Raw genomic sequence first — 57,671 nt, forward strand, 5'->3', positions numbered from 1 at the left:
TCGGCAACTCACACGGCCCTTGTCATATGTTAATATTGTTAAAAATTGTGATTGCATTTTTGAAAATTTTATGATATGATAACTTTCGTCGTGAGATGCGGGTGTAGTTCAATGGTAGAACACCAGCCTTCCAAGCTGGATACGTGGGTTCGATTCCCATCACCCGCTCTTTTTTTTGTTAAAGGAAACCAATAAAATCAATGGTTTCCCTTTTTATTGCTCATCGTATCGTTGGTACGATTGGTACGGTTGCCCAAAACTATAATGCAAGTGCCAAATTGATAGCTTCTGCTTGTTCCTTTTTAGTCTTTCTTTCAAAAGAATAATAATCGTATGTTGTAGATAAATGCCTATGACCAGCAAATTTTTGTGCGGTACGTGCATTTAAAGATGGAGAATCTAACAATGTCCTGATTGCAGTTTTGCGACATTTATGTGGACTTTTTGTTATGGTATCAAGTCGAGTACATAATTTGCGCAATTTTCTATCTGCGGCATTATAGCTTAAGCGATAATCATATTTCGGATTTGCACTTTGGAATATCCATTCGGCAGTAAAGTTATGAAGTTTGTTATATTCTTTAACACGTTCAAGAATACGTAGAGCTTCGTCCGTTAGTGGGATGTCTCGATTGCTTGATTCTGATTTGGTTTTTTGCTTTACCCCATCATTATTAGCCTGTCTGCGAATATACAAACGTCCATTTTTAATATCAGACCATTTCAGCCCACAACACTCTCCAATACATAGCCCTGTTTCAAAAAGAAACAAGATTTGCAAACCAGCACTTGTTGGTTGCTTTTGGTAGCGTTCTAAATCTTCATAAATCATAAGCTTAATTTGTCTGCGTTCATCATCAGTAAAAACTTGTGATTCATCGGAAGGAGTTGGAGTTGTTACAAAAAGTTCCTTTTTTAATTTTTTGCGAGCTTTTTGCCATACATTGGCTTCTACAATCGCAATATCTTCATCAGACGCATATTCATAACATTGATTGATAATAGTAAATATGCGACTAAATTTTTTCTTGTCTGGCTGATGCTTAATCATAAGTGCTTCTGCCCATGTTCGCAATTCCAATGATGTGATTTTTGAAAAAGGTTTTTAAATAATATCTTTCGATATAGGTTCATTGGCATAATAGGCAGACCACTCACTTTCAAGGCGTTTGATATTTTCTGCGTTGTATGGTGTGGTTTTCCATGCGAGCCATTTGTGATATAACTGCTCAAAAGTGATATGATATAATTGATATATTAAGGAATGAATAAAATTAGAATTTATAAAGGAGAATATTGATGAAACTATTTTTATGTTCGCACTTTTCAAGTGTGGGAAGTCTGATAAAGGAAGAAATTGAAAATAAGAAAGTCGCATTTATTCCAACAGCTTCACTGCGTGAAGGCTACACCGGTTATGTCGGCTCGGCTCGAAAATTATTCAAAAAGTTGGGAGCAATCGTAACTGAAATTGATATTTCAACGGAGGCTTATTCAACGATACAGTCTGTTTTTGAAGAAGCAGATGTGATATATTTTACCGGCGGAAATTCTTTCTTTCTTATGGACCAGCTCCGTAAAACGGGAACTGATGGGCTACTGAAAAAGGAATTGGCAAATGGAAAATTGATGATCGGCGAGTCGGCAGGCGCAATTATATGCGCTCCAAGCATCCAATATATCGAGCAAATGGATGAAAAGCCAGAGGACTACTCACAAGAAGATGATGCAGGGCTTGATTTGATTGATTTCTATGTTCTTCCGCATTATCTTACAGCACCATTTAAGAAAGTTACCGAGAAAATAATGACTGAGTTTTCGGATTTGAATCTATGCCCAATTAACAACCGTCAGGGAATTGTAATTGATGGTGAAGGTTCAAAGGTTATTTGCAAAGACTAATTTGAAAATTCCAGTTTGCCGAGATAACCGAGGAATACAAAGTTGTCATATACACATGATTTAGAATTCATTCTTATTATTTGATTAAATAAGAATGAATTCTAAAATTCGTAATTTTGGGATTAACAAGTAGTGTGCAAAGTGTTATTCTTGTTTCTGCTGATGAGTTGCCGTGGTTGGTACGATTTCGGTACGATGAGAAGATGAAGTGTTGGAATCCTCCTTATAATCAGTTTATTATGAGTGGGTTAGGGATTCGATTCCCATCACCCGCTCTATTTTTTTACCCAAACTAAATTGCCGGTTCTCTAATTTTATGTTCGGAAATTTCTTGTAAAATCAAAGGTTTCCGGGCTTTTTTTGTGCCCAAAGGACTTGTTGTTTCATGTTCAGGCTATGATCTGGGAAACTGGAACTAATTGAGATTTTGCAAGAGCGGCGTTATAATGGAACTACGAAAACAGCCGATTCAGAGGATAGAAAAGAAGTATGGCTGGATGGAGTTGGGTATTATTGACTAGAACGGAGGAATATCACATGAATGAAAATCTCGTAAAAAGAAATGAATGTCTGGCGCGGACTGTGATCAAAGGGCTGGAGTCACGAAACATGAGCGGTTATTATGCGGCGGACAAGGAAGAAGCACTGAAACAGGCATTACAGCTGATTCCGGAAGGAAGCAGCATTGCTATGGGCGGCTGTATGAGTGCGCATGAGATCGGATTGATCAAGGCACTGGAAGAAGGAAACTACAATTATATGGACCGTGATAAAATGGAGCGCAGAGCGGCATTAATGGCAGCATACGACGCAGATGTATTTTTAAGCAGCGCAAATGCGATCACGGATGATGGAATTATGGTAAACATTGATGGAAATTCCAACCGGGTATCCTGCATTGCACAGGGACCGAGAAAGGTTATTTTTATTGTAGGGATCAATAAGGTATGTTCCGATCTTGATGCTGCAATGAAGCGTGCCAGAAATGTGGCTGCACCTGCGAACGCACAGCGGTTTGATTACAAGATTCCTTGCAAAGAAAAGGGAAAATGCTTTGACTGCAAGTCACCGGATACCATCTGCTGTCAGTTTTTGATCACAAGATATTCCAGACATACAGGAAGAATCCATGTGATCCTTGTGAATGATAATCTTGGATTTTAGGAGGAACCGGCAGATATGATCCGGGAACGGTTGTTTGCATTACAGGATGAAAAATACGGTGATTTTCAAAGTAAATTGATTCCTGGACTGCCAAGGGAGCAGGTTATCGGCATCAGGATGCCAGCTATGAAAAAGCTGGCGAAGGAACTGGTAAACGGGGAAGAGACCAATGATTTTTTAAAACAGCTTCCGCATACTTATTATGATGAAAACGTTCTCCATGCACTTCTGATCGCTTCAATCAAGGATTATGATGCCTGCATGGAAGCGCTGGAGACATTTTTGCCGTACATCGATAATTGGGCTGTATGTGACTGTCTTTCCCCGAAAGTATTTCAAAAGCATAAGACAGAGCTTTTAGAGAAAATAAAGCTCTGGATTCCAGCAGAGCATCCATATATTTGCCGGTTTGGGATGGGAATGCTGATGCGCTGGTTTCTGGATGATGATTTTTGCCAAGAGTATCTGGAATTACCGGCGGCTGTCCGTTCGGAGGAATACTATGTGAACATGATGACAGCATGGTTTTTTGCAACAGCGCTGGCGAAACAGTGGGATGCGGCGATCCCGTACCTGGAACAGAATCGTCTGAATCCATGGACCCATAATAAGACGATTCAGAAAGCACGGGAGAGTTACCGGATCACGCCGGGGCAGAAAGAGTACCTGAAAACGCTGAAGCTTTAACATAGCTCGTTCCTTTGATGTTTACTGCGCAATCTTGTTATTACACCAGGCAGCCCATCAGCTTTTCAAAATCTTCCTTACACATAGGGCGGTAGTATAAAAAGCCCTGGATCTCATCGCAGCCTTCCTGCTTCAGGAAGTCTGCGATTTCTTTTGTTTCCACGCCTTCGCAGACGATGGTTTTCTTCATACGCTTGAGCATATGGAAAATCTCCTGCAGGACGATATGGGCATTTTCGGACAGGGTGTCCCCGAGAAACATCCGGTCAATTTTTACTTCATCAAAAAGCAGATCCTTTAATGTGTTTAAGGAGGAATAGCCAGAGCCGAAATCATCCATGGAAATCTGGATGTTACGGTTCTGGAGACTGCGGATCACCTGGTTGACAGCCAGTGGGTTATTGACGTAGGTGGACTCTGTGATCTCAAAGGTAAGAAGAGACGGATCAATCTTGTAGGTATCAATGAGATCCTGAATCTTCTGAACAAAAGTATGCGGCTGCTCAAAATGGACCGGAGACACATTTAAGGAGACACGGAATTTTGCAGGAAGCAGACTTGCGTATTTGCGGAGCCACTGGAACGTCTGCTCGTAGACGTAATAATCTAGGTCAACTACAAACCCATTTTGTTCAAACAGAGAGATATAGATGTCTGGGGACCAGAGAAGCTTTCCGTTCCGTATCCAGCGGACTAAAATTTCTGCGCTGGACACAGTCTGGGTGATCGTGTTGACCTTAGGCTGGAAATAAATTTCAAATTCATGGTTTTCCAGGGCGCTGTGGAAGGAATGCAGGATCTCCGCCTGCATTTTTTCTTTCCGGTCAATCTCGTCGGAGTAAAGGCAGGTGTGGCTGATGAGTTTTTTGGCGATCCGCCTTGCCACGTTGGCACAGGAAATCATGGTTTCCGGCTTGGTTTCTTCTTCCGGGATCAGGTAGATGCCGGAGTTGGTCCGGAAGAAGCTGATGTGGTAGGTATCGCGGATCCGGCTGCAGATCTTCTGGTCAAGACTCTGGATCTGTTCCCGGAGTGCATCCCCGGTCTGCCTGCTTACATCAGCAATACTGATAAAAACATCGGAGAAAAAGCGGGCAGTGAACAGGGAAAGCGAGGAAGCAGTAAGTTCCTCGTAGACGATATTTAAGATTTCATTTCCAAGCGGGTAGCCATATTTGTCATTGATAAAATGAAAATTTTCAATGTCTGTAGAAATCAGTGCGATCGGAAGCTTTCTGGTTACTGGATGCTGGCAGGGATTTTCGGAACTGAAAAGTTTCCCGGCGTTCTGGGACTGGAATAGCCGGATCTTCTCGGCGAGAAATTCGGAGGATACGGTTGGGATCACCTGGCTGTTTTTGGTCTGGCTCTGGGATTCACTGTGATTTCTGGAATTCTTTTTATAAAATTTGTCCTGATACATGCGTTTATCGGCTGCGTTGATCAGATCGTCCATCATGAAATAATGGTTCCGGTAGCTGACCTCGTAGCCGACTGCGTAGCTTAAGGGCAGGCTTGCCCGGGTATTGTGTTCCTGGACCAGCGTGCTGAGCTGCAGATCCATATGCTTTAAGTCGTCCGGCTTGGTATTTTCCTGGATAATGATGAATTCGTCACCTCCGTAACGTGCCAGAAAGCTGTGTTCATCCAGAATGCGGGTCAGACAGTAGGCAAAATCCTGAATGAATTCATCGCCTTTTTCATGTCCATAGGTGTCGTTGACGTGCTTTAAGTTATTTAAGTCAAACATCATAACGCCCACGCCAAAGGTGTTGGCGCGGTCGTTCAATTCCTGAAGCTTTTTCTCCAGTGATTTTTTGTTGTGGATTCCGGTCACATCCCGGTAGGCATTGTTGAGCAGGCGGGCCAGAAGCTCTCTCTGGATCAGGGCCAGAACAATACAGAGAACCAGAAAGGCCAGTGTCATGCACAGTGACTGGTACATAGCTTTGTAAGAGAGGTCTGGATCAACCAAAAGTTTGGTCAGGTAAAGGTTTAGAATGAGAATCAGCATGAGCACAGTCAGGATGATCTCACAAAGATGCAGGATGCTCTTGTTTCGTTTCATAGTAAGTCTCCTTGGTAAAAACATTGCGATGCGCGAAAAAAGGATAAGGCATCGGGCAACTGCGTCTTTTCGGGAACGCAGTGCTGTGAAGGACAGATTACTCTGCCTGTACAATGATCATCTTTGCAAAGTCGGCGCTGATGCCGATCTTACTTTCTTTGATCATGACAATGTAGTAGCCGAAAAAGGCAGACAGAATGCGGATAGCGGCATTTTCCACAAATCCAAGCGTTTCCAGATAATGGCGCTGCTCCTCATCTCCGCATATTTTTTGAACCGTATATTGCTGATTGATCTCAGCTAAATTCAGTGGCATAAATTCCTCCTCTGGAACATTTTAATAGAAAGTTAGTTGCAGCTAACATCATAGCATAAATCAAAATGCTGTCAATCATTTTTATAGGAAAACACTCCTTCGTTTCTGAATAAAAACAGCGAATTTGAAGATACTGAGAAAACATGATCAATAAGGATGATTTACAGAAAAAGTGCCGTGTGGTAGACTGTGGTTGGTTAGCGATAACTAACTTAATAAGGCACAGGCAGGAGGACATGACTATGATGTATCTGGAAATTGAAAAAGTAATTGGAAGAGAGATTATCGATTCCCGCGGAAACCCAACCGTAGAAGCTGAGGTGTATTTAACCGATGGCACCGTCGGCAGAGGTGCAGCACCGAGCGGCGCATCTACCGGTGAGTTTGAGGCACTGGAATTACGGGATCAGGATAAGAGCCGCTTTGGCGGAAAAGGCGTTTCCAAAGCAGTGGAGAACATCAATACTGTCATTTCTGATGTTCTGTGCGGCATGGATCCGTCTAATGTTTATGCGATTGACCAGGCAATGATTCAGGCCGATGGCACAAAAGATAAATCCAGGCTGGGTGCAAATGCAATCCTGGCAGTTTCTATCGCAAGCGCAAGAGCAGCAGCAAACGCTATGGAAATGCCGCTGTACCGTTTCCTCGGCGGCGCAAACGGCAACCGTCTGCCGCTTCCGATGATGAACATCTTAAACGGCGGCGCGCATGCAGCCAATACCGTGGATGTGCAGGAGTTTATGATCATGCCGGCAGGCGCACCGAGCTTCAAGGAAGGTCTCCGCTGGTGTACCGAGGTGTTCCATGCACTGGCAGCCCTGTTAAAATCCAGAGGACTGGCAACTTCCGTCGGCGATGAGGGCGGCTTCGCACCGGACCTTGGCAGTGATGAGGAAGCAATCCAGGTAATTCTGGAAGCAGTTGAGAAGGCAGGATATAAGCCGGGTACCGATTTTGTTCTGGCCATGGATGCTGCATCCAGTGAGTGGAAGAGCGGTAAGAAGGGCGAGTATCTGCTTCCGAAGAGCGGCAAGAAGTTTACTTCCAAAGAGCTGGTAGAGCACTGGAAGAACTTGTGTGAGAAGTACCCGATCTACTCCATCGAGGATGGCCTGGATGAGGAAGACTGGGAAGGCTGGCAGATGATGACCAAAGAACTCGGCGATAAGGTTCAGCTGGTTGGTGATGACTTATTCGTAACCAACACCGAGCGTCTTGCAAAGGGCATTGAGCTTGGCTGCGGCAACTCCATCCTGATCAAGTTAAACCAGATCGGTACCGTATCCGAGACTCTGGAGGCAATCAAGATGGCACACAAAGCAGGCTACACCGCGATCGCATCCCATCGTTCCGGTGAGACCGAGGATACCACGATCGCAGATCTTGCCGTTGCCTTAAATACCTGCCAGATCAAAACCGGCGCACCGAGCAGAAGTGAGCGTGTGGCAAAATACAATCAGCTGCTTCGCATCGAGGAGGAGCTTGGTGTGGCAGCACAGTTTCCGGGCGTGAAGGCGTTTAATATCAAACGTTAGTCAGTTGATTCGTTTGGAAATATCAAAGTGTTAGTCAGCGTATTGTTTGATGCAGTTTCAACTTTGCACTTGCGATGATCTTATGAGGATTTAATAACCAAAAACTGCCATTTCCTAGTGGGAAGTGGCAGTTTTTTGATGCAAGGCATGTCACAAATGTGGATGTAATGTGCATGTAGATTGTGCTAGTTGTTTTCGTTATTGCGGTATTTTGCGTTTTTTTCCTTCAGCTTTGCCAGATATTCGTTGGCTTCCTTTTCAGATTTAAACCGCATTTTCGGGCCCTGCGGGCTGAGTTTTAAGACGTAGCCGCCTGTATTTTTTCTTCTGAACATCGATTCCATCCTTTCCTGAAAGATCTTGTGACTTGCGTCACTCGATTGCATTGCCGTTCGCCATGACCGTGCAAGCACGTTCCTGGCTCTCTTGCGCTCGTTATATTTTACCATGGCGAGGGAAAAATGAAAAGATTATTTGACGCCCTGGCCCTTTCTGTGTTATACTATCTCGGCTGTGGAGAAAGTTAAAAGTTATTTCTGCAGCAAAATGGCAGATATTTTCTGCCGACTGGTTCGGGAACCTCCCAGGATAAAAAACTAGGCAGACAAAAGAACAATCCCGTTGCGGGGTCACGTATGCGTGAACCGTGTGGGATAACCAAAGCACAGTTGTGGAAAACGTTCGCAATCCGTAACGATTTTGTGGATAATTATAACGAATCGCGGATCATGATAGCAATCGTTTCAATCTGCAAAGAACAAGGTGCTGTTTTTGTGTGTTTATCTGAGGTCCTCAGAAAATACGCAAAGACAGTACCTTTTTTGTTGTCCTGCATTCAAAGAAACCTGCTCTGGCAGTTTGCAGAGAATATATGGAACAGGCCCTGTCTTTGCAAAGAAAGAGGGCAAAAAATGGAGAAAGAAAAGAGACGTGTGATCATTGACTGTGATCCCGGGATTGATGACAGCCTGGCTATCATGCTGGCATTATCTATGGAAACATTGCAGGTCGAAGGGATCACCATTGTCTGCGGCAATTCCCCGGTGGAGATGGGAGCAGGCAATGCGAAAAAAGTATTGAAACAGATGGACCGGCTGGAGATTCCGGTGTTTCGCGGAGAGGCGGTGCCGCTCAAACGGGAGTATGTAAATGCATTGGATACGCACGGGGAAGATGGTCTCGGTGAGAGTTTCCTTCCAGAAGTAGAAGGGTATGAACAGAGCCAGACGGCGGTAGATTTCTTATGTGAGAAGGTACGTACCTGTGCGGCAGAGGGCAGCGGTTGTTCTGTGATTGCGCTTGGACCGATGACGAACCTGGCGCGGATGATCGAAACAGACCGGGAAGCGTTTGGAATGATTGATGAGATCGTTTCCATGGGCGGAAGTTTTCGCAGCCACGGAAACTGTTCCCCTGTGGCAGAGTACAATTACTGGGCTGACCCGGATGCAGCAGCACTGGTCTATGAGACAATGGCGAAACTTGGAAAGAAGATTTTCATGGTGGGACTGGATGTCACAAGAAAGATTGTGCTGACGCCGAACCTGTTGGAATATATGAAGCGCCTGGATGCGGAAACGGGAAATTTTGTGCAGGCGATCACGAAATTTTATTTTGATTTCCACTGGGAGTGGGAGCATTTGATCGGCTGTGTGATCAATGATCCGCTGGCGGTGGCGTATTTTGCGGACCGTTCCATCTGCAGTGGGTTTGATGCCTACACGGCGGTGGAGACAGGCGGGATTTCGATTGGCCAGACGGTTGTGGATTCCATGCATTTTTACCGGAAACCGGCAAATGCACGGGTGTTGACCGAGGTGGATGTGCTGAAATTCTTTCAGCTGTTTTTCTCAAAAATTTTGAAGATACCGGTGGAGAAGCTGGATCTGCTGGAGATGCTTGTGGGCGTGAATGAGCAGGTGCGGCATATGGTATGAGCGCATTGCGATTGAATAGATCGAACAACGAAGAGCAGGAAAAAAATTTGAGAAAAAGAGAGGATTACACACATGAACCGAACTAGAAACATGACAACCTTACAGCTTTGCATGCTGGCTATGGCGGTGTGCATCAATGTGGCAGGAGGTCAGCTTGCGCTGATCCTTCGCCTGCCGATTTATTTAGACAGTATCGGAACCATTTTAACCGGTCTCTGGATGGGACCGTTCTGCGGCATGCTGCCGAATCTCTTAAGCGGCATCATTCTTGGTATGACAACCGATATTTATTCTTTGTATTTTGCACCGGTCGGTATGATCACCGGACTGATGGCGGGCATCGCCGGAATGGTTATGAAGAGTCTGCTCAGTGAGCGGAATGTCCGAAAACGCCAGATTCTGACCGGAGCTTTTCTGATCACAGTTCCAGGAACGCTGGTAAGTTCTGTGATCAATGCCGTATTGTTTGGCGGTGTGACTTCTTCCGGGTCTTCCATTCTGGTGCAATTGCTTGCCAAAACTCCGCTTGGCATGACCGGAAGTATTTTTGCAGTGCAGATTTTAACGGATTATCTGGACCGGGTGATCGCGCTTGCGTTGGCTGTGGCAGTTCTGCAGGTGCTTCCGCAGGATCTGCGTACACTTTGGAAACGGAATAAAAAGGAAAGAGTGAAAGAGGAAAGTTATGGGAATTCCAACCGAACGATACAGTAAGATAACCAATAAGAACCAGAGAGAAATCTGTCTTTTACAGGGATTTCCCTGCGCCTGGGGAAAGTGTGCATTTTGCGATTATATCGCAGACAACAGCCGGGATGAAGCGTCTATGGTGGAGCTGAATCACCGCGTACTGGATCTGGTAACCGGGGAATTCGGTGTGCTGGAGGTCATTGATTCGGCGAGCTGTTTTGAACTGCCGGAGCAGACGTTAGAGCGGATTGCACAGGTAATAAAAGAAAAGAACATCCAGAAGCTGTTTTTTGAAGCGCACTGGATTTACCGGCATAAGCTGGATGAGATGCGAAAGCGGATGCCGGTGCCGATCGTCTTTAAGATCGGCGTGGAGACGTTTGATCACGATTTCCGGGAAAAAGTATTGAACAAGCATGCCGATTTTTCCGGTCCGGAGGAAGTGGCGCGATACTTCGATTCGCCCTGTCTGATGGTAGGAATCAAAGGGCAGACAAAAGAGATGATCGCCCGGGATATCGAGTACTTAAAACGGTATTTCAAGCTGGGCACCGTGAATGTCTACAATAACAATACTACTCCGATCCGACGGGATGAGGAACTAGTGCGATGGTTTATGAAGGAATACCAGTGGCTCCTGGATGATCCGGCTGTGGAGGTGCTGTATGAGATCACGGATTTCGGCGTGGGTTGAGTGCGGTTATTGTTCACAGGCAGAGATTTTGCCAATTGTATAAAATTGACAAAGAAAAAACAAAAACAGGTTGACGTGTTGTAGATAATGTGGTAGAGTTAAGACAACATGATTTGAATATAACAATTTTGGATTGTTACTGGGAAGCAGGCAAAACCAATTTTGAACGGTATTTGATAGTTTGTGATGCAGATATTTGTTCAGAATTGGTTTTTTATTTTAAATGGATCAGGACAATGTGAGAGGGAGTGTTGCTGGACGCGCATGTGTGAACGGCAGAGCGTGTACTGGTCTATGTGGGGTTATGGGTATGACAGTAGAGAAAGTGATCAACAACAATGTGATCAGTGCTTTGGAAAATGGCAGAGAAGTTGTTGTGATGGGACGCGGAATCGGATTTCAGATCCGTGCCGGTATGGAAATTCCAAAAGATCAGATTGAGAAAGTGTTCCGGCTGGAGAATCCGGACGTCATGGATCAGTTCAAAAATCTGGTACAGAAGCTGCCGCCGGAGCGTCTGCAGATTTCTGCCGAAGTGATCCAGTACGCGAAAGGCGTTATGGACAAAAAATTAAATCATAATATTTACCTGACATTGACGGATCATATCAATTTTGCCATTGAGCGCTATCAGAAAAAGATGATGTTTGCCAATCCGCTGCTGGGTGAGATCCGGACATTTTACCGGGAGGAATATGTCATTGGCATGTTCGCCATTGACCTGATCGAGCGCAGACTGGGAATTTCATTTCCGGTTGATGAGGCGGCGTCCATTGCGCTTCATATTGTAAATGCGGAGTATAACACCCGGATGCGGGACACCATCGATATGACGAAAATTATTCACGATGTACTGCAGATGGTAGAGGAATATTTTCAGATAGAAATGGACCCGAACTCAGCAAGCTATGGTCGCATGGTGACCCATCTGCGTTTCCTGGCGCACCGGATCTACAGTGGAGAGTCGCTGGAGGAAGGGGCCGGGCTGGAAGAATTCCATGCCATGATCCGGCAGATGTATCCGGAAGAATATGCCTGCGGCAGAAAAATCCAGGAATTTATCCTGCAGACCTATGGGCATCGGGTGTCAGCGGAAGAAATTTCGTATTTGTCTGTTCATATTAGAAGGATACGGTTTAGCGGCAGCGAAGATAAAATCTGAAATACAGAATCATGTGATCTCATCAGAAAAAACTGGGATCATGTTTCATAAAAAAGGGGGACTTGTTATGTTTCAGGCATTAAAAAAGATGTTTGGAGGAAAGAAAGAACAGGCAGAGGTGTTATCTCCGGCATCGGGAAAGGTGATTCCGTTAAGCGAAGTAGCAGATCCTGCTTTTGCACAGGGAATCCTGGGAAAAGGCGTTGCACTGATTCCGTCAGAAGGAGCATTCCGTGCACCGGTATCCGGTGAGGTAACGGTGCTGTTTGAAACAGGGCATGCAGTCAGCATCAAAGCAGATAACGGTGCAGAACTGATCGTTCATATTGGTCTGGATACGGTTCAGTTAAAGGGTCAGTATTTCCAGACGCACGTAAAGCAGGGAGACCGGGTACAGGTGGGCGATCTTCTGATCACGGCAGACCTGGAACAGATCCGTACAGCCGGGTATGATGTTGTGACGCCTGTGATCGTCTGCAATACGCCGGATTTCCCGGATATGGTATGCAGTACCGGAATGGTGGTAAAAGCAGGAGATCCGGTTATTTCTTTATAAAAAGCAAGAATCAGATGTTCCATGCACGAATGCGGGTAACGAAAGGAAGACTGTTTTAGTATGAAATACGCAACGGTACAGGTGGAAGATCCGGAGGGACTTCATGTACGGAACTGTGCACGCATTATGGCGGCGGCGACCAGGCTTGACGCGGACTTATCGCTTATTTATGGGGAGAAAACGGCGCGTGCAGACCGTATCCTGGAGCTTATGGCATTAGAAGCGCCGTCCGGCAGTGTGATTGAAATTCATGCGGAGGGAAAAGAAGCGAAAACGGCGGTTGATACGATTGCTCAGATTCTGCGCACGTGATACAGTTGTGCAGATTGCTGTCTGCTTTCGCAAGCAAAAGATGATTTGCAACCATTGGGGAGTGGTTCAAATACAAAAAGAAAAAAGCCGAAAGGCGAAAAAGAAAGGGGTTTTACATTATGATGAAGTTTTTCCAGAGACTGGGCAAAGCTTTGATGCTTCCGGTAGCATGTCTTCCGGTATGTGGTATCCTGATGGGAATCGGATACATTCTGGCACCTGCGGCAATGGCAGGTGAAGTTCAGGGGTTTACTGCGGGTGGCCTTGGCTATTCCATCGGTCTGTTCCTCATTAAGGCAGGCGGTGCCCTGATCGACAACATGTCCTGGCTGTTTGCCATCGGTGTGGCAGTTGGGATGGCAGATGATGCGGACGGTACAGCCGGTCTGGCAGGTCTTGTTTCCATGTACATGATCACCACGCTCTTAAGCAGCGGTTCCGTGGCTGGTATTACCGGGCATGAGGCAGCACCGGCGTTTGGCAAGATCGTGAACCAGTTCGTTGGTATCGTATCCGGTCTGATCGGTGCAACCTGCTATAACAAATACAAAAACGTGAAGCTTCCGGATGCACTGGCATTCTTCAGCGGCAAGCGTGCCGTTGCAATCTTCACCGCGCTGTATTCCATCGTTGCAGCGCTGGTTCTGTTCTTTGTATGGCCGCTGGTTTACGGTGCACTGGTTACCATGGGTGAGGCCTTCATTGGCATGGGCGCTCTGGGCGCGGGCATTTATGCATTCCTCAACCGTCTGCTCATTCCGTTCGGTCTGCATCATGCACTGAATTCCGTATTCTGGTTTGATGTAGCCGGAATCAATGATTTAAGTAATTTCTGGGGCAACACCGGTGTTTACGGACAGACGGGTATGTACATGACCGGATTCTTCCCGTTCATGATGTTTGGTCTTCCGGCAGCATGTATCGCGATGTACCAGACTGCAAAGCCGGGCAAAAAGAAAATGGTTTACGGACTGCTTGCATCTGCAGCATTCTGTTCGTTCTTTACCGGCGTTACCGAGCCGATCGAGTTTTCTTTCATGTTTCTGGCTCCTGGCCTTTACGTCGTACATGCGCTGTTAGCAGGTATCACTGCCGGCATTACCGTTGCACTTCCGATCCGTGCAGGCTTCTCATTCTCAGGCGGTGCAGTTGATATGGTGCTCAGCTCCTTCACTCCGCTGGCAGAGAATCCGTGGATGCTGATCCCGGTTGGTCTGGCGGTTGGTGTTCTCTATTATGTTGTGTTCCGCTTTGTAATTACTAGATTTGATTTAAAGACTCCGGGACGTGAGGATGATGAAACAGAGGAAGCGAAAGTAACCCTGTCCAACAACAACTACACGGAAGTCGCAAAGATTGTTCTGGAAGGTGTTGGCGGTCCGGAGAATGTGGCATCCATCGACAACTGCATTACCAGACTCCGCCTGGAAGTCAAAGACTACACAAAGGTAAATGAAAAAGTCATCAAATCTGCCGGTGTGGCAGGTGTGATACGTCCGAGCAAGACCTCTGTTCAGGTCATCATTGGAACCCAGGTACAGTTTGTGGCAGATGAATTCAAGAAACTTTGCAAGTAAGCAGATCCTCCAGGTTTCCGAAAAGATGGCGATCCAGAAACGACTGCTTTCTGAAAAAGATCGCTTTTGGAAGACAGATACGCGAAAGGGCTTTCCTCTTTATGGGGAAGGCTCTTTTTCTTTCCGGAAAATAAAAAATGCAGCGATCTTTCACAGAAAGGTCATATTTGTCTGTTAGAATCAGGTAGAGTGAAAGAAGAGGGCGATCATTATGAAATTGAAACAGAAAGAATTGAAAAAGACCATGAGAGGAATTTTTGCAGGAGCATGTTTGCTGGTAATCGGAAGTGCAGTTGTTTTTGCAGTGGGTACGGAAACCGAGATGAAAGCTTATGCGGCAGAGTGGCAGCAGGCTGAAAACGGGGACTGGACCTACGCAGAGGACGATGGAAGCTATGCGACGGGCTGGCAGAAGATCGGTGGTGTCTGGTATTATCTGGACCCGGAGAGTGGTGTATGGAACAGCCATCCGGCACTGGATCAGACCTCGGTCTGCTATCTGGTAGAGAATGCAGTAAACAAGAAGGGCTGGTTTAACCGGGAAATTTCAGAAGATGAGATCTTACATTATAACGTAGACAGCTCCAGCCAGTATAAATATACGGTGGTGATCCAGAAGGAAGACCGTCCGGATGAGATCGGAAGCACATTAAAAACCTTCGAGGTAGATAAGCGGACTGGGACAGCGAAGGATGTCTCTACAAAAATCATACTGAACTTATATGAATAAGCAACTAAAAACTTACAAAAACTAAGTTTTTAAAAAAAAGAATTAATTTTACTTATGACATTTCCTGCATTATAATGTGATTATCAACAAGGAGTTAAAGCGCTGGATGTCACGGATGCACAACACAAAAACCGAAATTCTGTACCGTGTGCCAGCGTGAAACGAAGAAGGAGGAAATGTATGGGACGTTTATATGTCAAGATCAAAGACCAGGATAACGTCGTTGTAGCCGTTCAGGATCTGAAGGCTGGAACAGAAGTTATGGAAGGTCTTGTGACCAATCAGGACATTCCGCAGGCTCATAAGATTGCCCTGTGCGATATCCCGGCAGGCGGCGAGATCATCCGTTATGGTGTGGTTCTCGGCTATGCAATCAACGATATCAAGAAAGGCGACTGGATCAACGAGCATATGCTGGATCTCCCGCAGAGCCCGTCTGTAGACGATATGGAGTACGGCACCAATCTGGTTCCGATGGAGGAGCTTCCGATGCCGACCAGAACCACCTGGATGGGTTACCGTAATGCCGAGGGTCCGGCAGGTACGAGAAACCTTCTGGGAATCGTAACCACCGTTCAGTGTGCGGCTGGCGTATTAAAGGTCGCAGTAGAGCGCATCAAGAAAGAGCTGCTTCCGAAGTATCCGAATGTAGATGGTGTTGTAGCAGTTACCCATCCGTATGGCTGTGGTGTTGCGATCAACGCACCGTTAGCTTACATCCCGATCCGTGCGATCACCAATGTCATCCGGCATCCGAACTTTGGCGGTGAGATCATGGTAGTAGGCCTTGGCTGCGAGAAGCTGACCTATGACCGCGTACTTCCGCCGGAGGATATCACCCCGGAGAACGTTCTGACTCTTCAGGACTATGCTGGTCATGACGCTATGATGAACGCAATCCTTGAAATGGCAGAGAAGAAACTGCAGAAGCTGAACAAGAGAACCCGTGAGGAGCTTCCGCTCAGCGATCTGTTAATTGGTATGCAGTGCGGCGGCAGTGATGCATTCTCCGGTATTTCCGCTAACCCGAGTGCCGGTTATGCAGCAGATATGCTGGTTCGCGGTGGCGCAACCGTAATGTTCAGTGAGGTTACCGAGGTTCGTGACGGCGTACATATGCTTGCAGCACGCTGCCCGGATGCCCATACTCGTGACCGTCTGGCAGAAGAGATGAAATGGTACGACAAGTACCTTGCAGAGGGCGGCGTAGGCCGTGACGCAAACCCGACTCCTGGTAACAAGGCAGGCGGACTTGCAAATATCGTAGAGAAAGCAATGGGAAGTATCGCAAAGAGCGGTACCAGCCAGATCGTGGAAGTACTTTCCCCGGCTCAGAAGCCGACCAAGCACGGCCTGATCTATGCAGCAACCCCGGCCAGCGACATCGTTTGCGGACCGAGCCAGGTTGCAAGTGGTATCGGTCTTCAGGTATTTATGACCGGACGCGGAACCCCGTATGGTCTGGATATCAGCCCGGTTATCAAAGTCTGCAGCCGTAACGAGTTAAAGAACCACTGGTTCGACCTGATCGATATCTCTGCAGGTGACGTAGCTACCGGCGAAAAGACCATCGCAGATGTTGGACAGGAAATCTTCGACATGATCCTGGATGTGGCAAGCGGAATCAAGCAGCCATACAGCGACCAGTACGGATTCCACAACGATATGTGCATCTTCAACCCGGCACCGATAACCTGATCCTGCCGTCAAAACAGAATCTGTATCAAATTCAGAGAGAACTGCTCCATCGTGGGCAGTTCTTTTTTTTTCTAATTTATTTAAAAATCAAATAAATCATGGAGATATATTGATAGATACAATTTCTCATTCCGGGAAATTTATGTTACATTTTATTGAGAATAAATGAGAAAACAGGGGTAAAAAGGTATGGGGTATCATCTTCCAGAGCAGTTTGCGGGAAAAAAGAGAATTCTGGTCACAGGCTGTCCCATTGGCGGTGTTCTTCAGAAAACCGTAAAGACCATGGAAGAGAGCGATGCAGTTGTGGTCTGCTTTGAAAATTGCAGCGGCATCAAGGCGGCATTTCAGATGGTAGATACGGAAGCGGAAGATATCGTGGAGGCCATCGCTGCCCGGTATTTAGAAATCGGCTGTTCGGTCATGACTCCGAACACAAAACGGATCGGGCTGATCGAACGGCTGATCCGGGAATACCAGATCGACGGGATCGTGGAGATTGATCTGCAAGCCTGCACGCCGTACACGGTGGAAGCTTATACGATCCGGCAGCTTGCAAAGGAAAAGCATGTGCCGTATCTGGCGATTGAAACAGATTATTCCCAGAATGACAGCGGCCAGCTGGCAACGCGTATTGAGGCGTTTCTGGAACTATTATAGTGAGGAGGACTGTGTGCACATGCATGAACAGTCGTGTTACAAAAGTTGCAGGGTGGAAAACATGGAGAAGAAAAAGAATGTAATTTGGTCAGGCTGCAGAACGGAAGAAGATAATTTTTCCAGACAGGAACAGAGGAAAATGGCAGCCTTGACCCGTCAGGAACTAAAAGATCTGGAAGCGAAAGAAAAAACAGAGCTGGAAAAGGCGTTTGATATCCTGATTCAGTGTCTGCCCAATGTTTGCGGACTGCTGGCAATCCTGGAATATCTGCTGATCCCGGACAACAGCACCAACCGGAATCCGAACACCTATCTTGGATTTCTGGTGCTGCTGATCCTGGTTTACGATATCTGTGGAATCGCTGCAGCATGGAAGCGCAGATCAGGCGATAAAAAAATGTCTGAGCGGTTCCGGTACCGGGCACCGCTCTGGTCGGCTTTATTTCTTTTATTTACCGGATATGATTATCTGACGTTGAAAACCGGGATCCTGACTCAGCCGTTTGTTCCCTGTATCAACTTTATCCTGAATGCTGCGTGGATCGACCGGGCCATGATCCTGGACTGCACGGTGCATACCCTGGGACTTTTGTTCCTGGGATATTTTTCCGGTGTAGCGCTTGGGCTTGTAACCGGAATTGTCTGCGGGTATTCCCGGAAAGCCCGCTACTGGATCGATCCGGTGATTAAATTTTTGGGACCGATCCCAACCTCAACGTGGATCCCGATCATGATGGTCATTGCCTCCTCGTTGTTTGGCGGAGCGGTGTTCATCATCGCGCTGGGATCGTGGTTTGCGGTAACGGTTGCGACCATGAACGGCATAGCCAATGTAGACCGCGATTATTTTGACGCGGCGAGGACGCTTGGGGCAAGCGAGCGCAGGCTGATCTTTGGCGTGGCGATCCCGCATGCCATGCCATCGATTCTTTCGGGCTGTACCCAGGCTATGAGCAGCTCCTGCACCGCGATCATGATCGCTGAAATGCTGGGAGTAAAGTCAGGACTTGGCTGGTATATGAACTGGAGCAAGTCCTGGGCCAGCTACGATAAGATGTTTGCAGCGTTGTTTGTGATCTGCTTCATCTTTACCGTAGTCACCAAGGTATTAGACCGGATCAAACGCCATGTGCTCAGATGGCAGAATGGAGCGGAAAAGAATTATGGATGATCGCAGTAACGTTGTGCTGAAGCTGAATGGAGTATCCAAAAGCTTCGCAAAGGTAGAACAGGATGAAGTAACCCATGCGCTGGATCATGTAGATCTGGAGATGGAAAGCGGGGAGTTTATCAGTCTGGTAGGACCATCCGGGTGCGGAAAATCAACAGTGCTGCGTCTGGTGGCGGGACTGATCCGGCCGACGCTCGGAAGCGTAACCGTGAATGGAAACGAGGTAGACGGACCATCCCCGCAGCGGGGCATGGTGTTTCAGAAGCCGACGCTGTTTCCGTGGCTCACCGTAGAGAAAAACATTGCGTTCCCATTGAAAGCACAGGGGAAATTGAAAGAAAATGAGGATAAGGTGGAACACATGCTGGATGTGATCGGCCTGCGGCATTTCCGCAATGATTACCCGGGACAGCTTTCCGGAGGCATGGCGCAGCGCGTGGCGCTGGTGCGGACGCTCATCAGCCAGCCGCAGATTTTGCTTCTGGATGAACCATTGGGCGCGCTGGATGCGTTTACCCGCATGAACATGCAGGATGAGATTTTGTCTATGTGGCGGGAAAAGAGGCAGCTTGCATTGATGGTAACCCACGATGTGGATGAGGCGATTTACATGGGAACCCGTGTCATTGTCATGGATGCAAACCCGGGACGGATCATCGCGGATATCAGGATCGAAGAAGATTTCCCGCGAAACCGTTCTTCGCAAGGCTTTATCGCGTACCGGAACATGATTTTAAACCGGCTTCATTTTGCCGGTGAGAAATAGATCATTTTTTTATTAAAGGAGAAGGTATTATGAAAACAAACAGATCACTTGCATTATTTTTGTCCCTTTCCATGGGACTGTCTCTGACTGCATGCGGAGGGGCAAAGCAGGCTGAGGAGACGAAGGCAACGGAGAAAGAGCAGCTTGCCGGAGATTTGAATAACGATGGACAGATCGAGATGGGCCAGGACGGTGTTGAGGTTGAGGTCAATGTGTCGGATGTTCATATGAATGCGGCAGATGCCTTTGCAGCAGGAAAATGGGAAGCACTGTTTACCCCGGTAGATATGGAAGGCCGTGCGATCGACATGGCAGACTTTGACCTGACTCCGACTGAGGAAGAGAAAAAAGCCATGGAGAGCGAACCGGCATATGGTGAGCCGGTCCTGTATTACATGTCTGACGGATGTACCTCCGGCCCGACCGTGGCAGATGACCTTGGTTACTATGCAGAGGCAGGACTGACCGCAGAAGGCTTCAAAGGCAATTCCTACATTGAGGCACTGGGAACCCGCCAGGCAACCGTAGCAGTCGGCCATATCGCTACCATGATTGTTCCAATCACCAACAATGTGGATCTTACTTTCGTTGGAGGCGCACATATCGGCTGTAAATCTCTCTACGCACTGGCAGACAGCCCGTACAATACAACCGAAGATTTAAAGGGAACCCAGATTTCCGTACCGAATGGAATCGGTGCTTCTGACTACAACATCACTTCGATCCTGCTGGATGCAGATGGCATTGATCCGCTGAGCGATGTGAGCCTGACCCAGGTTTCTTCCGATGCCTGCGTGGCAGCTATGGAGCGCGGTGAGATTTCCGCAGCCCTGTTAAGTGATACATTTGCGTATGCCATGATGAAAGAGGGAAAGTTAAAATGCATCCGTTCCCTGCAGGATGAGGATTTCGCAGGAGATGCCTGCTGTGTGGTTGCTATGAACCGCACGTTTGTACAGGAGAATCCGACCATCGCAAAGAAGATCACCCAGGCAATCCAGAAAGCACATTCCTGGATGCGTGAAAATCCGGACGAGGCAACCAAACTGCTTCTTGACCGCGGCTGGAACGGCGGTGATTTTGACATGAACGTCATGATCAACAATGCCCTGCAGTTTGGTCTTTCCGATGAGTGCACCGGTGCATCTTTGAAGAAAATCATTGAGAAGTATGTCCGTCTTGGCCTGATCACTTTCACCGATGATGTGGAGGAAATCTACGGACTGGCATGGACCCCGGTTCTATAGGTTTATCCGGGAAAACAAGAAGGATTGAAACAGGATAGGAATTTGCATATGACATATTTTACAGGCATCGATATCGGTTCTACTTCTGCCAAAACGATCGTCATGGATGACAAACAGAATATCTGCTTACGCATGCTCCAGCCTACGGGCTGGAGCATGCGTCGATACGGCCGGTGAAATCTTACGGAAGCTGGAAGCGGAAGGCATAAAACGGGAAAGCATGAAGATCGTAGCCACCGGCTACGGGAGAGCCGAGGGAGAACATTGCCTACGCGTGGTGGATTCCATCGTAAACAAGGTAGCAGCACAGGCCGGAAAGCTTTCAATCGGAACGGGCACAGTCTGTCTGACAGGAGGACTGTGCGGAATTACGTTAACGATATTGTTTATTTTTAGCTGCACATATGGCATGCCGCGCATGCGGACGGTGCCGTCGCGCATCCGCCCATGGCGGTTTCGCGCAGTTCTGCCGGAAGGCGTTTGCCTACGGTGTACATGGTTTCTAACATTTCATCGAACGGGATGAGCTGGGAGAGTCCGGCCAGGGACATCTCGGCTGCGATCAGGGCGTTTGCCACACCGGCTGCGTTGCGGTTCTGGCACGGGTATTCGACCAGACCGCCGACCGGGTCACAGACAAGTCCCAGCATATTCATCAGAACGATGGTAGCAGCATCGAGGCACTGCTTCGGACTACCGCCGAACAGCTCTACGGCAGCGGAAGCAGCCATGGCGGATGCAATGCCGACCTCGGCCTGACAGCCGCCGACTGCTCCGGCTACGGTTGCGTTACGCATTGCCAGATAACCGATCGCACCGGCATTGAACAGTGCTTTGACCAGGTCTTCATCGGAAAAGTGATGACATTCCTGAAGTGATAACAGCATGCCCGGAACTACTCCGGCAGAACCTGCGGTTGGGGCAGCTACGATCAGACCCATGGAAGCATTGGTTTCCAGAACAGCTACCGCGCAGGTGATGGCTTTTTCCAGCACTTCACCCAGGATGTTGCGGCTTGCAGCCTGGTGTGCGGCAAGCTTTCCTGCTTCGCCGCCGATAAGGCCGCCCATGGAGCGCACCGGTGTCTTGATCGGGGTGCGGGCAGATTCTTTCATGATTTCCAGGGCGCGGGCCATACGGCTAAGCGCCTCTTCTTCTGGCATCTCGCCTTCGGTTATTTCCCGGTTCAGCATGATCCTGGAAATCGGAAGGTTCTGTTTCTGACATAATTCTAAAAGTTCTTTTGCGTTTTTAAAATCCATGATCTTGTCACTCTCCCTTCCTTAAATCTGTACGATCATCACATCGTGTACGTTTGCATTTTCTTTTAAGCTTTCTGCTACATCTTCCGGAAGTGTTCCGTCGGATTCTACGATGGTGTAGGCAGTGTGCCCCTTTGCTTCACGGAACAGGCGCATGAAAGCAATGTTGACACCGCGGTCGCTTAAGACTTTGGTGATGTGGGCAACTACTCCCGGTTTATCCTGCTGGACAACAATGACAGCGCTGTATTCGCCGGTAAAGTCTATCGAAACACCGTTGATGCGGACAATGCGCACCTTGCCGCCGCCAAGAGACTCTCCGCGGATTGTCATGGTCTGTCCGTTTTTGTTTGTCATGGAGATGTCCACAGTGTTCGGATGGATCTCGGCTTCCGTCTCATTCGGGGTGAAGGTGTAGGCCAGACCACTTTCCTGCGCAATCTCAAACGAATTGCGGATGCGCATATCGTCGGTGGAAAAGCCCATGATGCCGCCGAGGAGCGCACGGTCGGTTCCATGTCCGTGATAGGTCTTGGCGAAGGAGCCGTACAGGGTGAAATCAGCCCGGATGACGTTTCCACCGATCATTTTCTGGGCGAGGAAACCGATGCGGGCAGCGCCTGCCGTGTGAGAACTGGAGGGACCGATCATGTTCGGTCCAAGTACATCGAAAACACTGATAAATGACATGTTAAGCCTCCTGAGTTTCTTTTATGATAAATTTGCGATAAATTGTATCTACAATTACGCCGATGGCATTGTCACCGGAAACATTGCAGGCAGTTCCGAAGGAATCCTGTGTGATGTAAAGCGCAACCATGATCGCGCAGATCGGGCCGTTCGGGTCTCCGGCTGTGGTGCCGAATACCATGTAGAGGAACGGCAGTGCGGTCATGATGGAGCCGCCCGGTGCACCTGGGGAAGCAACCATGGCAACGCCCAGGGTCATGATGAACGGAACAACGGTAGCAAGGCTGATCGGCAGCTGGTTCATCAGGCAGACTGCGGTAGCGCAGGCTGTGATGGTGATCATGGAACCGGCCATATGGATGTTTGCGCAAAGCGGAACGACAAAGTTACGGATCTGCTCGCAGACGCCATCGTTGGCTGCGCACTGTAAGTTAACCGGAATGGTCGCTGCGGAAGACTGGGTTCCCAGTGCAGTTGCATAACCCGGAAACTGGTTTTTAATCAGGGTCAGCGGGTTCTTCTTGCTGATGGTTCCTGCAATGATAAACTGGATGGTAATGCAGATCAAATGCATGGCAATGACAACCAGGAATACCTTCCAGAGGATGCCGAGGATTGCAAAGGTTTTTCCGGAAATGGTCATATCCGTGAAGGTACCGCAGATGTAGAGCGGCAGCAGCGGGATGATGACATTGTGAAGGACTTTATCAATAATAGAAGAAAAATCCTTGATTGCATTGTAAAGGGTATCTCCGATCTCCTTGCCGCGCATGGAAGACAGGCAGAGTCCTAAAACAAAGGCAAGCACAACTGCGGACAGAGTGTCCATGACTGGCTGGATGGTGATGATAAAGTACGGAGACAGGGATACTTCTGCGGTAGCAGCGATCTGGTCTAATGCATCTGCGCTCATAAAGCTCGGGAACAGGTTTTCTGCAACCAGGAAGGATGCGGAGCCTGCGATCAGGGTAGAGCTGTATGCAAGGGCAACGGTGATCAGAAGCAGTTTTCCAGCGCCCTGTGACAGGTCTGCGATACCCATGGTTACATAAGCCAGGATCATGAGCGGGATGATAAATTTTAAGAAGTTACTGAAAAAGCCAGACAGTGTTACGACCAGGCGGCAGAAGCCCTCCGGCAGAAACTGTCCGAATAAGATACCGATGATGATTGCCAGGATCAGCTTCGGTACCAGCCCCATTTTAAATTTCTTTTTTTCCATTTGTAAATTCCCTCCAAAAACAAAAATGTGAATCGTTTGGAAATCTGCTGTTTGTGGCTGTCTGCGTGCTGGGCAGACAACTGCGCTTGGTGCAGATTTCAGAAAAATGGCGATTGACGTCTTCGCAGGGGCATTATATCATGGTAATATGAATGAATCAAATTTATAGTTTTCATAATGGCATTGAAAATTTTTCAATCATAGATTATGAAAGAAGCTACAAAATAATGTGCTTTTCGCAACGATTATACTGCAAAAATGCAGAGAGTTCGTGAAATTTTTGATAAAACAAAAGAAAAGAGGTGTGAAGTATGGAATTGCGTCAGTTTCAGACCTTTGTGCAGGCGGCGCAGCTGCAGAGCTTTTCCAGGGCTGCGCAGCAGCTTGGCTATTCCCAGTCGGCAGTGACGGTCCAGATCCGCCTGCTGGAGAAGGAGCTGGGGACCAGGCTCTTTGACCGGATGGGAAAGCAGGTGATCCTGACTGCACAGGGAAGAAAATTTCTGGAGCATGCGAACCGGGTTTTGTACGAGGTGAGCCGTACCCGGCTTTCCATGCATGAAGATGAAGAATTAAAGAATCCACTGCATATTGGGACGATCGAGTCCATCTGCACGGCTAAATTTTCGGCAATCGTCAGTCAGTTCCGGAAACTGCATCCGCAGGTGCGATTCCAGATCACCGTTGGGACTCCGGAGGAACTGATCCGCATGATGGAGCAGGATCTTCTGGATATGATCTACATTCTGGACGCACCCAGATGGAATGAAAACTGGGTGAAGGCCATGGAGCAGGCAGAGCCGGTTGTGTTTGTGGCATCGCCGGGATTTTTAGAGAGTCATGGACTTTTGGGAAGAAAAAATCTGGATGATGTTTTGCAGGAACCGTTTTTCCTGACCGAGAAAAATGCCAACTACCGCCAGGCGCTGGATCAGCACTTAGCGGGCTGCCACCGCGCACTGTCCCCGGTTTTAGAGATCAGTGACACGGCATTTATCATTCAGATGCTGGAACAGGGACACGGGCTTTCGTTTCTTCCGCTGTTTGCCGTGCAGCAGCAGATCCGGGACGGAAGGCTGGCCGTGATTGAGGTAGAGCAGGTAGAAATTTCCATGTACCGGCAGATCTTTTATCACAAAAATAAATTTAAAACCCGGGAAATGGAGGCGTTTATTGCGTTTGCATCGGAAGAACTGTGATAAATTTTGCCCACGGTTTCGATAGAGTATGATATAATGCCTAAGAAAACGCGCGGAAGTGAGGTGAGTAAAATCATGAATTTTCTAAAAAAGCAGTCCCCGGTGCGGATCATCTCCATGGGCTTTGCCCTGGTGATCCTGATCGGCTCTATCCTGTTAAGTCTACCCTGCAGCATTCAGGATGGGGTTACGGTGCGTTATATTGATGCACTTTACATGTCGACGAGTGCGGTTTGTGTGACCGGACTTCTGACCGTGGATGCGGGAGATACATTTACGCCGTTGGGACAGTTCTTTCTTGGACTTTTGATCCAGATCGGCGGACTGGGGGTTACCGCTGTGGGAACCGGTGTGATCCTGGCGATGGGAAAGAAAATCAATTTAAAGGCCAGAAACCTGATCCGGGAGGCTTCGAACCTGGATTCCGGAAAAGGTGTGGTCCGGTTTGTGCGGATGGTGCTGTTTACGACAGTGACCTTTGAGCTGATTGGGGCGGCTCTTAGCTTTCTGGTGTTTTCCAGAAGCTATTCCCCGCTTCATGCAGCAGGGATCAGCCTGTTTCATTCGGTGGCGGCGTTTAACAACTCCGGCTTTGACATTCTGGGAAACATGCAGAACCTGATCCCATATCAGGATGACGTATTTTTAAACCTGGTGACCTGTGCGCTGATCATATTTGGCGGAATCGGCTTTTTGGTGATCCGCGAGGTGATCGACAAGCGGTTCCGCTGGAAAAAGTTTTCCATGCATACCAAGGTGGTCTTAAGTATGAGCCTGTTTTTGACTGTAGCAGGAACGGTGCTTTTGAAGCTGACTGAGGACATCACCTGGATGGGCGCGTTCTTCACGAGTGTTTCTGCAAGAACGGCCGGCTTTTCAACGTTTCCGCTGGGCTCATTTTCGAATGCCGGACTGCTGACGGTGATTGTGCTGATGGTGATCGGTGCATCTCCGGGATCCACGGGAGGCGGAATCAAGACAACCACAGCGTTTGTGCTGTTTCAGGGCATAAAATCCTCGGCAACCAACACATCAGAGAAGGCGTTCCGCTATGCGGTTCCGGCCGATGCGTTCCGCAAGGCAGCAGTCATTACGCTGCTGGCGCTTGGCATTGTGCTGACTGGAACCTATATCCTGGTGATTCTGGAGCCGGGGGTCCCATTTATGGATGCGCTGTTTGAAATCAGCAGTGCGTTTGGAACGGCAGGACTTTCTACCGGAATCTCGCCGGGACTTTGTGACGCGGCAAAAATCTTAACGATCCTGATCATGTTTATCGGAAGACTGGGACCGCTGACGATCGCATCGTTATGGTATTTTACGAAGGGCGAGCGGGTCAGCTATCCGGAAGGAAATATCGCGATCGGATAACCAGAGCGGAATTTGGCGATGTTGGGCAAACGGGTTATTGATTCTGCTGTCCTGATGTTGTGGAATGGAAATATGGAAGGACAGGTGGCACGAAACGGTACGCCTGTCAGAAGAAAGGGTGCAAGAAGCTATGTTTAAAAAGAAGAGTAATGGGAAAAACACCTATGGCATCATTGGTCTTGGCCGGTTTGGACATGCGCTGGCGCTGGAGCTGGCAGCAGCCGGGGCAGACCTGGTCGTGCTGGACCGCGAAGAAGAAAAGGTGCGGGAGCTGCGGGAGCATACAGAGAATGCGTATGTCGTTCATGCGCTGGACAAAAAGACACTTTCGGAAACCGGGATCCAGAACTGCGATGTGGCAGTAGTGTGTATCGGTGAGCAGCTGGATATTTCCATTCTGACTACGCTGAATCTGGTCAGTCTTGGCGTGCCGACCGTCATTTCCAAGGCAGCCAGTGCGGAGCACGGTGAGATCCTGGAGAAGATTGGAGCTCAGGTGGTGTATCCGGAGCGCGATATGGCAGTGCGTCTGGCGCACCGGCTGGAGGCAGTCCGCATGCTGGACTTCATCCAGTTAAGTGAAAAATTAAACATCTCCAAGATGATCATGCCGGAGCGGATCGTAGGAAAAACCGTTCTGGAGGCGAATCTGCGCGGACGCTTTGGCGTTAACATCATTGCGGTGGAGAGCGAGGGAAAGCTGATCGAGACCATCACGCCGGATTATGCATTCAAGAAGGGCGATATCGCATACATTTCCGGAAGCAAGGATGGATTAAATAAGCTGAGCGACTGGAACGGGAAGGCGTAAATGAGTTGCGGTGAACAGTAATTAAATGGTGGGGCTGATAGCAGATTGACTTTATACACAGGATATGTTAAGGTTGTACTGTAATACATACAAAACAGATCATAACAATTTCATAAACGGGTAATGTGATTGTATATCCTGGAGATGGGTCCAGAGTCTCTACCAACTACCGTAAAGAGTTGACTACATAGTTACATGAACCGGCGAAGCCGGTGCGTCCATGCGGCTGTGTATTGCTTTTGAAGATCGATGAGAGTTCCGCGTGAGCGGAGCTCTTTTTATATGATAGGAAATTGCGTCCTATGAAACAAAAACTGCTCCGTGGAGATGTGCACTCGGCGAAGCGGCAAGAGGGAGGAAGAATGCTATGAATGAAAAACGAATATTCGCCCTGAAAGGAAATCTCATTTACACAAAAGAGATCGGCACGATAGAGATTGCCATGCAGCATTATCTGGTCTGCGAAGACGGAAAGGTTGAGGGAATCTACGCAGCTCTACCGGAAAAATTCCGGGAAATACCAGTAGAGGACTTTGGTGAAAGGCTGATCATCCCCGGTCTTACCGATCTGCATGTTCATGCACCCCAGTACTCATTTCGGGGAATGAGCATGGATCTGGAACTTTTGGAATGGCTGGAGACGAACACCTTCCCGGAGGAGAGCAAGTACCAGGATCTGGAATATGCAGAGAAATCCTACCGCATTTTTACAGACCATATAAGGCGCAGTGCCACTACAAGAGTCTGCGCATTTGCCACGATCCACAACGAGGCAACCCTGCTTCTGATGGATCAGCTCGAGGAGGACGGGATTGCAGCTATGGTGGGCAAGGTGAATATGGACCGCAATAGTCCGGATTACTTGCGTGAAGCATCTGCAAAGGAAGCGGCTGAGGCGACAAAGGCATGGCTTCGGGCGGTGGCAGAGAGGCATTACCGCCATGTGCAGCCGATTCTGACTCCCCGTTTTATTCCAAGCTGCAGTGACGAACTGATGGAACTTTTACATGGCATCCAGAAAGAGAGCGGACTTCCGGTGCAGTCGCATTTGTCTGAGAACCAGGAAGAAATTGCCTGGGTACAGAGGCTTTGCCCCTGGTCAAAGTTTTATGGGGATGCCTACGAACATTTTGGCATGTTTGGCGGAGCGTGCCGCACGATCATGGCGCATTGTGTTCACTCTGGTGAAGAAGAAATTCAGCAGATGAAGGCAAATGGTGTGTTTATTGCACATTGTCCGGAGTCGAATACCAACCTTTCTTCCGGGATCGCGCCGGTACGCCGCTACCTGGAGGAGCAGATTCCGGTGGGACTTGGCAGCGATGTGGCGGGAGGCAGTACGGAAAATATGTTTGTGGCCATGCGCCATGCGATTCAGGATAGCAAGCTGCGCTGGCGCCTGACCGACCAGACGTTAAAGCCACTGACGCTGGAGGAAGTATTTTATCTGGCGACGAAGGGAGGAGGTTCCTTCTTTGGTCAGGTGGGAAGCTTTGAACCGGGGTATGAATTGGATGCGGTAGTGCTGGACGATGCAAGACTTGAACATCCGCAGCCGCTCAGTATCCGGCAGCGTCTGGAACGGATCGTTTATCTGGGGGATGAACGGGAGGTTTTATCCAAATATGCTGCCGGTCAGCGGATTTTGTAAAGCAGAAAGAAAAATCTCATTGCTGGCACGCATGCGTGAACGACAACGTCGTCTGACCAGCGTCAAAAAAGGCTGTGGGAACTTTCGCCCCTTTGATTTACTGTGTTAAATTGTTACTTCCGATTCCACGGTCCGCGTTTATAGAACCAAACGGACATGCACATGGCGACGGTCCATCCGATTGGCCATGCACACCAGATTCCGATAGATCCAAAGACTTTTGCAAGTCCAATGGCAAGTGCTACACGCAGGATCAGGTCAGTGAAGGTGGCAATCATGAAGTTTCTCATGAGTCCGGCACCTCTTAAGATTCCGTCAGCTACCAGCTTTGCGGAGACTACAAAGTAGAACGGAGAGAGGATCCGCAAGAACTGGATTCCGGTATCGATAGCCGGGCCGGTGGAGTTATCCATGAAGAGGAATACCAGGTAACGTCCGGCGAAGAAGTAGGCGAGGAACAGCGGCAGGCAGAGAAGCCATACCAGCTTTAAACCGGCGAGGAAGCCTTCCTTGACACGGTCCATTTTCTGTGCACCGATGTTCTGTGCGGTGTAGTTGGAGATACCGTTTCCCAGTGTTGTGAAGGATGTGATGACCAGATTGTTCAATTTTACCGATGCGGAGTAACCGGCAATGACGCTGGCACCAAAGCTGTTGATGACACTCTGGATGATGATGTTTCCGACTGAAATGAAGCTCTGCTGCAGGATACTAGGAATGGCGATGACAGAGATCTTGCCGAGCAGCCGCCAGGAGAAGATGGCGGCACGGCGTTCGGTCTTGACACCAGCCAGTCTGCGCAAAACAACCAGGATTGCGAGGATACAGCTGACACCCTGACAAAGGAAGGTTGCCCATGCAACACCGGCTACGCCCATCTTGAAGGCAGTGACAAACAGAATATCCACTGCGATGTTGGAGGTTGAGGATGCGGCCAGGAAAATGAACGGGGTTTTGGAGTCGCCCAGTGCGGAGAAAATTCCGGTTGCAATATTATAAAAGAACAAAAATGGCAGTCCTAAAATATAGATATTTAAGTAGAGCATGGAGTCATCGAGGATTTCTGCCGGGGTGTTGATCAGCTCCAGAAGTGAGCGGCAGAGTGCCAGTCCGCCTGCCATCAGTACCGCGCAGAGCACTGCACCTGCAATCAGTGTGGTGTAAACGGCGGTCTTCATTTCGCTGTATTGTTTGGCACCGAAGAGCTGGGATACGATGACGGAGCATCCAATGTTGCATCCGAATGCGAATGCAATGAAGATCAGGGTGATCTCGTAGCTGTTTCCGACAGCAGCCAGTGCGTTTTCGCCGACGAATTTTCCGGCTACCAGGCTGTCGGCAATGTTATAAAGCTGTTGGAAGATGATGCTTCCGAACAGGGGCAGACAGAACTGCCACAATACTTTCTGGGGTTCTCCCACGGTCAGATCCTTGTTCATGGGTTTTGTACCTTCCTTCCCTTTTTATGCTAATTGTTTATGTTTAAAAACGGATTTGCCAGAGCGTTGCTTATGTTTCGGGGCACTGGCTATAGCGTTTCGGCCTATGCTTCTGCGTGCTGCTCACGCAGCTTTAAGCACTGCAGGATCAGCTCTACGCATCCGTCGATGCCGAACTGGCTGCTGCTTAACATCATGTCATAGCTTTCGGATTCACCCCAGTGGGTGTCGGCATAAAAGTCAAAGTAGCGTTTCCGCATCCGGTCAACCTTCTGGAGACGTTTTTTTGCGGTCATTTCATCCATCTGGTTTCGTTTCATGACACGTTTGAGTTTGTCATCTTCTTTGGCGTAGATGAAAACGGACAGCATGTCGTTTCGGCCATCCAGAATGGAAGAAGCACAGCGTCCTACGAAAACACCTCCACCCTTTTGGGCAATATCCTGGATCGCATGACGCTCTGCGTCAAACGCCATCTGACTTTCCGGGTAGAATGCATGAGCCATGCTGACGGTATCTGCAAATGGATTTCCGGTGAGCAGACTGCCAATCGAGAAAGGCTGCTCCTCATTCTGGCTTAAAAAGTGTTCCGTGTATCCGCTTTCCTCTGCGGCTTTCCGGATGAGCAGTTTATCGTAATAAGGAACGCCTAGCTTTTCTGCAAGCTTTTCTGCGATCTCACGTCCGCCGCTGCCGTATTCACGACCGATGCAGATCAGAGGCTGTTTTAAATTCATGGAGTCTGCCATAATAATTCCTTCTTTCGTTTCAATGATTTTCTAACCGTGCTTTATTATAACCGTGATCAAATTAGATAGATAATATATAGTTCATATATTTACTATATAAAAAATATATAGTAAGATAAAAGCAGTACGTGAAGACATTTTGTGCAAAGTGGCGAGCGCAATCCAGATTATGGAATTGCAAAGAAAGTTTAGAGGAAGCAAAAAGGGAACAGAAGAACAGAAGGAGAGACATGCATGGCAGCGAATTTCGAACACTATAAGATTTTTTATTACGTGGCCCGCTACGGAAGCTTCACCAAAGCCGCGGAGCTTCTGTACAGCAACCAGCCAAACATCACACGGATTATCCGGATTCTGGAAACGGAGCTTGACTGCAAGCTGATGCAGCGCTCAAACCGGGGAATTACTTTGACAGAAGAAGGCGAACGGCTTTACCGGAGAGTGGCGGTGGCCTTCGAACAGATTGAACTGGGGGAGGAAGAGGTACGCCAGAGTGCGGCCCTGCAGGACGGCAGCATTGTGATCGGTGTCAGCGAGACGGCACTGCACTTATATCTGATGGAGATTTTGCGGGCATTTCACGAAAACTATCCGGGAGTCCGGCTGAAAATTTATAATTATTCCACGCCAGGCGCAGCGAAAGCCTTAAAAGAGGGAATCATCGATCTGGCTGTGGTTACTGCAGCGGATCAGAAAGAATTGGAGGGAGTGGCAGACCATGTGGTTTTGGTGAAATCTTTTTATGATGTACTGATTGCAGGAAGACGGCTGGAAAGCCTTTCCCAGAAAACAAACGAGTTAAAAAGTCTGGAAGCATATTCCCTGATCTCGCTGGAGCGCCATACGAGCAGCTACGACTTTTACAGCCATTTTTATCTGCAGCATGGCCTGACCATGCAGCCGGATATCGAAGTGGCAACCGCAGACCTGATCCTTCCGATGGTGGAAAAAAATCTTGGAATCGGATTTCTTCCGTATGAACTGGCGGCGCAGGCATTGGAAGAGGGGCGGGTAGTTGAAATTCCATTAAAAGAAAGTATCCCGGAGCGTTTGATTTGCATGCTCTACGACACAAACCGTGAGAGCGGGACCGCCGCCAAACGGTTCCGGGATATGGTAATGAAAGAACGATAGCAGAGGCAAAACGAGACAGACCCATACGATCCAGTTCTGGCAGTAAAATTTATTCTGTCTGTATAACCGGGTGCTGGGCAGGAAGACATCCGGTCAGCATAATTTTTGTTTTTCCGAGCTGGATCAGACCTTCCCGGTCCATTCGTCCAAGCTCTCTGGAAACAGCGCTCCGGTCGCAAAACAGGTAGTTTGCCAGCTTATCACGCCCGAACGGCAGTGTGATGGTGGCAGAATGCTGCTGTCTGGATAAGATGGAGAAATAGAGCAGCAGCTTTTTCCGCAGGGATCCCTGGGTCAAGATGCGGATCTTCATCATCAGTTCCATGTTGTTTTTGGCGATCAGCTGCATCAGGTTTTCCATGACTTTAAAACGGTAGGTGCAGTTACAGTTTTGCAGGGAAGTAAATTCCGGCACATACAAGAATAAAATTTCTGCCTTTTCTGAGGTGAAAATTTCAAAGATATTGGCAGAGGCATGGGCAACGGCCAGGGCATGACCGAACAGCTCACCGACGCAGGCCTGGGTGATCAGGGTATGGTTGCCGTCCGGGTCAGTCAGAAAAATTTCCGCATATCCGTTTAAGACCAGCCCAAGACAGGGAATTGGTTCATCAGAAGAAAACAGCAGGGTCCTGCTGGTAAATACTTTCTTTTTTGCTTTTAAACACTGGAGTACCGGCTCCATTTTCTCTTCCGGGATTCCCATAAATAATGGATTTTTCATCAGTAGTTGATAATAATTTCTCATGAAAGCCTCCTTGTTGCCGCGGCAACTGAAATGACGTTTGATCTTTGCTATTCTAGTTAGCGTTCACTAACTAATGTTAGCAATTACTAACCACTATAACAAAGGGGAGGAAAAAATACAATGAAAAAATCAAAGTTACTGATCGGACTTGCGGCCGTGGCGATGCTGGCGCTGACTGCATGTCAGGGATCAGGCGGAAGCATTGCAGAGACAGAAGCAGAAACGAAAGCAGCGGCAGAAAGCTCAGAAAATGGCGGCGCTGAAGCTGAAGAAGACGCTGGGAACGGAGAAGGCGTGGTTTTAAAACTGGCAGTACCGAAAGCACCGCCGACACTTCCGCTTCTTCATATGGCAGATGCCGGACTGCTGGGCGATAACGTAAAGATGGAACTGGATATCTGGGATGCGCTGGAGCAGCTGATCGCCATGGTGCAGGATGGGGAGCATGATATGTTTGCATTTCCGCTTACGGTAGCGGCAAAGCTTTATAACAAAGGACTTCCGGTGCGCCTGACCAATGTCAATACCTGGGGTGTAACCTACTTTATCACGACGGATCCAAAGCTGACGGAATGGTCCCAGTTAAAGGGCAAGACCGTGTATGTTCCGCTCCAGTCTTCCCCGCCAGATGCCTTAACCCAGTTCTTTTTAAATGAAGCTGGTTTAAAGGCTGGTGAGGATGTCGAGATTGTTTATTCCACTACCGCAGAGATTTCCCAGATGATGGCAGCGGGTAAGATCGAGTATGCAACTCTCATCGAACCGCAGGTGACTGCAGCAAAGATGAACAACGACCAGGTGCGTGTCGCATTTTCCTTTGAAGATGAATGGAAGAAAGTAAAAGGTGAGGATTCCATCGTGCCGAATGCAGGACTGGGCACCACGGAATCGTTTATTTCTGAGAACGCGGAGCTGGTGACAGAGTTTGAAGCTGCTTATGAGGAATCCTTAAACTGGGTTCTGGAACACCCGGCAGATGCTGCAGCACTGGCAGAGGAAAAGCTTGGACTTAAGGCTGCGCTGGTAGAAAAAGCGATCCCGAACATGGGTCTGATCTATAAAAATGCGGCAGACGCGAAGACTGACCTGGATGGTTTCTATCAGCTCCTGAACGATTTTGATCCGTCCATGATCGGAGGCAAAGTACCGGATGAAGGCATGTATTACAGCAAATAAGTACCAGATGAAGATCTGCATGACATCAAACAAGGAGCGGATGAAGACTTGTATGACAGCAAACAGGTACCGGATCGCGGCAGCGGCTCTGGTGCTTGGACTCTGGTGGGGAATGAGCAATCTTTATTCCCCCCTGGTCGTGCCGCCGATTCCTGCGGTGGCTGCAAAGGTGGCTGAAATTTTAAGCTCTGCAAAACTCTGGTGTGAGATTGGGAAAACGATGGTGCGCCTTGTCTGCGGTCTGGGAATCGGGATTGGGATTGGCTGTCTGACAGGTTTGTTTGGCGGTGTGCTCAGACCGGTCCGCCAGCTCATTCAGCCGGTACTCGGCATTATCCAGGTCGTGCCGCCGATTTCCTGGCTGATTCTGGCGATTATCTGGTTTGGATTCAACGGACGGGCAAGCATTTTCATAGTAGTGATGGCGGTAGTTCCGACCATGTTTATCTGCATTTGTGACGGCATTTCGGCGATTGACCGGAAGTTGTTGGAGATGGGAAGCGTGTTTGGATTTTCTGTCTGGAAAAAACTTCGCTATATCCTGATCCCGTCGGTAACCCCGTATTTTGCGTCCGGCCTGAAAATTGCAGTCGGTATGGCATGCAAAACGGTCGTGATGGGAGAAGTGCTGACTACGACGTCGGGGATTGGCGGACAGATCATGACAGCGCGGCTGAATATTGAGCCGGAGACAGTCATTGCCTGGACTGTGATCATGGTGGGGATTTACTATGCAGTGGTTCTTGTCGGAAAGCTGCTTCTTTGCAAAAAACATGCGGTACAGCGAAATGAATAATATAGGAAAGGAACGGGGCAGTATGCTGGATGTGATAGATCTTGGAAAAAAATTCGGTGGCCTGCCGGTTCTGGAGCATTTAAATCTCCGTGTGGAACCAAAAGAAATCACGGCCATTGTGGGTCCTTCCGGCTGTGGGAAATCAACGCTTCTGAACCTGATCGCGGGAATTACCGGTGATTATGAGGGGCAGATCAGAAACCGGGCGAAAAAAACGGGGTATGTGTTTCAGGAAGACCGGATTCTTCCGTGGCTGACGGTATATGACAATATCCGGGTGGTGCGGGACGATACCGATAAGGCGCGGATTGCCCAGCTTATCGATCAGGTGCATCTGACCGGATTTGAGGATTATTATCCGGAGCAGCTGAGTGGCGGCATGCGGCAGCGGTGCGGGATCGCAAGGGCATTCTACTATGGAAGCGAGCTCCTTTTGATGGACGAGCCGTTTAAGTCACTGGATTACACTCTTCGCCAGGAAATGCTCACGCACCTGAAGAAACTTTGGGAGCAGGAGCAGAACTCCGTGCTGTTTGTTACGCATGATATGGACGAGGCGCTGCAGATTGCAGACCGGATCCTGATATTTGGTCCGAGACCGTCGTTTGTGGTGAAAGAAATCCGGCTTCCACGTCAGGAAGGACTTCGTGATCTCAGTATAAAAAACCTGGTCGAGGCGAAAGCAGAAATGATCCGGCTGATCGGTTAGGAAGTTTCTGAACAGAAAATTTTGTATGGTGCAGCTGCGGCTGAGAATTTTGCCAATTTGTAATAGGAAGCATTGGAAAAGGAGAGAGGAAAGAAATGAGAGGACTGGGAATTGATGCGGGAGCGGGAAGTATTTCCCTGGCGGTAGTGGAAGATGGAAAGCTGATCTACAGCCGTTACGCGCTGCATAAGGGAGAAGCCAAGGCTGTGCTTGGCAGAATGCTGGAAGACATGAAGCAGGAATTGAACCGTACCAATCCGGGAACCATCGACTATGCCGCAGGAAACAGTGCTGCGGCTTTTCTTTTTCCCAAAGCGGGACAGAGGGAGATGGCAGATCGGGTGATGGCGCTTCTGGCAGGACAGAAACTGCTTTATCCAAAGGCACAGAGCATTCTGGAAATCGGTGCACAGACCTCCTGCTTTTTGACGGGACTTGGACATGACCAGGTGCTGGAGTATGCGGTAAACGGAGAATGCGCAGCAGGAACAGGGGCATTTTTTGAAGATCAGATGTATCGTCTGGGATTACCTTTGGAATCTTATTCTGAATATACAGACCGCGCCGCCAGTGTTCCGCGGCTTGCAGGACGCTGCAGTGTGTTTGCAAAGACCGATTTGATTCACCGGCAGCAGGAGGGAGTATCCGCAGAGGATATCCTTCTGGGCCTGGCTTACGCGGTGGTAAGGAATTTTAAAACTTCAGTAGTGCGCAAACTTCCGGTGCACAGACCGGTACTTTTGTCTGGCGGTGTGGTAAATAACCGCGGGGTGATCCGGGCAGTGAAAGAGATTTTTGGGCTGGAAGAAGGAGAACTGCTCTGTGATGATGGTGGAACCATTGTTTCCGCAGCTGGTCTGGCTGTGATTGCCATGGAACGGAAGGTGCGTGTGGACTGGGAACGGCTATGTGAGGATGCAGGTAAGGATATGGTGGTTTCCTGTGATGGTATGGCGGCTTTCTGCGACTGCAGCAGAGAAATGAAACAGCAGTCTGATGGAAACAGGCTTCCTGCGTTTCCTTACGAGAAGGCGAAGCTTCACAAGACCCGGGCACCAAAGCAGGGAGAAGCAATGTGGCTTGGGGTGGATGTGGGCTCTACCAGCACCAACCTGGTGCTGATCGGAGAAAATCAGGAGGTGCTGGATTACTGCTATATCCGCACTTCGGGCAACCCGGCCCGGGCTGTCGAGGAAGGCCTGGAAGTATTAAAACCAACCATGGATATGGCAGGAACTGCAATTCTCCAGACTGCAGTGACGGGGTCTGGCCGTTATCTGATCGCAAAGAAGCTGGGAACGGATCAGGTCCTGGATGAGATCACGGCCCAGGCCAGGGCGGCATCGTTCTTAAACCCGGACGCAGACACGGTCTTTGAGATCGGCGGTCAGGATTCGAAATACATTTCCGTGAAGCACGGTCAGGTCGTGGATTTTGAGATGAACAAGGTCTGTGCAGCAGGAACCGGTTCTTTTATTGAGGAACAGGCAGGGCGGCTGGGAATTCCGCTTCCTGAAATCGGGCCGATGGCGCTGGGGGCAAAACATCCGGTGGAGCTTGGCGAACGCTGCACGGTGCTGATGGAGTCAAAAATCGTATCAGAGCTTGCGGCGGGCGCGGGGAAGGAAAATCTCTGTGCGGGGCTTTGCCGTTCCATTGTGCGCAATTATTTAAACCGCGTGGTGGTCAATAAAAAAGTGGGACAGGTGGTCTGTCTGCAGGGCGGCATTATCCATAACGAAGGAATTGTTTCTGCTTTTTATGAGATGCTGGGCGACCGGCTTCGCATCACACCTTATTATGACGTGACTGGTGCTTACGGAGCGGCGCTGGAAGCCAGGGATGCTTCGGAAAAATGCACCTGCGACCAGGAAAGAAATGAGGAAATCTATAAGAAAAACCGCGCATGGTTTTATGCCGGGTATGATGGAACGCTTTTGCCGGACCGGAAAACGATCGGAATCCCGCAGTCCTTAATGATGTATAAATTTTTCCCGATGGCGTACCAGTATTTTACCCAGCTTGGATTTAACGTTCTGTTATCGGAAGAAAGCTGCGAGGAGATCATCCGCATCAGCCAGGATGTGACGCAGGAGGAAACCTGTTACCCGGTGAAACTGCTTCACGGACATATGGAATGGCTGGCGCGAAAAGGAGTAGACTATATGTTTCTTCCCTGTATCCGTACTATCCGGCATGAAACATCCGGTGTAGAGCACAATTATGGCTGTGTTTACATGCAGACCGCGCCGAAGATCGTGGCGAAAACATTGAAGCTAAAGGAACGCGGGATACAGATTCTCGCACCGGTTCTTGATATGGACATGGGACAGCCGCAGCTGGCAAAGGCGATGATCCAGACCGGAATCGGGCTGGGAAAAGAGCAGGAAGCCTGTCAGCTGGCAATGAAAAAAGGTGCTGCCGCCATGCAGTTGTGTGACCGGAAGTCGGAAGAACTTGGAAAGGAAATCCTCACATCCTTAAAGCCGGATGAGAAGGTTCTGGTGCTGATCACCCGGAACTACGGAATTTCAGATCCGGTACTGAATATGGGAATTCCAGGTGAACTTCTAAAACGGGGCTGTAAGGTATTAAACCTTGCACATCTTCAGGGACACAGCATGTATCTCGCAGAGGAATACCCGAATTTATACTGGCCATTCAGCCAGCATATCTTAACCGGAGCCAAGATCATAAAAAATCATCCGAATCTGTATGCGGTGTATCTGACCAATCATGGATGCGGACCGGACACGATGATTTCTCATCTGTTCCGTGAGATCATGGGAGAGAAGCCATATCTGTCTGTGGAGGTAGATGAACACCAGTCGGCAGTTGGTGTGGTGACACGGATTGAGGCATTTTTGAACAGTCTGAAGCATGTGGAGAACCGGGAAAGCAGCAAGAGGGAGGACAATGCCTGGGGAAAATGCAACCCGGAAAGCGGCAGACAGGAACGCAGAGGACAGGAACGCAGCGAACTGGGAAGCAACAGGCGGGAAAGCTGTGCGGCTGGGTACGACGGCATCCCTCTGCTTCATAAATTGCAAAAGAATGCGGTCTTGCATCTGCCGCCGCTTTCTGTCTACACAGAACTTTATGCAAGGTGGCTGCGGAATCGGGGATATATGGTTCATGTCAGCCCGGATTATACGCGAAAAGACATGGAGACCGGAAAAGCAGAAAGTATCTCAAAAGAATATGCAACCTTTTCTGCTATGGCAGGACAGATCCTGCGCCAGGAGAAGAGGTGGAATGAAATTGCAGGTGGAGTTTTGCAGGCAGAATCATTGCAGGAAGAAGAAAAAGCGCAGAAAGAGGGGCGTGAGGGCTGCCTGGTGAAGGCTCTCCAGCCTGAGCAGCGCTGCTATCTGGTACCGCAGACCGAGGGTGCCGAGGCAGAGGGCATGTTTTCTATGGTGATCCGGGCGCTTTTGAAGCAATCCGGCGCAGATCCGGCGCAGGTCAGTTTGTACACTCCATTTACAGAGCACTTATTTCAGATGGAAGACTGGCAGCAGATCTGGCAGCTTATCATGCTGGGAGATGCACTTCTTTGTATGGAAGAAAACGAGCAGAAACCAGCAATCGAAAACATCACGTTTCCTCTGACATGGGAAAAGACAAAGTCTCTGCTTAAAGCATGGCATGAAACATGGAACGGAAACATTCTGAAAAAACAGAAGCGGGTATTCCTTTTTGGATCCGCCATGGTCTTAAACAGCAATGGTCTCAACCGGAATATGGCAGATGCCGTGAGAAAACATGGATTTTTGCCGGTTCCGATGATGCTTTCCGAATATCTCTGGTTCTGGATCCGGGAGAGTCAAAAAGAAATTCCGCAGGAAGCAACGAAACAGCTTACCTGGTTCCGGGAAACGTACCGGGATATCTGGGGAGAAAAGGAAACTCTGGAAGAAGCGTTTGCCGGACTGCAGAAGGCGTATCCGGAGGTGGTTGGCGGAAACATCCGTTACCTGTGCAGTCTGGCTGTGAATGTGATACCCGGCGGGGCAGGAAATATGCTGCTGCTTCCGACCTATGCCAACGCCGGATCCGTGATTGAGATGATGAAACACGATTCCCCGGTGCCATTCCTGCATTTCCAGGCGGAAGGAAACGGGGAAGCAGACGAGGTGGAGCGGCGTGAAATCTGGCTGAACCTGCTTGAGCGGGAATGATGCAAAAGATAAAGAAACATAAAAATCAAATCATGGGTGATTATGACAAAATTGTCATTTTTTTGTCATGAACAATTAAACTGCTGCCGGTAGAATAGAACTCAGTAAGAACTTTGGTAAAATTTAGGAGGGACATGACTATGGCAGCAGTTATTGGTTTTCTGATGATCATCGCGATCGTGGCATTGCTTTTAAAGGGCAAAATGTCACCGCGGTAACCGTTGTAACCGCAGTGATCGCAACCATCGCGCATCTGGACGGAACTGAAAGACCATATGAAGTTCAGTATCCCGCCGTATTACCTGGTAAGCCTTCTGATGCTGGCATTCGGAGTCATTCTGGGGATCGTGACGATATAAACAATTTAGCACAGTAGGTCCGAAAGCTCCCGCCGCGCCATGCATAAAACAGGCTGTTCAATTCTGTTGCCATGATTGACGCAGACGGTTCCAATCTGGTGCCTGTAGTTGATGGCAATCGTGTAGGAGAGGAGCGGGTGAAGCCCTGTGAAGAAAATGCAGGACAGAAATCTTCCCTGCTTTTCTACGGATTTTCTTTTATTACGGATGGCTGCGGGGAAATACAGGCAGCCATGGGAAGAGAGGAAGAGGGCTTTATCGCAGCAGATTTTGATCTGGACCGGCTGATGGAAGACCGTCTTTCCTGGGCACTGTTCCGGGACAGACGTCCTGAGATGTATGGAAAAATATGTTCCGCAATCTGAACAATCAGAGAAGCTCTCAATCATTGCAAAACGAAAAAGAATGCAGTACAATAAAACGGTACGAAAGAATGGCATAAGGAGAGCGTAAAATCATGAAAAAACAAAAGACTGGGAACAACGGCTTTACGATTGCGGAGCTTTTGATCGTCGTTGCGATCCTCGGAGTTCTTGTTGCGATATCCATGCCTGTTTTTGCAGGACATCTGGAGAAAAGCCGTGAGACGGTTGATCTTGCCAATGTGCGCTCTGCTTACTCGGAAGTGATGACGGCTGTGATGACTGAGGATACAGCAAATTATTCCAGGACAGTGAAATTAAAACAGAAACGGGACAACTGGAATGCCTATGATCCCGTTACGGTTGCCGGGATCACGCATTCCAGAGCCGAGGGTAACACGGAGCACTGGATCGGGATCCCTGTTGAACATGGAGAATGTACGCTGTCATATATTCCGGATTTCGGAATGAAGGTAATATGGAGCGGAGCAGGCGGCAATGATACACCGGTTTCTTTTCCGTATAACGCTGATCTGCATGGAGCACTCGATAAAACCGATATACTGAATGAGCTGAAAAACCAGAATAAGACTTATTTTGAAATAGATTCTAAGTGTCCAAAGTCTGATATGCTGAAGAGAGTTAATGAGGAAATCCGGAAGGAAGGCAGCAGCAGTCTGCTGGGAACCGGAACATGGGCCTATATGGGAAGTCCGAAAAATGCATCCGGACGGTATTTGTTCTGGACGTCTATGGATACCGATCAGGTTGGGGCAGGGAAAAAAATTCCGGTCATAGTCAGCAAAGCAGACGGTGGTTTTTATATTTCTGAAACGACAACAGCTACAAGAAAGAAGGACGGAATGACGTATGTTGCAATTGCGGATCATATTGCAGACTTTTCCCCTTATACATCCGGCAAACAATATGACAGTCTGGAAGATGCCTACAATGCATATCAGAAGCTGCTGGCGGATGGAACCTATGAAAAAGCATCTTGACATTCGTACGGTTTTTGGTATATGATGAACTCAATAAAGGGGAGTAACCTACGCTGCTAATCTGCGTTTGTGATGTCGTCAGTACGATGGAAGCATCCGGTGTCACAAAGAAACGGTGAGACTTTTATTGCATTATTATTGTGCAATAAAGGTCTCTTTTTAATTGAAAAACCTTCATTGCATAAGAAATACAGTGGAAAAATGCTTAAACAGAGGAGGCAGAAGTGATGAAGGAATTTTATCAGCAAACGGTGAAAGAGGTTCTGGACCGTGTGGAAAGCAGCGAGACAGGCCTCACCAGTGAGCAGGCCAGAAAATTCCGGGAAAGGTGTGGCTGGAATGAACTTGCAGAGGGGAAAAAGAAAAGTATCCCCCAGATTTTTCTGGAACAGTATAAGGATTTTCTGGTACTGATCTTAATTGCATCGGCCATCATATCCGGCATGCTTGGCGATGAGGAAAGCGCGGCCGTGATCTTGATCGTGATCACGATCAATGCGATCCTGGGCACTGTGCAGACCATAAAAGCGGAACAGTCTTTGCAGAGCTTAAAGAAGCTTGCAGGACCGCAGGCCAAGGTACTGCGCGATGGTTCCACGATCCAGCTTCCGGCGAGAGAGCTGGTGGTTGGAGACGTGATCCTGGTGGAAGCAGGCGATATGATCCCGGCGGACGCAAGGCTGATTGAAAATGCAAGTCTTAAGGTTGATGAGAGTGCTCTTACCGGAGAGAGTCTTGCAGTCGAAAAGGGCCTGGAGGCTATTTTGGCAGAGGCTCCGCTTGGAGATCGGACCAATATGCTCTTTTCCGGCAGCTTTGTGACATATGGACGCGGAAAGGCAGTGGTAACGGACATAGGAATGCAGACGGAGGTTGGAAAGATTGCAGGACTTTTGAAGTCAACTTCCGAAAAACAGACTCCGTTACAGGTGAGTCTGGAAGAGTTTGGAAAGAAATTATCCGTTTTGATTCTGGTATTCTGCGGGATTTTATTTGCAATCAACGTATTTCGAGGTGAAAAGATCAGCAATGCATTCATGTTTGCCGTAGCACTGGCGGTTGCGGCAATTCCGGAAGCGTTAAGCTCGATCGTGACCATTGTCCTTTCCTTCGGAACACAGAAGATGGCAAAGGAGCATGCGATCATCCGAAAACTGCAGGCAGTGGAAGGCCTTGGAAGTGTTTCCGTCATCTGCTCGGATAAAACAGGAACACTGACACAGAATAAAATGACGGTTGAGGATTACTATGTAGAAGGAAAACGGATCCCGGCAGCAGAAATTGATATAGCAGATCCGGCACAGAACTATCTTCTGGAGTGCAGTATTTTATGTAATGATTCGACGAATGAAAACGGAGTGGAAATCGGGGATCCGACAGAAACTGCATTGATCAATTTGGGAAGCCGGTACGGAATCGAGGCCGCAAGCGTACGAAACCGCTATCCGAGAGAAGGAGAGCTTCCATTTGACAGTGACCGTAAGATGATGTCAACACTTCACAGGATAAACGGTGAAAACCGGATGATCGTAAAAGGAGCAGTCGACCGTCTGCTGGAGTTGACGGAACGGATTTGGACAAAAGACGGAATCCGCGAAATCACAGAAGCAGATAAAGAAACCATACAGCAGCAGAACCGTGATTTTTCAATGGAAGGCCTGCGTGTACTGGCATTTACCTATCGCGAAATTCCAAAGGAGCATGTATTAACAGCAAAGGATGAGGCTCATCTCGTATTTCTCGGCCTCATTGCTATGATGGATCCGCCGAGAGAAGAATCAAAGGCCGCCGTCGCAGAATGCATCAAAGCAGGAATCCGGCCGGTCATGATCACAGGAGATCATAAAATTACGGCAGCGGCCATAGCAAAAAGAATTGGAATCCTGCATGATTTATCGGAAGCCTGCGAGGGTGCGGATATCGAGAAAATGAGTGATGAGGAGCTGAAGGATTTTGTCCCGGATATATCTGTGTATGCAAGGGTTTCCCCGGAGCATAAAATCCGTATCGTCCGTGCATGGCAGGAAAAAGGAATGATCGTTGCAATGACCGGAGACGGTGTGAATGATGCTCCGGCGCTAAAGCAGGCGGACATCGGTGTCGCAATGGGAATCACCGGGACCGAGGTGGCAAAGGATGCTGCCGCCATGGTGCTTACCGATGACAATTTTGCAACCATTGTAAAAGCAGTAGAAAATGGACGAAATTTATATCGGAACATTCAGTATGCGATCCAGTTCCTTTTGTCGGGAAATTTTGGAGCAATTTTAGCGGTTCTGTATGCATCAGTCGCAGGACTTCCGGTTCCGTTCGCATCGGTACACCTGTTGTTTATTAATCTTCTGACGGATAGCCTTCCGGCCATCGCACTTGGCGTGGAGCCTTCTGACAGTGATGTTATGAATGAGAAACCAAGATCTGCGGACGAATCAATACTGACAAAGGATTTCCTCGGCAAAATCGGTCTGGAGGGCTTTGTGATCGGTGCGATGACAATGATCGCATTTTTGACAGGATATCACCAGGATGGCGCGCTGCTTGGCAGTACGTATGCGTTCGGAACACTTTGTCTGGCACGCCTGTTCCATGGATTTAACTGCAAGTCGGATCATCCGGTTATCTTTACAAATCGGTTCTTTAACAATCCATGGCTGCAGGGAGCCTTTGTGCTCGGCGCAGTACTGATCACCGCAGTATTGACCATTCCCGGCCTTCATCATGTATTTCAGGTGGAGACTCTCAATCCGGCACAGCTCGGCTGCGTATATCTGTATGCCTTTGCCAGTCTTCCGATCATTCAGTTGTTGAAGTGGATTCGCACGAAATTAGGAAAAAATGGAGAATAATAATGGATTTCAGTAAGCTATCTATGAAAAAAATTCGGGAACTGATCATTTTCACAGCACTGCTGGCAGCTGCGCTGTGGAAATTTGAAGTTGTGATCGATGTGCTGAAAACAATATGGGGAATCATATTCCCCTTTGCACTGGGAGGAGCAATTGCTTTTGTCATCAACGTGCCGATGAGCTTTCTGGAAAAGATGATCTTTGGGAAGATCAAAGCCGGAAAGAAAAAAGGCAAAAAGCTTGCCAGACCGGTAAGCCTTCTTCTGACCATGATACTGGCTGTCAGTGTCATGGTACTGGTGATGTTTGGCGTGATCCCGCAGCTCACCCGGACTATGGGAACACTGATGATGAGCATTGCCGATTTTATTCCGCAGATGCAAAGCTGGATTCGGGATTTTTCACATAACAACCAGAATATTATGAATTATGTAAATCAGATCCAGTTTCAGCCAGATCAGGCCATTCAGTGGGGAATCAGCATTCTTGGCAGCGGAGCGGGAAATATGATGAGCACGACCATGTCAGCAGTGAGCTCGATCGTCAGCGGACTTGCCACCTTTTTCATTGCATTTTCTTTTGCCTGCTATATTCTTTTTCAGAAAGAACAATTGCACATACAGATAAGAAAGGTATGTTTTGCGTTTCTTTCAAAACAGAAAGCAAATGCACTTCTTAAAATCTGTTCCCTGATTTATCGGACATTTGCCAATTTCCTTACAGGACAGTGCTTGGAGGCTGTGATCCTCGGAAGCATGTTTGCCGTCACGTTAAGCATTTTGAAAATGCCCTATGCACTGCTGATCGGAACCCTGATCGCCTTTACTGCATTGATCCCAATCTTTGGCGCGTTTATCGGATGCGCAGTGGGCTGTTTTCTGATTTTTATGGTAAGTCCGAAACAGGCAATGCTGTTTATCCTTGTATTTCTGCTGCTTCAGCAGATTGAAGGGAATCTGATCTATCCGCATGTGGTCGGAGGTTCCGTCGGACTTCCGTCCATCTGGGTTCTTGCTGCAGTTACCATCGGCGGAAATCTTATGGGAATTGCGGGGATGCTCATCTTTATTCCGCTTGCATCTGTTTGTTATACTGTTTTCAGGGAAGTTGTGTATCTGCGACTGAAGGAAAAACATATAAAACGGGTGACAACGACAGCGGTGGAAGAATATACCGCGCAGGAATGGATGGATGCGGAAAAGAAATTGCAGGAAGGAGCGGCGAAATGACAAACGAAATGGAATCCCACAAGGAAAAAGCAGTATATTATATCCTGGACAGCTGTACCCGCTGCGGGCGATGCGCTCAGAAATGCCAACTTCATGCGCTGGTGCCGCGTCAGGGACATTACCGGATCGATTTACGTTTTTGCGATGGCTGCGGAATCTGTTATGAGATCTGTCCGATCGGGGCGGTGGCCAAGGGAAGCGAAGCGGATCAGTAGTGAGAAAATGAACGGAAGCAGGGCTGGAAGTTAGCAGAAAAAGCAAATTGGAATTCTTTGCGGTTGCCTGAGGCTATGAGCCCTGCCGCATGGAACACATCAAGGCATACTGGCCGGAAAACAACAGTGTCGGTTCCGGACAGGTGCTGCACTGTCCTTACATGGCAGCAGATGCCCGCCTGGTGGTGAAGGAGATGACACGGCAGACGGAGCGGAAACAGGAACTGGACGACTACGAGAAAGCCGCGCTGGATGAATGGGAAAGTGGATTGGGACCGGAAAATAAAACCTCACAATTTCAAAGCCTTTCTTTTGGGAACATTTGTAAAGTTTATTTGTTACAATGAACTTAAAAGAAAACCCAAAGAGAGGATGAGGATCATGAAACAGGAACTGTTGAAAATCATGAAGGAAAGACGCTCTGTGCGCAGTTATAAAAAGGATCTTATGATCCCGGAAGATGTATTGCAGGAGATTCTGGAGACTGCAACTTATGCACCGACAGGCGGTGGTAGACAGTCACCGGTCATCATTGCAGTTACAGATAAAACCATGCGAGATCACATTGCGCATCTGAACGCGAAGATCATGGGAGATGAGAATGCAGATCCGTTCTATGGAGCACCGGCTATTGCGTTGGTTCTGGCAGATGGCAGCAAGAGCACTTGGGTGGAAGATGGTACAAACGTACTTTGCTATCTGATGCTGGCAGCAAAAGCGTGTGATGTTTCCAGTGTATGGGTACACAGGGAAAAAGAAATTTTTGACAGTGAAGAAGGAAAGAAGCTTCTGAAACAGTGGAATCTTCCGGAAAACTTAAGAGGTGTCGGTGCAGTGGCACTTGGATACCTGGAAGGCGAGGAGCCGAAAGCAGCTCCCCGCAAAGAAGGTTATATCGTAGAAGTACGTTAAAACCGGACCTTAAATTTATAAAGATAGACAGCGGCCTCCAGCAGGAAATGATCATTCCTGTTATGGAGGTCTTTTTTTGTAATTTCCTGGATACTCTTGATGCGGTACGCAATGGTATTGTAATGCGTAAACATTTCTTCTGAGATTCTTTTTACATTTCCGGCATATTCAAAATAATAATCCAGAGTCTTTAAGAGATCTGTGTGTTTCTGGTAATCGGTTTCAATCAGCGGACCAAGCAGTTCCTGGACGAATAGGCTGGTTTCTTTTTCTGGGTCCGCAGCGTACAAAAGACGTAACAGACCGAGATTTTCAAAATCAAGAACAGTCTGTTGGTTCAGCAGCGCAGTGCGCAGTGCGGTGCGGGCTTCAGTATCGCTCTGGACGATTCCGCGGATACCCGGGTGAGGGCGGCCACAGCCGGCAGAAATATGAAGATCCGGATATTCCTGGGCAAGTGATGTGATCAGCTTTGGAATATGGTGTGATAAATGTTCCAGATCAGAACTGGATGCAGGGGCGTTCAGCAGGATCAGGTAATCATCGGAAGTAGGGACAATCCGTACGTCCAGTCCCAACCTTGAAAAAACAGAACGGATATTGCCCATAAGGAGTGTGTGCTGAAAATTTTTTTTATATTGATTTTTTTCATCCTGAATCTGTGTTTTTAAACGCAGAATTAGGTGGTTGTCAGCGAGTGTGAGCTTAAATTCATCGGCGCGGGTTTGTTCAAGCTGATGGTCTACGATAGGGTCTGATAGAAGATGGAGTAGAAAACTGGTGAAAAGAGAATCTCCCTGTTCCCGGACACTTTGTTCCCGCGTGATTTCCAGTGGAATGGCGGTGAGAACCTGCGATAAAAGCTCCGGGGGAAGCGCCGGAGACTGGGTCGGGTTGTAGATATAAAGGCAGCCGTAGGAGTGGTCCCCTAATGTCAGATCGTGCGCCTGGGAGTGCTGGATAAGTGTATTGATCATCTGAGATTCGGAGTCTGCCTTAAAATCGCTGCGGTCTTCTTCCTTAAGAAAGATACTGTGGCGGTTGTTGACGCTGTCTACAATGAGGATACTGCCGCCGGTAAGCTGGGAAATCATGAAAGCAATCTCATCTAGATTGGCTCCCTCGGTGATGGTCTGGGTCAGCATCTGGTTTACAGAAAGGGTATTTCGCAAAAGCGCAGTCCGGCGACGGGTCAGTTCGTCGGAAAGTACCTGGGTAATACGGGAAAACTGCATGTCGGGCGGAAGTACAATGAGCGGAAAGCCAGCTTCATTGGCTTGTTGGATCATAATGGGGGGAACAACGTTGTCGAGGTATTGTGAAGGTTTGATGCAGAATGCGGCCATCTGGTTTTGCACTAAAGTAGGAATATAGGCATTCATGGCATCAGGGTCCTGATAGACAGAAAAACAGGTGGATATCATCAGTTCACCCGGGGAAATCCACTGTCCGTAATCAGGGTTGTCGCTTAAGTTAATGCCGGAAACAGTGCGGTTTAACCCACTTTCACCGGCAGCAAGATAGCTGGTCGAAAAAATAGGGAGTTTTAAAAGCTCCTTTACGGTTGGGTAATAGGCTTCTTCAATATAGTAGTTCATCTGGGCTTCCTCCATTCAAAATTGAAACGCTTACCAAAAGTATAAGAAGTTTATTGTGAACAGTCAACATAGAAAATGACAAAATTAGTGATTATAATATGAAACATAACAAAGATAAAAAACAAAGCAAACAAAAAATATTGTGAAGAGTTCACAAGACGGAGAAGGGAGGAGTGGAAAATGAAGGTGCGGGTTCGGATCTGCAGTCGCTTATACGAAGCGCTGTCGGAACAGACACTGGAAGGAACTTTACATTCCTGTTTTCACAGAGCCATGAATATGGCATATGAAAACGGCCTGGTTACCTTTCTTGCAAAAGAAAAGAGCCTTCAGCCTTTTTCCCTAAATCTCGACTGGAGCGGTGATTTCATGTTTGTGAAAGAACTGGTACGTTCCAGGGGAACAGAAATGCGGTTAAATCTGCAGGGGCTCTGGATTGGAACTTATCAGGTGTTTGAGTTTGAAACGTTTGAGATTCTGAATCTGAAGAAAAGACAGAGTGAGATCCTGAATCCGGCGGCAGCCAATTTCATCCGAAGTTTTCTTTCACATCAGGAGGAAAAAGGAATTCATGGGTTAATTGAAGGAAGAACAGAGGATGTGTTTTCCGCTTTTCTTGCATCGAGGATCGAAGCCTTTCGAGAAGCAGTGCAGAATGGAGAACGGGAAACAGCGGTGTATGCGGCAGGGCAGCTGGCTGGAGGAGGGCCGGGCCTGACACCTTCTTCCGATGATTTTCTCTGTGGCTATATAGTATCGTGGCCAGAGAATTATCCCTGGGAAGGGTTTGCGGAAACAGTCACCGGTGCAGCGGCATCCAGAACAAACGATGTCAGTGGATCTTTGTTGAAACATGCGGGCGAAGGAATGTTTTCAGAGGATGTTCTTGGTCTTCTGGAAGGATTTGCAAACTGCGACACAGAACAGATTCGCACAGCTCTGAAACGTGTTGCCTGTTTCGGAAGCAGCTCGGGATGTGATTTCCTGACCGGCATGTATTATGGAGTTATCGATAGCAATAAGATGGGAGGAAACAGATGTGGTAAAGCTTGAAATCAGAAAAAACACCTATTACGATTCAGTAACCCTGATGATCATCTCGAAAGATGTAAAAAATCTGTCAGGTGTTTCCGAAGCACTGGTAGGCATGGGAACGGATCTGAACCGTGAGATTGCGGGAAATCTTGGCTTAGATGCAGACGGCTTTGAGGATGTAACCGCAAATGACTTTTTTGTGGCAGCGGATTGTGATGACGAGAACTGCTTCAAAAAAGTAGTGGAAAAGGTAGATGAACTGCTGAACAAGAAAGCAGAAAAAAGCAAGGCAGAGTATTTCCCGCCGACTCTGGATGGAGCCATAAAAGTGGAAAAAAATCTGAACATGGCAGTGATTTCAGTTCCGGGACGTTTTGCGGCAGATGTTGCAAAAGACTGCCTGGATCGTGACATCAACGTTATGCTGTTCAGTGATAATGTCACCATCGAGGAAGAAAAAGCACTGAAAGAGTACGCAGTATCCAAAGAACTCCTGATGATGGGTCCAGATTGCGGAACCGCAGTTATCAATCATGTACCGCTTGCATTTGCAAATGTGATTAAGCCTGGAAAAATCGGTCTTGTGTGTGCATCCGGAACCGGTGCGCAGGAAGTTTCCACTATTATCGACCAGCTTGGTGAAGGTGTTTCCCAGCTCCTCGGAACTGGTGGAAGAGATTTAAAGAGTGAGATTGGCGGAATCATGATGAAGCAGTGCCTGAACGCACTAATTGAAGATCCGAAGACAGAGATTATTGTGCTGGTGTCTAAACCGCCGGCAAAGGATGTGGAGGATCAGATTTTAAAGATTGCTGCTAATGCTGGCAAGCCGGTTGTAGTCTGCTTCATTGGTGGTGACGCAGAGAAAATTAAAAAAGCCGGATTATATGCAGCAGTATCCTTGGAAGATGCAGCGCATAAGGCAGTGGCACTGGCAAAGGGAGAGGCCGTATCGGATTTTGAAGATTTCACCATGGGCCTTGAGAAAGCGGAAGCGCTGGCCGCAGAGGAAAGAGCCGGCATGATCCAGGGGCAGAAATATGTGAGAGGCCTTTATACCGGCGGAACCATTTGCGATGAGGCAATGAAACTTCTGATCGGAAGTATGGGACATATTTATTCCAATATCCCGCTGAAAGCGGAAGATAAACTGGAAAACGCAAGAAATGGAAAGTCACGGGAAAATACTTTCCTGGATTTCGGAGATGATGAGTTTACTGTTGGCCGTCCGCATCCGATGATTGATCCATCCCTTAGAGCAGAGCGTGTGGTCGAGGAGGCAAAGGATCCGGAAACCGCTGTGATCCTGGTAGACTGTGTGATTGGCTATGGTTCCCACGAGGATCCGGCAAAGGATTTATCCGATGCGATTCGGAAGGCAAAGGAACTGGCAGCAAAAGAAGGCCGTTACCTGTCTGTGGTAGCTACTGTATGCGGAACAGAGGGTGATCCGCAAAACCGTACAGCAACATCTCTCCAACTGGCAGGAGCAGGGGCAATTGTACTTCCGTCCAATGCACAGGCAGCGAGATTTGTAGAACTGATCACGAAAAATCTGTAGGGGAGGAGGAAGAACATGAGCAAGGTAAATGAGTTATTTGAGAAAGAATTATGCGTAGTCAATTTCGGTATTGAGTCTTTTTATCAGGACCTGAAAAAGCAGAATGTCAAATCGGTCCATGTTGCGTGGAAACCGGTGGCTGGCGGAGATAAAAAGATTGCCGGTTATTTAAAACAGTTAAAGGATCCGAATCTGGCAGAGAAGATCGCAGCCGCAAACAAGGAGGCACTTCGCAGAATCCTTGCGGCTCAGCCAGCGCTGGTAGGAATGTCAACTGCCGGAGAAGCAATTCCTGGCATGACCAAAACGACGATCCTTCATGCTGGCCCGCCAGTGAAGTGGGAGGACATGTGCGGTCCTATGAAAGGCGCTGTTATGGGCGGCCTGATCTATGAGGGACTGGCAAAGGATATGAAGGAAGCGGAAGAACTGGCCGGAAGCGGAAAGATTACCTTTGATTCCTGCCATCATCACAATGCAGTAGGTCCGATGGCTGGTATTGTTACTTATTCTATGCCGGTATGGCATGTGGTAAACAAAACTTTCGGAAATGATGCGTACTGCACTATGAACGAAGGACTTGGAAAGGTACTGCGGTTTGGAGCTTGTGATGAAGAGGTATTTGACCGCCTGAGAAAGATGGAAAAGGTTTATTATCCGGTACTGAAAGAAGCACTGGAAATCCATGGCGAGATCGATATGAAAGTTATGATTGCGCAGGCTCTGCAGATGGGAGACGAGGGGCACAACAGAAATAAGGCTGGCACGTCCTTGTTTATCCGTGAGATTCTTTCAGATGTTTACAAGACCCATTTTCCGCTGGAGCAGCAGCAGGAGGCAATTGCATTTATCAATGGAAATGACCATGCATTTCTGAATCTGTCTATGCCGTCCTGTAAAGCTACGATGGATCCGACTCTGGGAATTCCGTACAGCACCATTGTTTCTACCATGTGCAGAAATGGTGTGGAATTTGGCATCCGGATTTCCGGACTTGGCGCAGACCAGTGGTTTACGGCACCGTCCGAATATATCCGCGGTCTTTATTTCCCGGGATATTCCGAAGCGGACGCAAATCCGGATATCGGAGATAGCTGTATTACAGAAACAACCGGAATTGGCGGATTCTGTATGGCAGCTTCACCAGCTATCGTACAGTTTGTAGGAGGCCAGGTTCAGGATGCGATCAACTACTCTTCTCAGATGTACGAGATTACAGAAGGGGAAGGAAATGCCTATAAAATTCCGGTACTGGACTTCAGAGGCAGCGCAACTGGAATCGACATTGTAAAGGTTTTGGAGACTGGAATCCGCCCGATCATCAATACTGGTATTGCTCACAAGGATTACGGCGTTGGACAGATTGGAGCAGGTCTTGTAAATCCGCCGGAAGGCTGTTTTACAAAAGCCATCGAAGCATGCGCAAAAGCATGGACAAACTAGATAATAAAAATATTTATATATTAAGGAGGATTTATAATTATGAGTAAGTGGTCTGACATCAAAATCTACGATTTAAGTATTCCGATTGGAATCAGTACTCCGCCGTGGCCAACCTATGAGCCGCTTCAGGTGAAGTATTTCAAGCGTCTGGCACCGAATGGAGCAAATGGACAGCTTGTGACCCATTCCAATCATGTAGGAACCCATCTGGATGGCCCGCGTCATTTCGACACCGCAGGAAGAGATATTGCAGCTCTGGAATTAACCAAGCTGTGTGCACCGGGTGTTGTAGTTGATTTGTCTGATATGGCAGAGGATTTCGGCATCTATACCCCGGAAGATATCGAGAAGCGCGTTGAGGTACGTGAGGGAGATATCCTGATCATCAACACTGGTTATCATAAGTATGGATTTGACCAGCCGGAGGCAGATGAGCGCCGCTATATGCTGCGTCACCCGGGTCCGTCTCTTGATTTTATCAAGTGGGTACGTGAAAAGAAGATTAAATGGCTGGGAGTTGACTGCGGTTCCGCAGATCATCCGATGAATACTAAGATCCGTGACTGGGAGCCGATGGAGGCTGAAAAGTGCGACGCTATTTTCCGCAAGAAATATGGCAAATCCTTAAATGAGATTTATCCGTGGCCGGAGCATTACCAGGCAATGCATTTAGAGTTGTTTGGCCAGCCGTATGAGGCAATCCATGCAGAGTGCATGGGAGGTGAGATCGATAAGTTGTCCAACAAGCGTGTTGTAATCGGATGCTTCCCGTGGAAGTTCCAGGATGGAGAAAGCTGCATCAGCCGTATCGTGGCATTCGATGGTTTCGAGGATGTATAAAGAACAGTAACAGGCCGGTTCAGAGGGTTTCGTGGGGGAACCCTCTGAACGAAAAGGAGGAGTCTGTATGGGGACAACGCTATATAAAAATGCTGACTGGATCATTACCATGAACGAGAAAAGAGAGAAAATCCGTCATGGTGATCTGCTGATTTCAGGAAAAGAAATTCTGGATGTAGGAACGGATCTGGAGAAAAAATATGAAGGAACATTAAAGATTGACCATGTGGTAGAGGCAGAAGGAACGGTGATTCTTCCGGGTTTTGTAAATGTGCATCATCATACATGGCAGTCTCTGATCCGCAATATCCAGGCAACAAGAGGACTGAAGCTGGAACCGTGGCTGACTGTTATGTATGAGATCTATAAAGATCTGAATACGGATGTGGCTCGTGCTGGTGTTTATTCTGGTCTGGGAGATATGCTTAAAACTGGATGTACGACTTCCAATGATCTTTGGTATCCGCATCCTGTGGGAGTAAAATATCTGGTTGACGCGGAAATTGAGGCCGCGGCAGAAATTGGAATCCGTTTCCATCCGACCAGAGGATTCCACTCTGTACCTAGCAGTATTGTACCGCCAGAAGTTGTGGATACAAAAGAGAGTGTTGTGGAAGACACGATCAGACTGGTGAAAAAATATCATGACCGGTCCCGTTTTTCCATGTGCCAGGTTGGCATCGCTCCGAGCATTGCCCAGTATGAAACGGAAGATATCATTGAAGCTGTAGTAGATCTGGCAGAAGAGTATGACATTATGGTTCACGGTCATCTGGCAGAGAGCCAGCATGAGGTGGAATATACGCTGAAGACTTGGGGTTGCCGGCCATTTGAGTGGTTTAAACGGCACCGTTTGCTTGGCAAACGGTTTTATTTTGCCCACTGCATTCATTTGAATGAAGAAGAAATTGCGCAGATGGCAGAGACCGGAACCGGAGTGGCACATTGCCCGATCTCTAATATGCTTTTAAGTTCCGGTGCATGTCCGGTGCCTTCTTATCTGGAACACGGTCTCACAAGAATTGGTCTTGGTGTAGATGGAGCTGCCAGCAGCAATTCATCGAATATGCTGGAGGAAATCCGGTGCGCATATCTGTTAAATCGTCTTACCTGGGGTGATAAGGCGGCAACACCGGATGATTATCTGTATATGGCAACGGCAGGCGGAGCAAAAGTTCTTGGACGGGATGACATCGGTTATCTGGCACCTGGAATGGCAGCAGATTTCGCCCAGATGGACTGGAATCAGCTGACTTATGCAGGCGGATGCTATGATCCGGTGGCATGCATTGTAGAGAGCGGCGATCCTCGTCTTGTTAAAAATGTAGTAGTAAATGGGGAATTAGTAGTATCTTCTGGAAAACTTACAAAGGTAAGCGAAGAGGAGAAGCGTGACTACGTAAACCAGGTAGGAAAAGATCTTCTCACCAGGGCATCCGCAAGGATTGAAAGTCTGAAAGAGGATATTGGTTAGCAAAAATGTTGAATCATGTAAAATAATGGAGGTTTACATATGCTGGATATTAAGATTACGAACGCAAAAACAAGAAATACCGGAAAAGAACTAGTTGAGATCGGAATTGAGAACGGAAAGATCACGGCAATCGCGTCTGCAGTAGAGGGCGAGGCAAAGCAGGTTATCGATGCAAAAGGAAACCTGGTAACCGAGTCCTTTGTAAACGGACACCTTCATCTGTGTAAGGTTTATACTCTGGAAATGGCCGGACAGGCTGCATTAAAAGAGTACAACGACAATAACATGGGCGGTGCTATGACTTCCATCGAGAGAGCAGCAGATTTCAAGGCATGCTATGATGAAAAGTGGATCATTGAGAATGTCCGTAAGGCATGCGATCTTGCTGTGAAATACGGCAATACCCATATCCGCGCATTTGCAGATGTGGACAGCAAAGCCAGACTGGAAGGCGTAAAAGGTGTTATCCGTGGAAGAGAGGAATATAAGGACCGCCTGGATATTCAGGTCGTTGCATTTCCGCAGGATGGTGTTGCCAGAGAGCCGGGAGCAAAAGAACTGATCAAACAGGCTATGGATCTTGGTGCCGATGTAGTAGGCGGAATCCCGTGGATCGAGTTCACTGAAGAAGAGGAGTTAGACCATGTAAATTCTATGTGTAACTACGCAAAAGAGTATGACAAAGACATTTCCATGCTTCTGGACGATGTAGGTGATGCAGAGGAGAGAACCCTGGAGATGTTATGCAAAAAGGTCATCGAGATGGGCTGGCAGGGAAGAGCAACCGCACAGCATTGCCGTGCCATGGAGCTGTATCCGGAGAACTACTTCAGAAAGCTCGTTTCCCTCTTAAAGAAAGCCCAGATTGGTGTGGTATCCGATCCGCATACCGGTCCGCTGCATGCAAGAGTCAAAGACCTTCTGAAGGCAGGCGTGCCGGTTGCTCTTGGACAGGATGATATAGCAGATGCTTACTATCCATACGGTGAGTGCAATATGCTTCAGGTAGCTTTCCTGGCAAGCCATTTACTCCACATGGTAAGCTTCGACGACATGGAGCTGCTTTACGACATGATCACAACAAGCGCCGCAAAGGTTCTTGGAATCAAAAACCATGAACTGAAAGAAGGCGGAGATGCAGATCTGGTAGTACTTCAGGATGAGGATGTATACCATGCAATCTGGCATCACACAGCACCGGCTTATGTTATTAAGAACGGCGTTGATATTACCGTAAAGTAACAGCTTCAAAAAGGAGAAGCATATGGAAAATAAGAAAGGAAGATTTGCAGAGATTGCGTATGTCCTGGGAATAATTCTGTGCCCACTGGGGGTCTGCCTGTCGGCGAAAAGCGGATTTGGCGTGTCAATGGTAGTTGCACCGGCCTACGTGCTTTATTTGCGTATTTCAGAAACAATTCCCTGGTTTACTTTTGGAAAATCAGAGTATATCTTTCAGGGATTGCTGCTGATCGTGCTGGCCTTTGCTGTGCGGCGCTTTAAGTGGAAGTATCTGTTATCTTTTGTTACGGCGTTTATTTACGGAAATATTTTGGATCTGTGGTATGTTGTATTAGGTTCGGAACAGTATACCGTATACTGGCAGCGCGGAATGGCTTGTGTTTTTGGAATTCTGATCACTTCACTGGCCATAGCTTTTTTCCTGAGAACGTATCTTCCTCAGGAAGCTTATGAAATGTTCGTAAAGGATGTAACGGATACGTATCAGAAAGATATGACAAAAGTGAAATGGCTGTTTGATCTGTCAGCGCTTTTGATTGCAGTAGTTCTTATGCTGGTGTTATTCCGCCGGTTTGCTTTTAATATGGTCGGATTAAACACAGTTCTTGCAACAATCGTAAATGCTCCGCTGATCGGCTTTTTTGGAAAAATGCTGGATCGTGCCGGAAGTTTTGATTCTTCATTCCCGGAGTTTTACCAGAAATTTCAGAAGATTATGAATTAAAAGTGAGAGCTGCCTTATAAACAGGGCGGCTCTACTTGTAAAATCTTAGAACCAGGAAACTGGAAACTTTTGGGCAGAACGAGGTGAAAATTGTGAAAAAAATATTTGATGCACTGGTAGATGGCAGTGTGGCATTAATCAGCCGTTTTCTTCCGGATGCGTATATTCTGGTGCTGCTTCTTACGGTAATCCTGTTTGTGGTTGCGGTTCCAGTTACAGGAATTGCGCCGGCAGAGGGAATTACCGTGGCGGATCGGCTGGTGAATCTGGTGTACGATGGCTGGTATGGCGGTTTCTGGAATCTTCTTGGCTTTGGGATGCAGATGGTTCTGATTGTGGTGACGGGAACGATGTTTGCCAATACAGAACCGGTTCACCGCATCATCGTAAAGATTGCGTCTATTCCGAAAACTCCGAGACAGGCACTGCTTTTAGTTTCCGCAGTGGGTATGGTCGCGTATTTTTTACAGTGGGGAGCCGCTTTGATTGTATGCGCGGTCCTGGCACAGGAAGTGGCAAAGCAGGTAAAGGGAATTCATTATCCGCTTCTGGTAGCGGCCGCTTATGTTGGAAACGCGTTTTGCCTGGTAGGAATATCCGGAACGATTGCACTCAATGTTGCCGGAGGCTGGACATTCGATGGGGTATGGAGTACAACGGGAATTCCATTTCGTGAAACGGTATTTGCGCCATACAACCTGTTTATTTATCTGGTAGGAGCAATTGTGCTGTGCCTTTTGATTACGGCTATGCATCCGTCTCCTGAAAAAACAAAAACTGTGGATCCGGCAATCTTCGCTGAGGAGACGGTGGAAAA

The 57,671-nt window shown here is 48.0% G+C and carries 53 protein-coding genes, 1 tRNA gene and 1 riboswitch (1 of these 55 running past the window's edge); of the genes, 43 read left to right on the plus strand and 11 right to left on the minus strand.

Features of this window, described 5'->3' with window-relative positions; all coding sequences use genetic code 11:
* Window positions 1–97 precede the first annotated feature (97 nt).
* Window positions 98–168: transfer RNA gene (locus tag DW922_RS14290), tRNA-Gly, on the plus strand.
* Between the two features lie 91 nt (window positions 169–259).
* Here the strand turns inward: DW922_RS14290 and DW922_RS14295 are convergent.
* On the minus strand, window positions 260–1,051 hold the full coding sequence (locus tag DW922_RS14295) for a site-specific integrase (RefSeq protein ID WP_118726932.1): 792 nt from the start codon (window positions 1,049–1,051) through the stop codon (window positions 260–262).
* A 248-nt stretch (window positions 1,052–1,299) separates the two neighbouring features.
* Here DW922_RS14295 and DW922_RS14300 point away from each other — a divergent pair, with 248 nt between their 5' ends.
* The 3 genes from DW922_RS14300 (at window position 1,300) to DW922_RS14310 (ending at window position 3,753) form a co-directional block, all read left to right on the plus strand.
* Complete coding sequence (locus DW922_RS14300) at window positions 1,300–1,902, plus strand: Type 1 glutamine amidotransferase-like domain-containing protein (protein ID WP_055271744.1); 603 nt, start codon at window positions 1,300–1,302, stop codon at window positions 1,900–1,902.
* A 537-nt stretch (window positions 1,903–2,439) separates the two neighbouring features.
* Window positions 2,440–3,066 (plus strand): lactate utilization protein, encoded by a 627-nt coding sequence (locus DW922_RS14305; RefSeq protein ID WP_118720523.1) that lies wholly within the window; start codon window positions 2,440–2,442, stop codon window positions 3,064–3,066.
* A gap of 15 nt (window positions 3,067–3,081) precedes the next feature.
* Window positions 3,082–3,753, plus strand: a complete 672-nt coding sequence (locus DW922_RS14310) for a DNA alkylation repair protein (RefSeq protein WP_118726933.1) — start codon at window positions 3,082–3,084, stop codon at window positions 3,751–3,753.
* Window positions 3,754–3,793: 40 nt separating this feature from the next.
* Here the strand turns inward: DW922_RS14310 and DW922_RS14315 are convergent, their stop codons facing one another.
* Both DW922_RS14315 and DW922_RS14320 read right to left on the minus strand, forming a co-directional pair.
* Window positions 3,794–5,821 (minus strand): EAL domain-containing protein, encoded by a 2,028-nt coding sequence (locus DW922_RS14315; protein WP_195715078.1) that lies wholly within the window; start codon window positions 5,819–5,821, stop codon window positions 3,794–3,796.
* A 97-nt stretch (window positions 5,822–5,918) separates the two neighbouring features.
* A complete protein-coding gene (locus DW922_RS14320) occupies window positions 5,919–6,137 on the minus strand; it encodes a FeoA family protein (RefSeq protein ID WP_118726935.1) in 219 nt (72 codons plus the stop codon).
* Between the two features lie 242 nt (window positions 6,138–6,379).
* Here DW922_RS14320 and eno point away from each other — a divergent pair, with 242 nt between their 5' ends.
* Entirely contained in the window at window positions 6,380–7,675 is a 1,296-nt protein-coding gene (gene eno / locus DW922_RS14325) for a phosphopyruvate hydratase (RefSeq protein WP_118706138.1), read from the plus strand.
* A gap of 185 nt (window positions 7,676–7,860) precedes the next feature.
* On the opposite strand, the gene DW922_RS17505 is transcribed toward eno, so the two are convergent.
* Complete coding sequence (locus tag DW922_RS17505) at window positions 7,861–8,010, minus strand: hypothetical protein (RefSeq protein ID WP_154106752.1); 150 nt, start codon at window positions 8,008–8,010, stop codon at window positions 7,861–7,863.
* Window positions 8,011–8,586: 576 nt separating this feature from the next.
* Here DW922_RS17505 and DW922_RS14330 point away from each other — a divergent pair.
* The 14 genes from DW922_RS14330 (at window position 8,587) to DW922_RS18325 (ending at window position 21,052) form a co-directional block, all read left to right on the plus strand.
* On the plus strand, window positions 8,587–9,612 hold the full coding sequence (locus tag DW922_RS14330; protein WP_118726936.1) for a nucleoside hydrolase: 1,026 nt from the start codon (window positions 8,587–8,589) through the stop codon (window positions 9,610–9,612).
* Window positions 9,613–9,684: 72 nt separating this feature from the next.
* Window positions 9,685–10,326 carry an ECF transporter S component gene (locus DW922_RS14335; RefSeq protein ID WP_243032253.1) on the plus strand — a complete coding sequence of 214 codons (642 nt, stop codon included), beginning with the start codon at window positions 9,685–9,687 and terminating at the stop codon, window positions 10,324–10,326.
* Window positions 10,298–10,996 (plus strand): radical SAM protein, encoded by a 699-nt coding sequence (locus tag DW922_RS14340; protein WP_118726937.1) that lies wholly within the window; start codon window positions 10,298–10,300, stop codon window positions 10,994–10,996. Before DW922_RS14335 ends, DW922_RS14340 begins: the two co-directional genes overlap by 29 nt.
* Before the next feature lie 310 nt (window positions 10,997–11,306).
* Window positions 11,307–12,158: a PRD domain-containing protein gene (locus DW922_RS14345; RefSeq protein WP_118726938.1), complete on the plus strand. Its 852-nt coding sequence runs from the start codon at window positions 11,307–11,309 to the stop codon at window positions 12,156–12,158.
* A gap of 67 nt (window positions 12,159–12,225) precedes the next feature.
* Window positions 12,226–12,714, plus strand: a complete 489-nt coding sequence (locus tag DW922_RS14350) for a PTS glucose transporter subunit IIA (RefSeq protein ID WP_118726939.1) — start codon at window positions 12,226–12,228, stop codon at window positions 12,712–12,714.
* A gap of 60 nt (window positions 12,715–12,774) precedes the next feature.
* The gene (locus tag DW922_RS14355; protein WP_118720505.1) at window positions 12,775–13,026 is read left to right on the plus strand and encodes an HPr family phosphocarrier protein; all 252 of its coding nucleotides are present in this window, start codon (window positions 12,775–12,777) and stop codon (window positions 13,024–13,026) included.
* A gap of 119 nt (window positions 13,027–13,145) precedes the next feature.
* Window positions 13,146–14,603, plus strand: coding sequence for an N-acetylglucosamine-specific PTS transporter subunit IIBC (nagE, locus tag DW922_RS14360; RefSeq protein WP_118542052.1), 1,458 nt, complete (start codon window positions 13,146–13,148; stop codon window positions 14,601–14,603).
* A 211-nt stretch (window positions 14,604–14,814) separates the two neighbouring features.
* Window positions 14,815–15,333: a hypothetical protein gene (locus DW922_RS14370; protein ID WP_118726941.1), complete on the plus strand. Its 519-nt coding sequence runs from the start codon at window positions 14,815–14,817 to the stop codon at window positions 15,331–15,333.
* 180 nt (window positions 15,334–15,513) lie between these two features.
* Window positions 15,514–17,031, plus strand: coding sequence for a galactarate dehydratase (gene garD / locus DW922_RS14375; RefSeq protein ID WP_118720499.1), 1,518 nt, complete (start codon window positions 15,514–15,516; stop codon window positions 17,029–17,031).
* A 189-nt stretch (window positions 17,032–17,220) separates the two neighbouring features.
* A complete protein-coding gene (locus DW922_RS14380) occupies window positions 17,221–17,691 on the plus strand; it encodes a 2-hydroxyacyl-CoA dehydratase family protein (RefSeq protein WP_118720497.1) in 471 nt (156 codons plus the stop codon).
* Window positions 17,692–17,752: 61 nt separating this feature from the next.
* Window positions 17,753–18,862, plus strand: a complete 1,110-nt coding sequence (locus tag DW922_RS14385; protein ID WP_347560324.1) for an ABC transporter permease — start codon at window positions 17,753–17,755, stop codon at window positions 18,860–18,862.
* Window positions 18,855–19,628 (plus strand): ABC transporter ATP-binding protein, encoded by a 774-nt coding sequence (locus tag DW922_RS14390; protein ID WP_118726942.1) that lies wholly within the window; start codon window positions 18,855–18,857, stop codon window positions 19,626–19,628. The genes DW922_RS14385 and DW922_RS14390 overlap by 8 nt, the downstream gene beginning before the upstream one ends.
* 29 nt (window positions 19,629–19,657) lie before the next feature.
* Entirely contained in the window at window positions 19,658–20,875 is a 1,218-nt protein-coding gene (locus tag DW922_RS14395; protein ID WP_118726943.1) for an ABC transporter substrate-binding protein, read from the plus strand.
* Window positions 20,876–20,923: 48 nt separating this feature from the next.
* On the plus strand, window positions 20,924–21,052 hold the full coding sequence (locus tag DW922_RS18325) for a hypothetical protein (RefSeq protein WP_279221343.1): 129 nt from the start codon (window positions 20,924–20,926) through the stop codon (window positions 21,050–21,052).
* A 215-nt stretch (window positions 21,053–21,267) separates the two neighbouring features.
* Here DW922_RS18325 and sdaAA read toward each other — a convergent pair whose 3' ends face one another.
* Genes sdaAA through DW922_RS14410 form a run of 3 tightly spaced genes read right to left on the minus strand, consistent with a single transcriptional unit; the run spans window position 21,268 to window position 24,049 of the window.
* Window positions 21,268–22,137, minus strand: coding sequence for an L-serine ammonia-lyase, iron-sulfur-dependent, subunit alpha (gene sdaAA, locus DW922_RS14400; RefSeq protein WP_118705299.1), 870 nt, complete (start codon window positions 22,135–22,137; stop codon window positions 21,268–21,270).
* Window positions 22,138–22,158: 21 nt separating this feature from the next.
* A complete protein-coding gene (sdaAB, locus tag DW922_RS14405; RefSeq protein WP_118726944.1) occupies window positions 22,159–22,827 on the minus strand; it encodes an L-serine ammonia-lyase, iron-sulfur-dependent subunit beta in 669 nt (222 codons plus the stop codon).
* Between the two features lies 1 nt (window position 22,828).
* Entirely contained in the window at window positions 22,829–24,049 is a 1,221-nt protein-coding gene (locus DW922_RS14410) for a dicarboxylate/amino acid:cation symporter (protein ID WP_118720487.1), read from the minus strand.
* 311 nt (window positions 24,050–24,360) lie between these two features.
* On the opposite strand from DW922_RS14410, the gene DW922_RS14415 reads away from it, so the two are divergent.
* From DW922_RS14415 to DW922_RS14430, 4 genes are all read left to right on the plus strand, one after another.
* Window positions 24,361–25,248, plus strand: a complete 888-nt coding sequence (locus DW922_RS14415) for a LysR family transcriptional regulator (protein ID WP_118726945.1) — start codon at window positions 24,361–24,363, stop codon at window positions 25,246–25,248.
* Between the two features lie 75 nt (window positions 25,249–25,323).
* A complete protein-coding gene (locus tag DW922_RS14420; protein WP_118543505.1) occupies window positions 25,324–26,619 on the plus strand; it encodes a potassium transporter TrkG in 1,296 nt (431 codons plus the stop codon).
* A gap of 130 nt (window positions 26,620–26,749) precedes the next feature.
* Window positions 26,750–27,430 carry a TrkA family potassium uptake protein gene (locus tag DW922_RS14425; protein ID WP_118726946.1) on the plus strand — a complete coding sequence of 227 codons (681 nt, stop codon included), beginning with the start codon at window positions 26,750–26,752 and terminating at the stop codon, window positions 27,428–27,430.
* A 109-nt stretch (window positions 27,431–27,539) separates the two neighbouring features.
* Window positions 27,540–27,636: riboswitch (purine riboswitch) on the plus strand.
* Window positions 27,637–27,797: 161 nt separating this feature from the next.
* Window positions 27,798–29,081, plus strand: a complete 1,284-nt coding sequence (locus tag DW922_RS14430) for an amidohydrolase family protein (RefSeq protein ID WP_118726947.1) — start codon at window positions 27,798–27,800, stop codon at window positions 29,079–29,081.
* 113 nt (window positions 29,082–29,194) lie between these two features.
* On the opposite strand, the gene DW922_RS14435 is transcribed toward DW922_RS14430, so the two are convergent.
* On the minus strand, window positions 29,195–30,520 hold the full coding sequence (locus tag DW922_RS14435) for an MATE family efflux transporter (RefSeq protein ID WP_118720469.1): 1,326 nt from the start codon (window positions 30,518–30,520) through the stop codon (window positions 29,195–29,197).
* A gap of 104 nt (window positions 30,521–30,624) precedes the next feature.
* Complete coding sequence (locus tag DW922_RS14440; RefSeq protein WP_118720467.1) at window positions 30,625–31,269, minus strand: cytidylate kinase-like family protein; 645 nt, start codon at window positions 31,267–31,269, stop codon at window positions 30,625–30,627.
* 234 nt (window positions 31,270–31,503) lie between these two features.
* Here DW922_RS14440 and DW922_RS14445 point away from each other — a divergent pair, with 234 nt between their 5' ends.
* Window positions 31,504–32,403, plus strand: a complete 900-nt coding sequence (locus DW922_RS14445; protein WP_118726948.1) for a LysR family transcriptional regulator — start codon at window positions 31,504–31,506, stop codon at window positions 32,401–32,403.
* Between the two features lie 49 nt (window positions 32,404–32,452).
* Here DW922_RS14445 and DW922_RS14450 read toward each other — a convergent pair whose 3' ends face one another.
* Window positions 32,453–33,151 carry a Crp/Fnr family transcriptional regulator gene (locus tag DW922_RS14450; RefSeq protein ID WP_118720463.1) on the minus strand — a complete coding sequence of 233 codons (699 nt, stop codon included), beginning with the start codon at window positions 33,149–33,151 and terminating at the stop codon, window positions 32,453–32,455.
* A 120-nt stretch (window positions 33,152–33,271) separates the two neighbouring features.
* Between DW922_RS14450 and DW922_RS14455 the strand changes: the two genes are divergently transcribed.
* The 11 genes from DW922_RS14455 to DW922_RS14500 all read left to right on the plus strand — a co-directional run bounded on the left by DW922_RS14455 (window position 33,272) and on the right by DW922_RS14500 (window position 46,937).
* The gene (locus tag DW922_RS14455; protein ID WP_118726949.1) at window positions 33,272–34,327 is read left to right on the plus strand and encodes an ABC transporter substrate-binding protein; all 1,056 of its coding nucleotides are present in this window, start codon (window positions 33,272–33,274) and stop codon (window positions 34,325–34,327) included.
* On the plus strand, window positions 34,302–35,123 hold the full coding sequence (locus DW922_RS14460) for an ABC transporter permease subunit (RefSeq protein WP_118543515.1): 822 nt from the start codon (window positions 34,302–34,304) through the stop codon (window positions 35,121–35,123). Before DW922_RS14455 ends, DW922_RS14460 begins: the two co-directional genes overlap by 26 nt.
* Window positions 35,116–35,832 (plus strand): ATP-binding cassette domain-containing protein, encoded by a 717-nt coding sequence (locus DW922_RS14465; protein WP_243032254.1) that lies wholly within the window; start codon window positions 35,116–35,118, stop codon window positions 35,830–35,832. The genes DW922_RS14460 and DW922_RS14465 overlap by 8 nt, the downstream gene beginning before the upstream one ends.
* A gap of 95 nt (window positions 35,833–35,927) precedes the next feature.
* Window positions 35,928–40,013 carry an acyl-CoA dehydratase activase gene (locus DW922_RS14470; RefSeq protein WP_118726951.1) on the plus strand — a complete coding sequence of 1,362 codons (4,086 nt, stop codon included), beginning with the start codon at window positions 35,928–35,930 and terminating at the stop codon, window positions 40,011–40,013.
* Between the two features lie 496 nt (window positions 40,014–40,509).
* Window positions 40,510–40,737, plus strand: coding sequence for a hypothetical protein (locus DW922_RS14475; protein WP_147353386.1), 228 nt, complete (start codon window positions 40,510–40,512; stop codon window positions 40,735–40,737).
* A 92-nt stretch (window positions 40,738–40,829) separates the two neighbouring features.
* Window positions 40,830–41,735, plus strand: coding sequence for a type II secretion system protein (locus DW922_RS14480; protein ID WP_118726953.1), 906 nt, complete (start codon window positions 40,830–40,832; stop codon window positions 41,733–41,735).
* 227 nt (window positions 41,736–41,962) lie between these two features.
* Window positions 41,963–44,581, plus strand: coding sequence for a cation-translocating P-type ATPase (locus DW922_RS14485; protein WP_118726954.1), 2,619 nt, complete (start codon window positions 41,963–41,965; stop codon window positions 44,579–44,581).
* 2 nt (window positions 44,582–44,583) lie between these two features.
* Complete coding sequence (locus DW922_RS14490; RefSeq protein ID WP_243032255.1) at window positions 44,584–45,810, plus strand: AI-2E family transporter; 1,227 nt, start codon at window positions 44,584–44,586, stop codon at window positions 45,808–45,810.
* Window positions 45,807–46,025: a 4Fe-4S binding protein gene (locus tag DW922_RS14495; protein WP_182436890.1), complete on the plus strand. Its 219-nt coding sequence runs from the start codon at window positions 45,807–45,809 to the stop codon at window positions 46,023–46,025. Before DW922_RS14490 ends, DW922_RS14495 begins: the two co-directional genes overlap by 4 nt.
* A gap of 89 nt (window positions 46,026–46,114) precedes the next feature.
* Complete coding sequence (locus tag DW922_RS17740) at window positions 46,115–46,372, plus strand: hypothetical protein (protein WP_177304575.1); 258 nt, start codon at window positions 46,115–46,117, stop codon at window positions 46,370–46,372.
* Between the two features lie 34 nt (window positions 46,373–46,406).
* A complete protein-coding gene (locus DW922_RS14500; protein WP_118533798.1) occupies window positions 46,407–46,937 on the plus strand; it encodes a nitroreductase family protein in 531 nt (176 codons plus the stop codon).
* Here DW922_RS14500 and DW922_RS14505 read toward each other — a convergent pair.
* The gene (locus DW922_RS14505) at window positions 46,934–48,535 is read right to left on the minus strand and encodes a PucR family transcriptional regulator (protein ID WP_177304576.1); all 1,602 of its coding nucleotides are present in this window, start codon (window positions 48,533–48,535) and stop codon (window positions 46,934–46,936) included. The two genes, DW922_RS14500 and DW922_RS14505, sit on opposite strands and share 4 nt — an antisense overlap.
* A gap of 180 nt (window positions 48,536–48,715) precedes the next feature.
* On the opposite strand from DW922_RS14505, the gene DW922_RS14510 reads away from it, so the two are divergent.
* The 8 genes from DW922_RS14510 to DW922_RS14545 all read left to right on the plus strand — a co-directional run.
* Window positions 48,716–49,588, plus strand: coding sequence for a DUF2877 domain-containing protein (locus DW922_RS14510; protein ID WP_118543542.1), 873 nt, complete (start codon window positions 48,716–48,718; stop codon window positions 49,586–49,588).
* On the plus strand, window positions 49,575–51,131 hold the full coding sequence (fdrA, locus tag DW922_RS14515) for an acyl-CoA synthetase FdrA (protein ID WP_243032256.1): 1,557 nt from the start codon (window positions 49,575–49,577) through the stop codon (window positions 51,129–51,131). The genes DW922_RS14510 and fdrA overlap by 14 nt, the downstream gene beginning before the upstream one ends.
* A gap of 15 nt (window positions 51,132–51,146) precedes the next feature.
* Complete coding sequence (locus DW922_RS14520; protein WP_118543544.1) at window positions 51,147–52,574, plus strand: DUF1116 domain-containing protein; 1,428 nt, start codon at window positions 51,147–51,149, stop codon at window positions 52,572–52,574.
* 39 nt (window positions 52,575–52,613) lie between these two features.
* On the plus strand, window positions 52,614–53,414 hold the full coding sequence (locus tag DW922_RS14525) for a cyclase family protein (protein WP_118533793.1): 801 nt from the start codon (window positions 52,614–52,616) through the stop codon (window positions 53,412–53,414).
* Between the two features lie 67 nt (window positions 53,415–53,481).
* Window positions 53,482–54,888 carry an amidohydrolase family protein gene (locus tag DW922_RS14530; RefSeq protein ID WP_118533792.1) on the plus strand — a complete coding sequence of 469 codons (1,407 nt, stop codon included), beginning with the start codon at window positions 53,482–53,484 and terminating at the stop codon, window positions 54,886–54,888.
* 39 nt (window positions 54,889–54,927) lie between these two features.
* Complete coding sequence (locus DW922_RS14535; protein WP_118533791.1) at window positions 54,928–56,130, plus strand: amidohydrolase family protein; 1,203 nt, start codon at window positions 54,928–54,930, stop codon at window positions 56,128–56,130.
* A 22-nt stretch (window positions 56,131–56,152) separates the two neighbouring features.
* Window positions 56,153–56,854 carry a DUF6198 family protein gene (locus DW922_RS14540; protein ID WP_118533790.1) on the plus strand — a complete coding sequence of 234 codons (702 nt, stop codon included), beginning with the start codon at window positions 56,153–56,155 and terminating at the stop codon, window positions 56,852–56,854.
* Window positions 56,855–56,946: 92 nt separating this feature from the next.
* On the plus strand, window positions 56,947–57,671 hold the 5' portion of the coding sequence (locus DW922_RS14545) for a TIGR00366 family protein (RefSeq protein ID WP_177304577.1). It continues 688 nt past the right edge of the window; the window shows 725 of its 1,413 coding nt (coding positions 1–725); it begins with the start codon at window positions 56,947–56,949; its stop codon lies off the right edge, out of view.

Source organism: Clostridium sp. AM42-4 (assembly GCF_003480105.1).
In the GTDB taxonomy this organism is placed as follows: domain Bacteria; phylum Bacillota; class Clostridia; order Lachnospirales; family Lachnospiraceae; genus Brotaphodocola.

What these genes read in the sequence shown, in the direction of transcription:
- DW922_RS14295 (WP_118726932.1), bottom strand. Translation starts at nt 1,051, where the DNA reads ATGATTAAGCATCAGCCAGACAAGAAAAAATTTAGTCGCATATTTACT.
- DW922_RS14300 (WP_055271744.1), top strand. Translation starts at nt 1,300, where the DNA reads ATGAAACTATTTTTATGTTCGCACTTTTCAAGTGTGGGAAGTCTGATA.
- DW922_RS14305 (WP_118720523.1), top strand. Translation starts at nt 2,440, where the DNA reads ATGAATGAAAATCTCGTAAAAAGAAATGAATGTCTGGCGCGGACTGTG.
- DW922_RS14310 (WP_118726933.1), top strand. Translation starts at nt 3,082, where the DNA reads ATGATCCGGGAACGGTTGTTTGCATTACAGGATGAAAAATACGGTGAT.
- DW922_RS14315 (WP_195715078.1), bottom strand. Translation starts at nt 5,821, where the DNA reads ATGAAACGAAACAAGAGCATCCTGCATCTTTGTGAGATCATCCTGACT.
- DW922_RS14320 (WP_118726935.1), bottom strand. Translation starts at nt 6,137, where the DNA reads ATGCCACTGAATTTAGCTGAGATCAATCAGCAATATACGGTTCAAAAA.
- eno (WP_118706138.1), top strand. Translation starts at nt 6,380, where the DNA reads ATGATGTATCTGGAAATTGAAAAAGTAATTGGAAGAGAGATTATCGAT.
- DW922_RS17505 (WP_154106752.1), bottom strand. Translation starts at nt 8,010, where the DNA reads ATGTTCAGAAGAAAAAATACAGGCGGCTACGTCTTAAAACTCAGCCCG.
- DW922_RS14330 (WP_118726936.1), top strand. Translation starts at nt 8,587, where the DNA reads ATGGAGAAAGAAAAGAGACGTGTGATCATTGACTGTGATCCCGGGATT.
- DW922_RS14335 (WP_243032253.1), top strand. Translation starts at nt 9,685, where the DNA reads ATGAACCGAACTAGAAACATGACAACCTTACAGCTTTGCATGCTGGCT.
- DW922_RS14340 (WP_118726937.1), top strand. Translation starts at nt 10,298, where the DNA reads ATGGGAATTCCAACCGAACGATACAGTAAGATAACCAATAAGAACCAG.
- DW922_RS14345 (WP_118726938.1), top strand. Translation starts at nt 11,307, where the DNA reads ATGACAGTAGAGAAAGTGATCAACAACAATGTGATCAGTGCTTTGGAA.
- DW922_RS14350 (WP_118726939.1), top strand. Translation starts at nt 12,226, where the DNA reads ATGTTTCAGGCATTAAAAAAGATGTTTGGAGGAAAGAAAGAACAGGCA.
- DW922_RS14355 (WP_118720505.1), top strand. Translation starts at nt 12,775, where the DNA reads ATGAAATACGCAACGGTACAGGTGGAAGATCCGGAGGGACTTCATGTA.
- nagE (WP_118542052.1), top strand. Translation starts at nt 13,146, where the DNA reads ATGATGAAGTTTTTCCAGAGACTGGGCAAAGCTTTGATGCTTCCGGTA.
- DW922_RS14370 (WP_118726941.1), top strand. Translation starts at nt 14,815, where the DNA reads ATGAAATTGAAACAGAAAGAATTGAAAAAGACCATGAGAGGAATTTTT.
- garD (WP_118720499.1), top strand. Translation starts at nt 15,514, where the DNA reads ATGGGACGTTTATATGTCAAGATCAAAGACCAGGATAACGTCGTTGTA.
- DW922_RS14380 (WP_118720497.1), top strand. Translation starts at nt 17,221, where the DNA reads ATGGGGTATCATCTTCCAGAGCAGTTTGCGGGAAAAAAGAGAATTCTG.
- DW922_RS14385 (WP_347560324.1), top strand. Translation starts at nt 17,753, where the DNA reads ATGGAGAAGAAAAAGAATGTAATTTGGTCAGGCTGCAGAACGGAAGAA.
- DW922_RS14390 (WP_118726942.1), top strand. Translation starts at nt 18,855, where the DNA reads ATGGATGATCGCAGTAACGTTGTGCTGAAGCTGAATGGAGTATCCAAA.
- DW922_RS14395 (WP_118726943.1), top strand. Translation starts at nt 19,658, where the DNA reads ATGAAAACAAACAGATCACTTGCATTATTTTTGTCCCTTTCCATGGGA.
- DW922_RS18325 (WP_279221343.1), top strand. Translation starts at nt 20,924, where the DNA reads ATGACATATTTTACAGGCATCGATATCGGTTCTACTTCTGCCAAAACG.
- sdaAA (WP_118705299.1), bottom strand. Translation starts at nt 22,137, where the DNA reads ATGGATTTTAAAAACGCAAAAGAACTTTTAGAATTATGTCAGAAACAG.
- sdaAB (WP_118726944.1), bottom strand. Translation starts at nt 22,827, where the DNA reads ATGTCATTTATCAGTGTTTTCGATGTACTTGGACCGAACATGATCGGT.
- DW922_RS14410 (WP_118720487.1), bottom strand. Translation starts at nt 24,049, where the DNA reads ATGGAAAAAAAGAAATTTAAAATGGGGCTGGTACCGAAGCTGATCCTG.
- DW922_RS14415 (WP_118726945.1), top strand. Translation starts at nt 24,361, where the DNA reads ATGGAATTGCGTCAGTTTCAGACCTTTGTGCAGGCGGCGCAGCTGCAG.
- DW922_RS14420 (WP_118543505.1), top strand. Translation starts at nt 25,324, where the DNA reads ATGAATTTTCTAAAAAAGCAGTCCCCGGTGCGGATCATCTCCATGGGC.
- DW922_RS14425 (WP_118726946.1), top strand. Translation starts at nt 26,750, where the DNA reads ATGTTTAAAAAGAAGAGTAATGGGAAAAACACCTATGGCATCATTGGT.
- DW922_RS14430 (WP_118726947.1), top strand. Translation starts at nt 27,798, where the DNA reads ATGAATGAAAAACGAATATTCGCCCTGAAAGGAAATCTCATTTACACA.
- DW922_RS14435 (WP_118720469.1), bottom strand. Translation starts at nt 30,520, where the DNA reads ATGAACAAGGATCTGACCGTGGGAGAACCCCAGAAAGTATTGTGGCAG.
- DW922_RS14440 (WP_118720467.1), bottom strand. Translation starts at nt 31,269, where the DNA reads ATGGCAGACTCCATGAATTTAAAACAGCCTCTGATCTGCATCGGTCGT.
- DW922_RS14445 (WP_118726948.1), top strand. Translation starts at nt 31,504, where the DNA reads ATGGCAGCGAATTTCGAACACTATAAGATTTTTTATTACGTGGCCCGC.
- DW922_RS14450 (WP_118720463.1), bottom strand. Translation starts at nt 33,151, where the DNA reads ATGAGAAATTATTATCAACTACTGATGAAAAATCCATTATTTATGGGA.
- DW922_RS14455 (WP_118726949.1), top strand. Translation starts at nt 33,272, where the DNA reads ATGAAAAAATCAAAGTTACTGATCGGACTTGCGGCCGTGGCGATGCTG.
- DW922_RS14460 (WP_118543515.1), top strand. Translation starts at nt 34,302, where the DNA reads ATGAAGGCATGTATTACAGCAAATAAGTACCAGATGAAGATCTGCATG.
- DW922_RS14465 (WP_243032254.1), top strand. Translation starts at nt 35,116, where the DNA reads ATGAATAATATAGGAAAGGAACGGGGCAGTATGCTGGATGTGATAGAT.
- DW922_RS14470 (WP_118726951.1), top strand. Translation starts at nt 35,928, where the DNA reads ATGAGAGGACTGGGAATTGATGCGGGAGCGGGAAGTATTTCCCTGGCG.
- DW922_RS14480 (WP_118726953.1), top strand. Translation starts at nt 40,830, where the DNA reads ATGAAAAAACAAAAGACTGGGAACAACGGCTTTACGATTGCGGAGCTT.
- DW922_RS14485 (WP_118726954.1), top strand. Translation starts at nt 41,963, where the DNA reads ATGAAGGAATTTTATCAGCAAACGGTGAAAGAGGTTCTGGACCGTGTG.
- DW922_RS14490 (WP_243032255.1), top strand. Translation starts at nt 44,584, where the DNA reads ATGGATTTCAGTAAGCTATCTATGAAAAAAATTCGGGAACTGATCATT.
- DW922_RS14495 (WP_182436890.1), top strand. Translation starts at nt 45,807, where the DNA reads ATGACAAACGAAATGGAATCCCACAAGGAAAAAGCAGTATATTATATC.
- DW922_RS17740 (WP_177304575.1), top strand. Translation starts at nt 46,115, where the DNA reads ATGGAACACATCAAGGCATACTGGCCGGAAAACAACAGTGTCGGTTCC.
- DW922_RS14500 (WP_118533798.1), top strand. Translation starts at nt 46,407, where the DNA reads ATGAAACAGGAACTGTTGAAAATCATGAAGGAAAGACGCTCTGTGCGC.
- DW922_RS14505 (WP_177304576.1), bottom strand. Translation starts at nt 48,535, where the DNA reads ATGAACTACTATATTGAAGAAGCCTATTACCCAACCGTAAAGGAGCTT.
- DW922_RS14510 (WP_118543542.1), top strand. Translation starts at nt 48,716, where the DNA reads ATGAAGGTGCGGGTTCGGATCTGCAGTCGCTTATACGAAGCGCTGTCG.
- DW922_RS14520 (WP_118543544.1), top strand. Translation starts at nt 51,147, where the DNA reads ATGAGCAAGGTAAATGAGTTATTTGAGAAAGAATTATGCGTAGTCAAT.
- DW922_RS14525 (WP_118533793.1), top strand. Translation starts at nt 52,614, where the DNA reads ATGAGTAAGTGGTCTGACATCAAAATCTACGATTTAAGTATTCCGATT.
- DW922_RS14530 (WP_118533792.1), top strand. Translation starts at nt 53,482, where the DNA reads ATGGGGACAACGCTATATAAAAATGCTGACTGGATCATTACCATGAAC.
- DW922_RS14535 (WP_118533791.1), top strand. Translation starts at nt 54,928, where the DNA reads ATGCTGGATATTAAGATTACGAACGCAAAAACAAGAAATACCGGAAAA.
- DW922_RS14540 (WP_118533790.1), top strand. Translation starts at nt 56,153, where the DNA reads ATGGAAAATAAGAAAGGAAGATTTGCAGAGATTGCGTATGTCCTGGGA.